Raw genomic sequence first — 45,662 nt, forward strand, 5'->3', positions numbered from 1 at the left:
CACCGCCAGGTACCCGGGATAACCCAGGCCCTCCAACTGCCGGACAGCGCTTACCGCGTCCGGCAGTGCGAGATCGGCGCGCCCCTGCTGCAACGCCAGGCGGCACAAGGCGGTCCACACCCCCCCCCCCCCCCCCACCGCCCCGAACCGCCTCGAAAACGTCCCTGGGACGGCTCAAGCCGTCCCAAGCCCCCAAGCCGTCCCAGGGCTGACCTGCGATGGGACGCCTGGGACGGCTGGGACGGCTACCCCCCTCAGTTCGACCACCGGAGGTGCCGCATGAGTACGCACCCGTTGAGCTCGGTTGCTGCCTCCGCAGGCGGCAACCCGATCAAGCTGCTCTACCGGATCGATGAGGCCATTGCGGTGCTCGGACTGGGCAAGACCGCCCTGTACGAGCTGATTCGGTCCGGGCGGCTCAAGTCGGTGCAGGAAGGCCGGGCGCGGCTTATCCCGGCTCGCGCCATTCAGGAGTACGTGGCGCTGCTGGAACGAGAGGCGGGGGTGACCTATGGCAAAACGGCGTAGCCGCGGAGATGGTGGCCTGCACTACGACAAGACCCGACAGCGCTGGATTGCGTCGGTGACCGTCGGTTGGAAGCCGAACGGCAAGCGGGACGTCAAGAAGGCCAGCGGGGTCACCAAGACCGAGGCCAAGAACAAGCTCGATGACATCCTGCGCGATCTCAAGGACGGCCTTCCCGCGGCCGACGGCAAATTGACGGTTCAGGGGGTCATCGAGAACTGGCTGACCTACGGACTGGTCAAGCAGAGCGCCACCACTGTGGACAAGCTGAGGGCACTGTCCAAGAAGCACCTGTATCCCACGCTGGGGCGAAGAAAAGCCGTCGAGCTATCCGCGGACGAAATCGACGAGGTGCTGTTGGCCAAGGCGAAGGTTCTCAGCACGCGTACCTTGCAGGACCTCCGGGCAATCCTGGTTCGCTCGTTCAACCGTGCCTGGAAGCGGGACAAGGTGAAGCGGAACGTCGCGCTGTTGTGCGAGGTGCCCACCGGCCGTCCCGGGCGGCCGTCCCGATCCCTGGATTTCGACCAGGCCGAGGCTGTCCTCGTTGCGGCAGAACGGGACAACTCCACAATCGGCAACTACATCGTCGCCTCGCTCGTTTCCGGTGCTCGAACCGAAGAAGCTCGAGCGCTGATCTGGCGGGACGTGCATCTCAAGGGCAAGCCTGATGCGCAGCCGGAGCCGATACCGCCCACGATCGACGTGTGGCGGTCCGTGCGGGCCAGCGGTGACACGAAGACGACGAAGTCCCGAAGGTCGCTCGTGCTTGCCCACCGGGCCGTGTGCGCGCTGGAATCGCAGCGGAAGATCCAGCGGAAGCAGAAGCAGGAGGCAGGGAAGAACTGGCGGAATACCGGCATCGTGTTCGCCTCGGAAACGGGTACTCAGCTCGACGCCGCGAACGTCCGCCGCGGTTTCCGGCGCATCCTGAAGGCCGCTGGGCTCAACCCGTACGCCTGGTGCCCGCGCGAGCTGCGACACAGCTTCGTCTCGCTGCTGTCCGAGAGCGGGCTGTCGCTCGACCAGATCGCCCGGCTGCTGGGGCATTCCGGGACGGAGGTCACCGAGAAGGTCTACCGGCACCAGCTCCGGCCGGTGCTCCAGTGGGGCGCGGAGGTGATGGACGACATCTTCCCGTCCGACGCCGCGTAGCTCCGGCGGTGGGTGCCGGGCCGGATCGGAACCCGTAGTCACCCAGTTAGTCACTCAACAACGAATCAGGGCCGGTCCGCAGCGATGCGGACCGGCCCTGAGCTGGTCGGGGTGACAGGATTTGAACCTGCGACCTCTTCGTCCCGAACGAAGCGCGCTACCAAGCTGCGCCACACCCCGATTAAGCGGAACGAGAGAAATACTAGCGGATGTTCGCCCGTACTCCGAATCGGGGGTTCCCACCGGCCCTGAGCAGGCTCGGGTCGGTCTCCGCCGAGCGCGGCACCAGCGTCAACAGGCTCGCCTCCGGCGGGCAGGCGAACCGCGCGGGCGCGTACGGCGAGGTGCCCAGGCCGGCCGAGACATGCAGCCAGGTGCGCTCGCCCCAGCGGGAGGCGCCCTTGACCCTGGAGCGGTCCAGGCCGCAGTTGGTGACCAGGGCGCCGTAGCCGGGCACGCAGAGCTGGCCGCCGTGGGTGTGACCGGCCATGACCAGGTCGTAACCGTCCTCGGCGAAGGCGTCCAGCACGTGCGGTTCCGGTGAGTGGGTCAGGCCCAGGCGCAGGTCGGTGTGGTGATCCGGCCTGCCCGCGATCTCGCTGTACTGGTCGCGGTGCAGGTGCGGGTCGTCCACGCCCGCGGCCTGGATGGTCAGGCCGGCGATGGTCAGGTTGCGGCGGACGTGGGTGAGGTCCTGCCAGCCGCGTTCGGTCAGCGCGGCGCGCAGGTCGCGCCAGGGCAGCGGGACGCCGTGCACGCGCTTGGTCTTGCTGGAGGGCAGCAGGTAGCGGGCCGGGTTCTTCGGCCTCGGCCCGTAGTAGTCGTTGCTGCCCCAGACGAACAGGCCGGGCAGGTCCAGCAGCGGGCCCAGCGCGCGCAGCACCGCGGGCACCGCCTTGGGGTGGGCCAGGTTGTCGCCGGTGTTGACCACCAGGTCGGGCTCCAGCTCGGCCAGTGCGGCCACCCAGCGCTGCTTGGACTGCTGGCCGGGCAGCATGTGCAGGTCGGAGACGTGCAGCAGGCGTAGCGGGCGGGCGTTGTCGGAGAGCACCGGCAGCGTCGCGTGCCGTAGCGTCCACATCCGCCGTTCGATCGCGGTGGCGTAGCCCAGTGCCGCGCCGCCGAGTGCCGCCGTGCCGAGCAGGATCCGACCCAGGGTGTTCACCCTTACCAGGGTACGTAATGCGCCGTGGTGGCTTTTTCGCAGGAGTAACCTGCCTGGTCATGGCGGAGCTGAAGGCGAAACTACAGGCCGATCTGGCCGCGGCGATCAAGCAGAAGGAAACCCTGGTGGTGGCGTCGCTGCGGATGGCGCTCGCGGCGATCACCACCGAGGAGGTCTCCGGCAAGGCCGCCAGGGAGCTGACCGACGACGAGGTGCGCAAGGTGCTCACCCGCGAGGTGAAGAAGCGCAAGGAGGCCGCCGAGGCCTTCGCCGGCGCCGGGCGGGCCGAGCAGGCCGCGGCCGAGCGCGCCGAGGGCGAGGTGCTCTCGGCCTACCTGCCCGCGCAGCTCACCGACGAGGAGCTGACCGAGCTGGTCGGCCAGGTGGTGACCGAGCTCACCGCGCAGCTGGGCGAGAAGCCCGGCCCCAAGCAGATGGGCCAGGTCATGAAGGCGGCCAACGCGAAGGTGGCCGGCCGCGCCGAGGGCGGCCGGGTGGCCGCGCTGGTGAAGGCCAGCCTGCTCGGCTGAGTCCACCTGAGACGCCGAAACGGGGTCCGTCCACTGTGGACGGACCCCGTTTCGCTTGTGCGCCTTGGTCAGCCGCCGCCGGTCGGCTCGACCGGGTCGATGGTGACGCCGCCGCTGGGCGGCGGTTCGGTCTCACCGGGCGGCGGGTCGGTGGTGCCGGTGGGCGGCGGCACCACGCCGGTGCTCACCCACAGCGTGATCGTCTCCCCCGGCAGCGCGGCGCCGCGCGGGTTCTGCCCGATCACGGTGCCCTTGGGCTGGGCCCCGTTGCGGTTCTGGGTGGTCACCTTGTACCCGGCGGACTGGAGCTTCGAGGTGGCCTCGTTGACCATCATGCCCACCACGTTGGGCACCTTGGCCTCGTCGCCGCCGTTGAGGTAGCGCGGATCCGCCCCGGGCAGCTGCTGCACCGGCTGGTTGCCGTGGATGGCGCCCATCGCGTCGAACCAGGTCGGCGCGGAGACCGAGGAGCCGAAGATGCCGCCCTGGGTGTTGCCGCCGCACAGCCGGGGCGGGTTGCCCTTGCAGATCACCTGCGGCCGGTTGCCGTCGTTGAAGGTCAGCACCGCGCCCGCGTACTGCGGGGTGGCGCCGACGAACCCGGCGGACTTGTGGTCCTGGGTGGTGCCGGTCTTGCCCAGCATCGGCCGGTTCCACTCCTTGGGCCGCGCGCCGGCCGCGGTGCCACCGGGCAGGTCGTCCTTGCTCAGCCCCTGCACCATGCCGTTGGCCAGGCCCTCCGGCACCGCCTGCTCGCACGGGGCCTCGTTGAGCTGGAGCGGCTTGCCGTTGCGGTCCAGCACCTGCTCGATCGGGCTCGGCGGGCACCACACGCCGCCGCTGATCATCGTCGCGGACACGTTGGCCAGCTCCAGCGTGCTCACCGCGGCCGGGCCGAGGGTGAACGCGCCCTTGTTGTTGCGCCAGTAGTCCGATTGCGAGCGGTTCAGATCGTCCCGTTTGGACTTGGGGTCCGGCTTCACCCCGGCCACGTTGAGCTGCATGGTCTCCCGCAGCCCCAGCCTGCTGGCCATGTCGACCACCGGGCCCATGCCCACCCGCTCCTCCAGGATGACGAACCCGGTGTTCGGCGAGGTGGCCAGCGCGGTCTGCAGGGTCATCTGGGGCGGGTAGTTGTCCCCGGCGTTGCTCAGGCAGTACCAGCGCTCACCGCCACCGGCGGGCGGGCAGCGGGTGGCGCCGCCCTTGAACACCTTGGAGGTGTAGGAGGTCGGGGTGTCGATGGTGTTGTTGATGCCCATGCCGCGCTCCAGCGCCGCGGCCGCGGTGAAGATCTTGTAGATCGAGCCCGCGCCGAACTTGTTCGCCGCCGCGCTGGGCAGCGCGTAGGTGGTCTGCCCCTTGTCCTGGTCCAGGCCGTAGTCCCGGTTGGCCACCAGGGCCAGCACCTTGTGCTTGTCCTTGCCCGGCTGCACCACCGCCATCGTGTTGGCCACCCCGTTGGCGTCCTTGGGCACCCGGCCCTGCACCGCCTTCTTCGAGGCCTGGGTGACCCTGGGGTCCAGGGTGGTCTTGATGGTGAAACCGCCGCGCTTCAGCGTGTCCTCGGAGTACCCGATCTTGCTCAGGTAGTCGATGACGTACTTGCAGAAGAACCCGTTGTCCGGCCCCGCGCCGATGCAGCCGTAGGGCGGGTTGCGGAAGTCCGGGCTGGTGCCCAGCGGCTCCTTCTTGGCCGTCTCGGCCACGTCCACCGGGATCCGGCCCTGCCGCCCCATCTCGCCGATCACCAGGTTCCGCCTGGTCAGCGCGGCCTCGGGGTTGCGCTTGGGGTTCAGGCCGCTGGGCTCGTTGACCATGCCGGCCAGCAGCGCGGCCTGGGCGATGGTGAGCTTGTCCGGGGTGGTGTCGAAGTAGGTCTTGGCCGCCGCGGCCACCCCGTAGGTGCTCGCGCCGAAGGGCACGATGTTGAGGTACCTGGTGAGGATCTCGTCCTTGGTGAGCTTGCGCTCCAGCTGCAGCGCGATGCGCATCTCGCGCAGCTTGCGGGCCGGGGTCTGCTCCTGCGCCTTGGCCTGCTCGACCTTGTTCGTGGCCACCACGTGCGTCAGGTAGTTCTTCACGTACTGCTGGGTGAGCGTGGAACCACCCTGGGCGACCTTGCCCTCCACCGTGTTGGTCACCAGCGCGCGCATCGCGCCGCGCCAGTCCACGCCCTCGTGGTCGTAGAAGCGCTGGTCCTCAATGGACACGATCGCGGCCTTCATGGTGTCCGCGATCTTCTCCGGCCCGGCGAGCACCCGGTACTGGTCGAACAGGTAGGCGATCTGGTTGCCCTGGGCGTCGAGCACGGTGGTCAGCAGTGGCGGGTCCTTCTGGACCAGATCTGAAGAGATGCTGTCGACTGTGTCACTAGCGCGGTTGGAGACCACCCCCAGCGCGCCCACCGCAGGAAACAACATGCCGGCGAGTAGCACTCCAGCCAGCACACATAGCCCCAACAACTTGACCAAAGCCGCCCGCACGCCCACGCGGGACAGCGTACGCTTCACCCATTTTGGTGACCCGATTCACACACTTTCGAGTGCTGGGATGTAACGGGTAGGCAAACCCGTCTTGGACCTGGAACCAGAACCCTCTACAGTCCGTCAACGTCGAACGACAGCACACCGGCGGGTGCGCCACTCCCGTGGCACACCTCATGCGGACCTCGGAGCTGGGGAGCACCGAGCGTAGTCGCGACGACGCGTAGGAGCTGGGGGAACATGGAGTTCAACCAGGGGGACTGGCGAGTGCGGGCCTCGTGCAGGGATGAGGACCCGGACCAGCTTTTCGTCCGAGGTGCAGAGCAGCGCAAGGCCAAGCTCGTGTGCATGGGGTGCCCCGTGCGGACGGAATGCCTGGCCGAGGCGCTGGACAGTCGAATCGAGTTCGGTGTCTGGGGTGGCATGACCGAGCGGGAGCGCCGTGCTCTGCTCCGCCGCCGTCCGGACGTCGTGTCCTGGGCGGAGCTGCTGGAGTCCGCCCGCCGCAAACACCTTGACTTCGACGAGGTCGAGGAAGCCGACTACCGCGTGGGCCTGCCCGGCTGATCGCCTCCCGGTTGCCCGGTCACCGACCCTCCAGTCACCGACCGGCCAGCCGGGCGCCGATCTCCCGCAGTCCGTCGATGTCGTGCACATCGGCGGGCAGCGCGGGCACCCCGATCATCGCCACGCCCGGGTGAGCCTTGGTGAAGCGAGCGAGCAGCCTTCGCTCACGCTCCGCTACGGCCACCCGGTCCGCGTGCAACCGCAGCACGGCCGCGGCCAGCGGCGCCGAACCACCGCGTTCGAGGTCCTCGGCCGCGGCGAGCGCGCGCGAGGCCGGCAGGTCGGCGAACACCGGGTGGGTCCGGTTGGCGACCAGCCCGGCCAGTGGCATGCCCTCACCGGCCAGGCGGTCCACGAAGTAGGAGGCCTCGCGCAGCGCGTCCGGCTCCGGCGCGGCCACCACCAGGAACGCGGTGCCCGGCGAGCGGAGCAGCTCGTAGGTGGCCTGCGCGCGCTGCCGGAAGCCGCCGAACATGCTGTCGAAGGCCTGCACGAACGCCGAGGCGTCGTTGAGCAGCTGCCCGCCGATGATCGTCGAGATCACCTTGGTGAACAGGCCGAAGCCCGCGCCGACCAGCCGCCGGATGCCCCGCCCGCCCGCGCGGGCCGGTGCGGACAGCATCCGGATGATCTTGCCGTCGAGCACTGTGGACAGTCGCTGCGGCGCGTCCAGGAAGTCCAGCGCGGACCGGCTCGGCGGGGTGTCCACCACCACCAGGTCCCACTCGCCGGTGTGCGCCAGCTGTCCCAGCTTCTCCATCGCCATGTACTCCTGCGTGCCGGAGAACGAGGAGGAAATGGTCTGGTAGAAGGGATTGCGCAGGATCTGCTCGGCCCGGTCCGGCCCGGCGTGGGAGAGCACCATCTCGTCGAAGGTGCGCCGCATGTCCAGCATCATCGCGTGCAGCGAGCCCTCCGTCCCTTCCGGACGGTCCACCACGGTCACCTCGCGCGGGTGGTTGCCCAGCTCGGTCAGGCCGAGGGACTGGGCCAGCCTGCGCGCCGGGTCGATGGTGAGCACCACGGTGCGGCGGCCGCGCTCGGCCGCGCGCAGGGCCAGCGCCGCCGCGGTGGTGGTCTTGCCGACCCCGCCGGAGCCGCAGCACACCACCACCTTGGTCTGCGTGTCGTCCAGCAGGTCGTCGATGTCCAGCAACGGCGGACGGGCGTTCACCGGACCCCCTGCTCGATCAGCAGCTCGCTCAGCTCGTACAGCCCCGCGGTGTCCACCCCGTCGGTGAGATCGGGCAGCTCGACCACGGGCAGGTCAACCTCGGCCAGCTGGTTGCGGGCGCTGAGCTCGGCTCGCACCCGGATCGCGTGCTCCACCGTCTCGTCCACCAGACCGTCCACAATGGCCTCATCCAGGTTCAGGCCCGCCGCGAGCAGTCCCGACTTGATCCGGGCCGCGTCCACCCGGCCACCGGCCGCGGCGCCCACCGAGCGCGCGGGCAGCCGGGGCGGGCGCACCCTGTTCATGATCACCGCACCGGGCCGGAGGTCGGCGGCGTCCAGCTCGCCGACCGCGTCCATGGTCTCCCGCACCGGCATCTCCTCCAGCAGGGTCACCAGGTGCACGGCGGTGTCCCCGGAGTGCAGCAGCCGGATCACGCCCTCGCTCTGGTTGCGGATCGGGCCCACTTTCGCCAGATCGGCCATCGCCCTGGTCACGTCCAGGAACTTGACCACCCGGCCGGTCGGCGGCGCGTCCACCACCACCGCGTCGTACTCGTGCCGCCCGCGCTCGCCGGTGCGGCCGACGCACTCCTTGATCTTGCCGGTGAGCAGCACGTCCCGCAGGCCGGGCGCGAGCGTGGTGGCGAACTCCACCGCGCCCATCCGGCGCAGCGTCCGCCCGGCGAAGCCCAGGTTGTAGAACATGGACAGGTACTCCAGCAGCGCCGCCTCGGCGTCCACCGCCAGCGCCCGCACCTCGCCGCCACCGGGCGCGGCCGCGATCCGCTCCTCGGAGTAGGGCAGCGGCGCGCGGTCGAAGACCTGGGCGATGCCCTGCCTGCCCTCCACCTCCACCAGCAGCACCCGCCGCCCGCCGGTGGCCAGCGCGAGCGCCAGCGCGGCGGCGATCGTGGTCTTGCCGGTGCCGCCCTTGCCGGTGACTATGTGCAACCGGGCGCGGCTGAGCTCCTCGGTCCAGGCCATCACGTGATCAGCCTAGGTCGGCGGGCGCGCGCGTGCGGCTTCTAGCCCGCGAGCATGAGGAAAAGCACGGCGATGGCCTCGGCCGCGACCAGGGCCCAGGCCCAGGTGGAGGGCAGCGCGAAGGCCACCAGCAGGGCCAGTGCGGCGACCACCGCCACCGAGATCAGCCCAGCCTGCACCACGGCCGCGTGCGTGGTCCGCTTCCGGTCCCTGACCTGCGCCATGGCGACCAGGGTGAGGATGAGTCCGCCCACGATGAACAGGACGGTCGCGGTGATGCGCCAAGTCTCCACGTGATCACGGTATCCCGTCAGGCAACAGCTGGTCCCGCACTAGGCTCTGGTCCATGACGAAGTGGGAGTACGCCACGGTTCCGCTGCTGACCCACGCGACCAAGCAGATCCTCGACCAGTGGGGCGAGGACGGCTGGGAGCTGGTGTCTGTGCAGCCGGGACCCACCGGTGAGCAGCTGATCGCCTTCCTGAAGCGCCCGAAGGGCAACTGAGCATGGCCGGCTGGAAGCAGCGACTGGTCGAACTGGGCATCGAGCTGCCCGCGGTGGCCGCCCCGGTGGCCGCCTACGTGCCCGCCGTGCGCAGCGGTGCGCACGTCTACACCTCGGGCCAGCTGCCCATCGTGGCCGGCGCGCTGGCCGCGACCGGCAAGGTCGGCGCCGAGGTCAGCCCGGAGGAGGCCAAGCGGCACGCGCGCACCTGCGTGCTCAACGGCCTGGCCGCCATCGACGCGCTGGTCGGGCTGGACTCGATCGTCCAGGTGGTCAAGGTGGTCGGCTACGTGGCCTCCGCGGACGGCTTCACCGGCCAGCCCGCGGTGATCAACGGGGCCTCCGAGCTGCTCGGCGAGGTCTTCGGCGAGGCCGGGGTGCACGCACGGGCCGCGGTCGGGGTGTCCGAGCTGCCGCTCGGCGCGCCGGTCGAGGTCGAACTGATCGTCGAGATCGCCTGATCCGCTGACCCGCCGCCACCGGTGTGGCGGCGGGTCCCACCTCAGCCCGGCAGCGCGGCCAGCGCCTCCACGAGTGCGGCCCGCTGCTCCTTGGCCAGCAGCCGGTAGGGCCGGGCGGCCATCCGGTCCGCGCGGGTGTCGATCCGCTGCTTCACCGGGTCCTCGCCGGGCAACGCGGCCGCCTGCGCCGCGCTGAGCCCCTCCGCGCCCGCCGCCGCGGTGTGCGTGTCCACCCGGTGGTAGCGCAGCGCGCACAGCCCGTCGACCAGCCGGGCAGGCGCCGTGCGCGCCGAGCGGGCGCCCACCCAGGCGTCGAAGGCCGCGCCGTCGGAGGTGCCGACCGCGCCGCCCACCACCAGCTCCACCAGGGACAGCGCGAGCTCCGGCGCCGGCCACAGCTTCGCCGCGGTCCGGTCCACCACCTCCACCACCTCGCGCAGCATCGCCACACAGCGCGGCGCGGCCAGCACCGCCCGGCCCTGCCGGCACAGCCAGCCCTGCGCGGCCAGCTCGTCCAGCACCGCCTCCAGGTCCGGCGTCCGCGGGTGCACCGCGTGCGCCACCGGCAGCAGCACCGGCCCGGACAGCAGCAGGGTGCGCAGCTCCAGCAGCAGCTCCCCGCCGTCGGGCAGCCCGTGCTCGGCGGTCACCGCCGCCCCGCCGCCCTCGGCCGCGGCCTGGTAGATCGCGGTGAGCAACCGGTTCAGCTGCCGGTGCACCGCCCGCGCGGTGAGCACCGAGTCGGTGGCCTCCCAGGCCCACAGCTGCGGGTCACCCGGCTCGGCCCCGCCGCCGCGCAGCCGCAGCGCGGTGGCGAAGCAGTGCCGGGCCGCGGCCCACTCGCCCGCGTCGTAGTAGCACTGCCCGGCGTGCTGGAAGATGAAGTGGAAGTGCGTGCCCAGCTCCGGCGTGCGGCTGCCGTCGACCAGGCAGCGGTCGAACTCGGCCATCGCCTCGGCGAAGCGGCCCTGCCACTGGAACACGTGCGCCAGCCTGCTGCGCGCCAGCACCTCCGAGGCGGCCGGGCCGTGCTCCTCGGCCAGCCGCAGCGCGGTGGACAGGTGCCGCTCGGCCAGGTCCAGACGGCGCAGGATGCGCGCGGCCACCCCGATCATGGTGTGGTGCTGGCGGGCCACCGCCGGGTTGCCGGGCACCGGCTGCGCGGCGGCCCGGTCCAGCCAGGCGGTCAGCGCGGCCGGGTCGTCCGAGCGCTCCCACAGGGTTTCCGGGTCGATGTGGTAGGCGAACAGCGGACTCGCCATCGGGTCTGTCGGTTGTGCCGTCACGGTCTCAGGCGACCCACCCGGCGCGGCCGACGATGTCGTCGAGCACCCGTTGCAGGTGCAGTCCCCTGCGCACATCGCACGGGTGCTCGGTGGCGCCGCAGTCGATCAGCGCCAGGAACTCGTCCAGCAGCGCGGTGAAGCAGTCCTGCGCGCTGAACTCGCCACTGCCCAGCGCCCGGTGCCCGTGCTGCCCGTAGACCGCGATGTCGACCACGCTGGGCTGGATCGGCAGCCGCAGGGACAGGGTGAGCGTGCTGCTGGCGCCGCCGTCGTGGCCGAGCACCAGGTGGCACAGGTCGTCCTGGCCGCGGTGCGCGGCGATGACCTGTTCGACCGGGCCGAGCGCGGCGTCCAGCAGGTCGATGGCGTGCGGGCCGATGTCCAGCACCGCGCCGTCGGTCTGCCGCCACGGCGAGGCCGAGTAGGGGCCGCCGAGCACCGCGCCGGTCAGCCAGCGCACCGAGCCGCCGGTCCAGCCGCCCAGCCGGTGCAGCTCGGCCAGCCAGTTCCGGACCTCGGGGGAGTAGCGCCGGGTGAGCAGCAGCAGCGAGGCAAGGCCCCGCCCGGTCACCTCGTCGGTCAGCCGCTGGGCCTGTTCGACGTTGCCCGCCAACGGCTTCTCCAGGATCAGGTGCTTGCCCGCCCTGGCCGCCTGGAGCGCCAGCTCGCCCTGCACCGCCGGTGGCACCGCGAACGCGACGGCGTCCACAGTGGACAGAAGTTCGTCGAAGGAGTCCGCGGTCTCCGCGCCGTGCGGCTCGGCGAGCTCCTTGGCCGCCGCCCGCCGCCGGGCCCACACCGCGGCCAGCCGGGTGCCAGGGTGATCCGCGATTCCTGGCGCGTGCACCGCCCGCGCCCATGGACCCGCGCCGACCAAGCCGATCTTCAGCTGTTCGTCCACGGGCACATCCTGCCGGGTTTCACCGCGCGTCGCGGAACACCCTCACCGGAACTTCGATCCGGCCGCCCTCGGCGAACTCCAGCCGCACCGCCTCCCTGGCCCACCGCACGGTCATCCCGGTGTCGGTCCGCCAGCCCTGGGGCACCTCGACCACGTGCCCGCGCGGCACCTCGTCGCCGTTCCTGCGCCCCAGCCACACCTCGAACGACCGGCCCCCGGAGACCAGGGTGCCGACCCGCTTGACCGCCAGCGCGTGGCCCTCGTAGCCCCCGGCGGCGGCCACCGCGGTCGGCGGCGACTGGAGCTGCACCGTGGTGCGCACCGGCAGCACCAGCGCGAGCGTGACCACCACGGTCAGCACGGTGCCCAGCACCGCACCACCCAGCACCAGGCTCAGCTTGAGCAGGCAGCCCGCGCCACGCCACCGCGGCAGGCTGACGTCCGGTGGCTGGGATGGGACGTTCGGCACACTCACACCGGACATCCTGCCCCCCTACTCTGGATCACATGCCGCAGCTGCCCGAGGACATGGTCCTGCCGGAGGGATTTGTGCCGTCGCAGGCTCCCCAGCCGCCGGCCGAGCCCAGGGACTCGGCGACCGTGGCCCTGGTCAGGGACACCGACGGCGGCCCGGAGGTGTTCCTGCTGCGCCGGGTGCTCGGCATGGCCTTCGCCGGTGGCATGACCGTCTTCCCCGGCGGCGGGGTGGACAAGCGGGACGCGGACACCTCGGTGGCCTGGGCCGGGCCGACCCCGGCCTGGTGGGCGCGCGCGTTCGGCTGTTCCGCCGAGCTGGCGCGGGCGCTGGTGTGCGCGGCGGTCCGGGAGACCTTCGAGGAGGCCGGGGTGCTGCTGGCCGGGCCGGACGCGGACAGCGTGGTCGCCGACGCCACCCCGTACGCCGACGCCCGGCAGGAGCTGGTGGAGCGCAAGCTGTCGCTGGCGGAGTTCCTCACCGAGGCCGGGCTGGTGCTGCGCGCCGACCTGCTGCGGCCGCTGGGCAACTGGGTGACCCCGCCGGAGGAGCCGCGCCGCTACGACACCCGGTTCTTCCTGGCCGCGCTGCCCACCGGCCAGCGCGCCGACGGCAGCACCACCGAGGCCGACCACGCCGCCTGGCAGCGCCCCCAGGACGCCATCGCCGACTGGGCCGCCCGGCGCAGCGGCCTGATGCCGCCGACCTGGGTGACCCTGTCCCAGCTGGCCGAGCACCGCAGCGTGCGCGAACTGCTGGCCGCCGAGCGCCAGATCACCAAGATCACGCCGAGGGTGGTGCGCCGCAACGGGAACCTGCACGTGGCGCTGCCCGGCGACGCCGACTACCCGGAGGCATCGTGACCCACCCGGCCTACGGCACGCTGCGCCAGGTCACCGCGAACGCGGCCGTGCTGCTCGCGCCCAACCCGAACGTGATGACCCTGGACGGCACCAACACCTGGCTGCTGCGCGCCCCCGGCGTCACCGACTGCGTGGTGGTCGACCCCGGCCCACTCGACGAGGACCACCTGGCCAAGGTCGCCGCGCACGGACCGGTCTCCCAGGTGATCATCACCCACCACCACGGCGACCACACCGACGGCGCGGCCCGCTTCGCCGAGCTGACCGGCGCGCCCACCCACGCGGCCACCCCCGCGCACCGGCACAACGGCGGTGGCGACCTGGTGGACGGCCAGCTCATCGAGGCCGCAGGCCTGCGCCTGCGGATCTGGGCCACCCCCGGCCACACCGCCGACTCGGTCTGCGTGCTCGTCGAGGACGACGGCTCGATGCTCACCGGCGACACCGTCCTGGGCCGGGGCACCACCATCGTGGCGCACCCGGACGGCCAGCTCGGCCCGTACCTGGACACCCTGCGCCGCCTGATCACCCTGCCCGCGGGCACCAGGGCGCTGCCCGCGCACGGCCCGGAACTGCCCGACCTGGCGCAGGTCGCCGCCTACTACCTGACCCACCGCGAACAGCGCCTGGACCAGGTCCGCCAGGCCCTGGCCACCCTCGGCCAGGACGCCTCCGCCCGCGCCGTGGTCGAGCTGGTCTACGCCGATGTCGACAAGTCGCTGTGGCCGGCCGCCGAGTGGTCCGTGCTGGCCCAGCTGGCCTACCTGCGCGGCTAGTTCGGCTGCCGCAGCGGCACCACCAGGTACCGCAGCCGCACCGCCCCCGGCGTGACGTGGCTGAACATGGTGCCCCTGATGCCGGGCTGGATGTCGATCCGCACCTCGTCCCCGCCGAACCAGCGCAGCGTCTCCAGCAGGTACTTCGCCTGGTAGCCGCGGCTGACCCGGTTGCCGTGCACCCCGGCCTTGACCGTCTCCTCGGCCTCCCCGGCCTGCGGGTCGCTGCCACGCACCCGCAGCTCGCCGTCCCCGGTCTCCAGGGTCACCGCGCCGCGCGCCCCGGCGTACGGCGCGACCCGGCGCACCGCACCGGCCAGCGCGGCCCCGTCCAGGGTCAGCGAGCACTCGACGTCGCGGGGGAACAGCTTGTCCTCATCCGGCAGCACACTGGCCAGCACCGCGGTGGTGACCGTGGCCGAGCCCCAGGTCAGCGCGGCCCGGTCGGCATCGGCGTGCACCGTCACCCGCTCCGCGGTGCGCGCCTGCTTGGCCACCTCGGTGAACAGCGCGGCCGGGATCAGCACGTCCAGGTCCTCGTCCACCCCGAGCCAGGGCAGGTCGGCCGCCGCCATCCGGTACCGGTCGGTGGCCACCGCCACCAGCCGCCCGGCCTTGGCCCGCAGCCGCACCCCGGTGAACACCGGCAGCGCGTCGTCCCGGCTGGCCGCCGAGGCCACCGGCAGCACCGCCGCGTGCAGATCCGCCCCGCGCACACTGCCCGCCGCGGCGGGCGGCGCGGGCACCCCGGGATGGCTGTCCGCGGCCAGCAGCGGCAGCGCGAACCGGCCGCCGGGTGTGCGGATGGCCAGCCTGCTGCCCTCCACCACCAGCCGCACATCGGGCGAGTCCAGCGCGGCCAGCGTCTCGGCCAGCGGCTTCGCCGGCACCAGCACCTGCCCGTCGGTGTGTGCCACGGCCTCGGCGTGCAGCCGGACCCCGCGCTCCCGGTCGGTGCCTGCCAGCGTCACGCCGGTGGCGTCCGCGGTCAGCAGCAACCCGGCCAGCACCGGGTCGAGGGTGCGGCCGGGCAGCAGCCGGGACAGGTCGGCGGTGGCGGCGGCCAGCGCGGCGGTGGTCGCGGTCAGGTCCAGGGACATGCGGGCACGCTATGCCCCCGCACCGACACTTTTGGGCGAGCACGGAGAGTGATCAACTTATTACACTGCCCGCATGGGGGAGGAGAGTCAGCCGGGGCGGAAGAAGCGCGAACCGGCGATCACGGTGGCCATCCTGACCACGGCGGGGGCGCTGCTGGGCACGATCATCACCACCGGCGGCGGCCTGCTGACCGGCCTGCTCAAGCCGGGCGGCGAGACGGTCCGGACGGAGACGGTGACGGTCCACCCGGCCCCGGCCGGGGTCGTGAACGGCGAGCTGAGCCTGCTGGAGCTGGAACCGCTCAGCAGCGGGCCCTTCGCCAAGGAACCGGCCAAGGTCTCCGGCCAGGTGGTCGGCGAGGCGCTCAGCCAGAACTACGTGCAGTCGGGCGTGGTGTACGTGCAGCACTACCAGGCGCCCGCGGACTACCGCGGCTTCCACGCCCAGCTGGCCGTCGACGACCGCAGCGACCACGAGGGCCCGGTCCTGTTCGAGCTGCTGGACGAGGCGGGCAAGCCGGTGACCGGCAAGCGGGTGGCCAAGGGCAAGACCGAGGAGATCACCGCGCCGGTCGCGCCGGGCAAGAAGTTCTCCCTGCACGTCTCCGCGCAGACCGGGGGAGCCCAGGTGGCCTGGCTCCGCCCGGTGCTGCGCAGGTGACTCAGCGGGAGACGGCGACCTCGGCCGGGACCGCGCAGTCCGCGGCCGAGACCGAGGGCAGCGCGTCCCGCACGGTGCGCCGCCGCAGCCACACGCCACCGGCCAGCAGCAGACCGGCCACGGTCGCCGCGGCGAAGGCCAGCGGCGGGCCGGAGAGCTCGATCAGCTGGCCGCTGACCGACTGACCGGCGGCCAGGCCCAGCGTCACCGAGGTGATCACCCAGCCGAAGGCCTCGGTGGAGCTGCCCGCGGGGGCGACCTCGTCCACCGCCAGGGAGTGCGCGGTGGCCTGCGGGGTGATCAGGGTGCCGACCACCAGCAGCGCGATGGCCAGCCCGGCCAGCGAGGTCTGCCAGACCAGCAGCAGGATCAGCAGCGAGAACGCGCCGAGCAGCACCGGCAGGCGCAGGTACATCGGGCGCGGCACCGGGCGCAGGCCGTAGAGCACGCCCGCGACCACCGAGCTGACCGACCACAGGCTCAGCAGCATGCCGCCCACCGAGCTGGGGTGACCGGCCGCGGTGACCGCGGCCGGGACCGCGATCTCGACGAAGCCGATGGTCACGCCGAAGCCGAAGGCGGCCAGCGCCACCGTGCGCATGCCGGGGTTGAGCACGCCGAACAGGCCGGTCCCGCCACGGGGCTCGGTGTTGCGACGCCAGGCCCGCACGGCCGGGGTGAGCGCGAAGCCGACCGCGCCGATGACCATCGAGCCCGCGCCGATCACCACGCCGGTGCCCGCCCACGGCAGCGCCATGAGCAGACCGGCGATGGCCGGGCCGAGGATGAAGAAGACCTCCATGCTGATCGCCTCGTAGGAGTAGGCGGCCTGCCGGGCCGGGCCCGGCGGCAGCAGCCTGCTCCACAGGCTTCGCGAGGAGGAGCTGACCGAGGGCTGGCTCACGCCGAGCGCGAGCGCGATCGGCATCAGCAACCACACCGGCGCGCCCGCCTCCACCGCGGTCACGCCCATGGTGGTGAACAGGGCGAGCAGCGCGGCCGCGATGAGCAGCGGGCGGGTCGGGCCGAACCGGTCGACCAGGCGGCCCTGGACCACCGAGCCGATCGCGGCGCCGGTCAACGCCGAGGCGGAGACCAGGCCGGCCGCGGCGAAGGAGCCGGTGGCCTGCCGGACGTAGAGCATGAGCGCCAGCCCGACCATCGCGACCGGGAGGCGCCCGAGCAGCGCGGCCAGCACCGGGAGGCGGGCTGCCGGGGTGCTCAGGGCCGCGCGGTAGGACGCGAAAGACACAGACTGGGACATGTGTACCAGTCTGTCAGCTCTGGTACGCGGGTACCAGTTATTTTCCGGTGCGGTTGGTCACGACACGCTGAGTCACGATGTTGTAACGAACGTCCGGGTTTCGGGTGAATCCACGCAACTCCGGCAGGGACTTCGCCGTCCTTGAGGGTGACAGCGCTTGAACAAAACCGCTGGAAGACCCACTGTTGGCGCTGTGCCCGTCATAACTGGGCTGCTCAGGCATCCAACAGGCACATGCTTCACAATCGAACTTGAAAAAGTTCCCTCGGCGACCGGTTCGGGGCCGGGCCAAGGGACCGCGTGGCTGGTCGGGGGATTGGCCACGCACCAAAAGGAGGCTGGCGCGCCGCGTCGGGGGCGGCGTCCAGCCTCCTCTTGTGTCTTGCGTTCTTTGAAGTGCTACCGCGCCCGGCGCGCCATCCGCTCCGGGTCCAGGATCAGCACGCTCTTGCCCTCCAGCCGCAACCAGCCACGGTGGGCGAAGTCGGCCAGCGCCTTGTTCACGGTCTCCCGCGAGGCGCCGACGAACTGCGCGATCTCCTCCTGTGTCAGGTCGTGGGTGACCCGCAACAGGCCACCCTCCTGGCTGCCAAAACGCTGCGCGAACTGCAACAACGCCTTGGCAACCCGACCGGGCACATCGGTGAAGATCAGGTCGGCCAGCATGTTGTTCGTCCGGCGCAGCCTTCTGGCCAGCACCCGGAGCAGCTGCTCCGCGATCTCCGGCCGTTTGTTGATCCACTCGCGGAGCGCAGGCCGATCCATGGTCAGCGCACGCACCTCGGTCACCGTGGTGGCCGTGGAAGTCCTCGGTCCCGGATCGAAGATGGACATCTCGCCGAACATGTCGGAAGGCCCCATGATGGCCAGCAGGTTCTCCCTGCCGTCCGGCGACTTGCGCCCGAGCTTCACCTTTCCCGACTGCAGGATGTACAGCCGGTCGCCGGGCTCTCCTTCCGCGAAGATCACATGGCTGCGCGGGAAGTCCACAGCCTCCAAAGAACTGGCCAGCGCCTCAGCGGCAGCCTGATCCACGCCCTGGAAGATGCCCGCGCGGGCCAGGGTCTCGTCCACCTCGTCCCTCCTGTCGAGACGCGGCGGTCACGTGTTCTCGCCGTAGCCACTGGAGCGGGCCACGACGACGTGCCGCCGATCACTCCGAGCAGTCTAGGACGTCATCCGGCTAGGGTCGGCTACGGACACGGCGTGGCCGTCGCTGGGCCCCCCGTCCGCCGAGTCTCCGGAGCCGGAAAAGTTCCAGCGCCCGGCCGATGCCGTGCCCGTACAGGGCACGCACCTCATCCGGACGGGCCTTCTCCAGAAACTCCTCGACCTCGTCCTCTTGCACGGCAACATGCCGCAGCCGGTCCTCCACGCGCTCCATGAACAGCGCGAAGAACATCACCATCAGCGGAACGACGAGTACAAACCAGGCAGCCATGATGAGCCGATAGTGGCCCATACACCCTCCGTAAGCGCCACCGGGGTCCCCCACGGACGTAAACACCTTCGTGTGCAGTCCGTAGGCTGATGGGGTGGCAGCAGAGGTTTCCCGGCTGGCGTTGGTGCGACGAGTGCGGCGCATGGTGCGGGCGCTCGCCGAGGGCTACCCGGACGCGCACTGCGAGCTCGACTTCACCAACCCGCTGGAACTGGCCGTGGCCACCATCCTGTCCGCCCAGTGCACGGACAAGCGGGTGAACGAGGTCACACCCGCCCTGTTCGCCAGGTACCGCACCGCGGCGGACTACGCGGGCGCGGACCGCGCGGAGCTGGAGGAGTACATCCGGCCCACCGGCTTCTTCCGCAACAAGGCCGCCTCGATCATGGGCCTGGGCGCCGCGCTGGTGGAGAAACACGCTGGTCAGGTGCCCAAGCGGCTGGTCGACCTTGTGCAGCTGCCCGGGGTGGGCCGCAAGACCGCCAACGTCATCCTGGGCAACGCCTTCGGGGTGCCCGGCATCACCGTGGACACCCACTTCGGCCGGCTGGTGCGCCGCTGGGGCTGGACCACCGAAACCGACCCGGTGAAGGTCGAGAAGATCATCGGCGAGCTGGTCCCGCGCAAGGAGTGGACCATGCTCTCGCACTGGATCATCTTCCACGGCCGCCGCGTCTGCCACGCCCGCAAACCCGCCTGCGGGGCCTGCTTCCTGGCCAAGGAGTGCCCCTCCTACGGCGAGGGCGAGCTGGACCCGGTCAAGGCCGCCGAGCTGGTCAAGGGCCCGGAGGCGCCGCACCTGCTGGCCCTGGCCGAGCGGGAGCGGGCGCCGCGCCGGAAGACGGGTGCCGCTCGGTGATCCCCCGGGTGCGGTGGTTCGTGCTGATCGTGGTGCTGGTGGTGGCCGCGGTCATCGCGCTGTGGCCGCGAAACCCCGAGGTCCCGCAGGCAGGCGCCGAGCGGACCACGGCGGCCGAGCCCGACCTGGCCCCCTACCGGGACAAGGCCAAGCTCGCGCCCTGCCCGCAGCCGGGACCCACCGACGGCGTGGTCGCGCAGCTCTCCGGCGTCCGGGTGCCCTGCCTGGGCCAGGAGGGCGTCACCGACCTCGGCCACGCCCTCAGCGGCAAGGCCACCCTGGTCAACGTGTGGGCCACCTGGTGCACCCCGTGCCGCGACGAACTGCCCGTGCTGGCCGAGTACGCGGCGGGCGAGGGCGCGGTGCCGGTGCTCGGGCTTCAGGTGCGCAACGATGGCCGGGCCGCCGGGCTGGAGCTGCTGGCGGCGCTCAACGTCCGGCTGCCCTCGGTGGCCGACGCGGACGGCGCCGCGGCCGCCGCGCTCAAGCTGCCGCCGGTGCTGCCCGCCAGCTACCTGGTGCGCCCGGACGGCGAGATCCGCAGAATCACCGACCCGCTGCTGTTCACCTCGGCCGAGCAGGTGCGCAAGGCGGTCGCCGACAACCTGGGGGGCGCGTGAGTACCCACGGACCACTTGTCGACCCGGCCGAGCTGCCCGACTGGCTCGCCCCGCTGGTCAAGACGACCGCGGAGATCGACCACTCGGCGTTCACCCGGTTCAACCCCAAGGCCGGGCCGGACGTGCGCAAGGCCGCGGTGCTGATCCTGCTCGGCGAGGAACACCCCGGCGCGGGCCCGGACGTGCTGCTGATCCGCCGCGCGGACGGCCTCAACTCCCACCCCGGCCAGGTCAGCTTCCCCGGCGGCGCGGTCGACCCCACCGACGCCGACGTGGTCGAGGCGGCGCTGCGCGAGGCCCAGGAGGAGGCCGGGGTGCTGCCGGAGAGCGTGCGCCCGGTCGCGCTGCTGCCCGAGCTCTACATCACGCCCAGCGGGTTCATGGTCACCTCGGTGCTCGGGCACTGGGAGAAGCCCGGCCCGGTCGCCCCGGTGGACTTCGGCGAGACCGCCGCGGTGGCCAGGGTGCCCATCGCCTACCTGGCCGACCCGGCCAACCGGTTCAAGGTCCGGCACTCCTCCGGCTGGCTCGGTCCCGCCTTCGCCGTGCCGGGCATGCTGGTCTGGGGTTTCACCGCCGGACTGCTCGCCGGGGTCATCAAGCTGGCCGGCTGGGAGCAACCGTGGGACGAGAAGGACGTCAGAGACCTTGAGGCGTCCTGGCGGGCCGTCGAGCAGCTGGCAGGCGAGGAGAGCGCGTGAACTGGGTCGACCTCCTGGTGCTGCTGCTGGCACTCGTGGCGGCGTTGTCCGGGGCCAGGCAGGGCGTGATCATCGCCGCGCCCGCGATCCTGGGCGCGCTCGGCGGCGCGCTGCTCGGCCTGGTGCTGGCGCCGATCGCGGTCGCCCAGTTCACCAACGTCACCGTGCGGGTGGTGGTGCTGGTCGCGGTGATCGTGCTGCTCGCGGTGCTCGGTGAGACCCTGGGCGTGCTGATCGGGCGGCCACTGCGGGAGAAAATCCACCAGTCCCGGATCGTCTGGCTGGACAACACCCTGGGCGCGATCACCCAGGGCGCGGTGGTCTTCGTGGTGGCCTGGCTGCTCGCGGTGCCGCTGACCTCGGTGGCCGGCCTGCCCGGCCTGTCCTCGGCGGTCAAGGGCTCGGCCGTGCTGGGCACCGTGGACGAGGTGATGCCGCAGGCGGGCAAGGACCTCTCCGGCGAGCTGCGGCGGCTGCTCAACGTCTCCGGCTTCCCGACCATGCTCGACCCGTTCAGCACCACCCCGCGCACCGACGTCGGCCCCGCGGACGCCGCGCTGGGCAACAGCCCGGTGGCCAAGCAGGTCCAGGCCAGCGTGCTCAAGGTCAGGGCACAGGCCTCGTCCTGCTCCAGGGCGCTGGAGGGCACCGGCTTCGTGGTCGCCCGCGGCCGGGTGATGACCAACGCGCACGTGGTGGCCGGCGCGGACACGGTGGCCGTGGAGGTCGGCCGCGGGCAGTTCGACGCCACCGTGGTGCACTACGACCCGCAGACCGACCTGGCCGTGCTGGACGTGCCCGACCTGACCGCCGCGGCGCTGCCCTTCGCCCCCGCCGACGCCAAGTCCGGCCAGGACGGCATCGTGCTCGGCTACCCGCTGGACGGCCCGTACACCGCCACCGCGGCCCGCGTGCGGGACCGGATCCAGCTGCGCGGCCCGGACATCTACGAGTCCCGCACCGTGACCAGGGACGTCTACACCGTGCGCGGCACCGTGCGCAGCGGCAACTCCGGCGGCCCGCTGGTCGACCCGCAGGGCCGGGTGCTCGGCGTGGTCTTCGGCGCGGCCGTGGACGACCAGGAGACCGGGTTCGTGCTCACCGCGGACGAGGTCGCCGACGAGGTCAAGAACGCGCCGGGCATGACCCGGCGGGTCTCCACCGGGGCCTGCGCGCGCTGATCAGGCGCTCTGCTGCTGCTGTTCCTCCGCGCCGCCACCGCGGCGGGGGATCAGCTGCGAGGTGTCCTTGAGCGTCTCGATGGTCCGCTTGGGGCCGCGGATGGTGCGCACCCTGCGGTAACCGAGGAAGCCGAACAGGCCCGCGGTGACCAGCATCAGCACGAACACGATGCCGAACCCGCCCCAGCGCGGCAGCCACACCGACAGCAGCTCGCCAAGGGTGAAGAACAGGAAGAACAGGCTGAAGGCGAGCACGGCCAGGGCGAGGATGAAGTACACGCTGCCCTTGACGCCCTTCTTCACCTCCGCGCCCAGCTCGGTCTTGGCGAGCTCCAGCTCGCTGCGGATCAGTGTCGACAGGTGGGTGGTCGCCTCGCGGACCAGGCCGCCGATCGACTGCTCACCTGGCGCGGCCTCGAAGTCCGACAGCGGGATGGACGGGACGGGCGGCAGCCCGGCGCCGTCGGGGCTGCTGCCGCTGGCGTTGTGCTGGGCGCGGGTCACGCCGGACATGTTGCCATGCACCCGCTCAGTCCACAGTTTCCGTGTCCCGGTGCGCCTTGCTCCGGCGCACCAGCATCAGCGCGGCCAGCAGCGCGGCCGCCGCGGAGGCCACCAGCACCGCGGCCTTGGCCACCTCGGCCTCGGCCGGTGGCAGCGCCAGCTCGGCGATGAGCAGGCTCACGGTGAACCCGACCCCGCCGAGCATGGCCACCGCGGCCATGTCCCGCCAGGTCAGCTCGTCCGGCTTGGTGGCCAGCTTCAGCTTCACCGCGACGTAGGTGAAGCCGAAGATGCCCAGCAGCTTGCCCACCAGCAGCCCGGCGATCACCGCCAGCGCGATCGGGTCCTGGGTGAGCATCCGCAGCGCGTCCGCGCCGATCGGCACCCCGGCGGCGAAGAGCGCGAACACCGGCACCGCCAGCCCCGCCGACCACGGCTGCAACCGGTGCTCCAGCCGCAGCGCGGGCGCCTCCCGCTCGTACGGGTCGGGCCGGACCCTGGTCAGCAGGCCCAGCGCCACCCCGGCGATGGTGGCGTGGATGCCGCAGGCGTGCACCGCGTACCAGGTGAGCAGGCCGATCGGCACGTACAGCCAGGAGCTGCGGATCCGCTTGTGCTGCAGGTAGGCGTACAACGCGCACAGCAGGATCGCCGCGCCGAAGGCGAGCAGGTCGAACTTGGCGGTGAAGGCGACCGCGATCACCGCGATGGCGCCCAGGTCGTCCACCACGGCCAGGCTGAGCAGGAAGATCCGCGCGCTGCTGGGCATGCCGGAGCCGGTCAGCGCGAGCACGCCGAGGGCGAAGGCGATGTCGGTGGCCACCGGGATGGCCCAGGCCCCTTCGGCGCCGGGGGTGCCCGCGGAGATCGCCAGCGCGATCATGGCGGGCACCATCATGCCGCCCATCGCGGCGATCACCGGCAGCAGCGCCGAGCGCAGGTCGGCCAGCTCGCCCACCACCAGCTCGCGCTTGAGCTCAAGGCCGACCACGAAGAAGAACAGCGCGAGCAGCCCGTCCTTGGCCCACTCGCCCACGGTCAGGTTGAGGTGCAGGGCCGCCGGGCCGATCTCGAGGTCGCGCAGTGCCCGGAAGGACTCGCCCCACGGCGAGTTGGCCCACAGCAGGGCGATCGCGGTGGCGGCCAGCAGCACAAAACCACCGACGGTCTCGATGCGCAGGTAGCGGGCGAACTCGGCGGCGGCGGCCTTGGGGCGGGGCAGACGAGCAAGCACGGGCGGCTCCAGAGGGGTCGACGAAGACTGTCGCCGACCAGACTTCCCGGCACACCCTGACGGAATCTTAACGCCACGACCGGCCGGAATATAGGTGCTTAGCACAACGAAGTGACCCAAAGCACCAGGACAGAGCCGCCGCGGCCTGCCTAGGGTCGAGGCGTGCCGCCGAAGGAGTCCGAGCGCCCGCAGGCCCTGCGGCTGATCCTCATCGGCCTGGCCGCCGGGGTGCTCGCCGGGCTGTTCGGGGTGGGCGGCGGCATGGTGATCGTGCCCGCGCTGACCGCGCTGTGCGGCCGGGACCAGCGGCAGGCGGTGGGCACCTCGGTGATGGCCATCGGCCCGCTGGCCATCTCCGGCACGGTCGGCTACCTGGCCGCGGGCGAGGTGGACGTCTTCGTCGCGGTGCCGCTGGCGCTGGGCACCATGATCGGCGCCTGGCTGGGCGCGGCGCTGCTGGACCGCTTCCCGCTGGCCCTGCTGCGCTGGCTGTACGCGGTGCTCGCGCTGGTCACCGCGATCCGCTTCCTCACCGGCCCCGGCATCACCGCCGGTCAGGTCGAGCACGACCTGCTCGCGCTGTCCCTGCTCATCCCGATCGGCGTGCCCATCGGCGTGCTGGCCGGGCTGACCGGCATCGGCGGCAGCACCGCGATGGTGCCGGTGATGCAGCTGGGCTACGGCCTCGGCTCGGCCATGGCCAAGGGCACCTCGCTGCTGGTGGTGCTGCCCTCCTCGGTGCTGGGCGCCTGGCGCAACCTGCGCAACGGCAACGGCTCGCCGCGCGACGCCTGCTGGATCGGCGGCGCGGGCATGGCCACCGCGGTCGCCACCAGCTTCCTCTCGGTGGCACTTGATCCCAGAATGTCCGATTTGCTCTTCGGTGGGCTGCTGGTGCTGGTTGCGATTCGGACAGTTTGGCCGGATGTCCGGCGGATGTGCACTCGTTCGGGCTAGCCTGCGCGGCTGATGGGTTCGGTGGAACGGACGGGCGGTCCGCTGCGTCGACTCCTTCGACCGGGCCAGCGAGTGACTGGGGAAGACCAAGATGAAGAGCATTGTCCGCTGGGTCGTGGTGGCGGGAATCGGGTTCATCATGCTGATCGTGGGGATCAGCGAGATGAACGCGACCGAGGTCACCTGCGGCAGCAAGGTGATGAAGCCGGGTGACACCTGCACCACCACCGCTCGCCGCAGCCGCACCACGACCACCAGGACCTACGCCGAGCAGCGGGACTCCGACCGCACCTTCGGCCTGGTGATGACCATCATCGGCCCGATCCTGATCGTCGGCGGTGGCCTGATGACGCTGCTCGTGATCAACAAGAACAAGCGGCTCAAGGCCGAAGCGGCCGCCGGCGGCGCCTACCCGGCGCCCGGTCAGGGCGGGTTCCCGCCGCCGGACCAGCAGGGCTACCCGCAGCCCGGCTACCCGCCGCAGGGCTTCCCGCAGACCGGGGCCCAGCCGCAGCAGGGCTTCCCCCAGACCGGCCCGCAGCCGCAGCAGGGCTTTCCGCAGACCGGCCCGCAGCCGCAGCCCGGGTTCCAGCAGCCCGGCTACCCGCCGCAGCAGCCGCAGTGGGGCCAGCCCCAGCCCGGTTACCAGCCGCAGCCCGGCTTCCAGCCCCAGCCCGGCGGCTACCCGCCGCCCGGCCCGCAGGCGCCGCCCGCCTACCAGCAGCCGCAGCCCGGCCAGTACCCGCCCGGCTACCAGCCGCCCGCGCCGTACCAGTCCTCCTGAACAGCGCGAAGGCGCCGTTCCCCAGCCCGGGGAACGGCGCCTTCGGCGTTTTCTCAGTCCTCGCTGGCCGAGCCCTTCTGCAGGCCCGCGCTGATCAGGTTCATCACCGTGGAGTCCGCCAGCGTGGTGACGTCGCCGACCTGCCGGTTCTCCGCGACATCGCGCAGCAGTCGGCGCATGATCTTGCCGGAGCGGGTCTTGGGCAGCTCCGGCACGACCATGATCTGCCGCGGCTTGGCGATCGGGCCGATCTCCTTGGCCACGTGGTTGCGCAGCGCCTGCACGGCCTCGTCGCCACCGTCCACCGCGTCCCCGCGCAGGATCACGAAGGCCACGATGCCCTGGCCGGTGGTCGGGTCGGTCGCGCCCACCACCGCGGCCTCGGCCACGGTCGGGTGCGAGACCAGCGCCGACTCCACCTCGGTGGTGGAGATGCGGTGGCCGGAGACGTTCATGACGTCGTCCACCCGGCCGAGCAGCCAGATCGCGCCGTCGGCGTCGTACTTGGCGCCGTCACCGGCGAAGTAGAAGCCCTGGGACTCAAAGCGCGACCAGTAGGTCTCCCGGAAGCGCTGCTCGTCGCCCCAGATCCCGCGCAGCATGGACGGCCACGGCTGGTCCAGCACCAGGTAGCCGCCACCGCCCTTGCCGACCTCCTCGCCCTGGTCGTCGACCACCTTCGCGCCGATGCCGGGCAGCGGGCCCATCGCCGAACCGGGCTTGGTGCTGGTCACCCCGGGCAGCGGGGAGATCATGATCGCGCCGGTCTCGGTCTGCCACCAGGTGTCCACGATCGGCGCCTTGTTGCCGCCGACGTGCTCCCGGTACCACATCCAGGCCTCGGGGTTGATCGGCTCGCCGACGCTGCCCAGCACGCGCAGCGAGGACAGGTCGTACTTGGCCGGGATGTCCGCGCCCCACTTCATGAAGGTGCGGATCAGCGTCGGGGCGGTGTAGTAGATCGACACCCCGTACTTCTGCACGATCTCCCAGTGCCTGCCCTCGTGCGGGGTGTTCGGCGTGCCCTCGTAGACCACCTGGGTCGCGCGGTTGGCCAGCGGCCCGTAGACGATGTAGGAGTGCCCGGTCACCCAGCCGATGTCCGCGGTGCACCAGTAGACGTCGGTGTCCGGCTTGAGGTCGAAGACGTTGCGGTGGGTGTAGCTGGCCTGGGTGAGGTAGCCACCCGAGGTGTGCAGGATGCCCTTGGGCTTACCGGTGGTGCCCGAGGTGTAGAGGATGTAGAGCGGGTGCTCGGCGTCGAAGGCCTCCGCGGTGTGCTCGGTGGACTGGCTGTCCACCAGCTCGTGCCACCACAGGTCGCGGTCCTGCGTCCAGTCGATGTCCGAACCGGTGCGGCGCACCACCAGCACGTGCTCCACGCTGGGGTTGCTGGCCACCGCCTCGTCCACGGCCGGCTTGAGCGCGGCCGGGTTGCCCCGCCGGTACTGGCCGTCGGTGGTGATCACCAGGCGGGCCGAGGCGTCCTCGATCCGGGAGCGCAGCGCCTCGGCGGAGAAGCCGCCGAAGACCACGCTGTGGGTCAGGCCGAGGCGGGCGCAGGCGAGCATGGCGAAGATCGCCTCGGGCACCATCGGCATGTAGATGGCCACCCGGTCGCCGGCCACCAGGCCGAGCGAGGCCAGCGCGTTGGCCGCCTTGCTGACCTCGTCCTTGAGGTTGGCGTAGGTGATGGTGCGGGTGTCGCCGGGCTCGCCCTCCCAGTGGATGGCGACCTGCTCGCCGTGGCCGGACTCCACGTGCCGGTCCACGCAGTTGTAGGCGACGTTGAGCTTGCCGCCGGTGAACCACTGCGCGAACGGCGCGTTCGACCAGTCGAGGACCTGGGTGAACGGCGTGTGCCAGTGCAGCTGCTGGGCCTGCTCGGCCCAGAACGCCTCCCGGTCCGCCGCCGCCTGCTCGTACAGGGCGGGCGTGGCGTTGGCCTGGGCGGCGAACTCGTCGCTTGGCGGGAACGTCCTGCTTTCGGTGAGCAGGTTGTCCAAGGTGTTGCTCGATCCTGCGTCGCCGCTAGGCGGGGTCATCGCGTGCGCCCTCCCTGCATCGTCGGTGCTGGCTGCGGGGCAAACGGTAGTGTCCGCCGTCACCCGCGAGTAGCCCTGCCCCTAAAAAGGTTTAGACCACTCCAGCCATGCTCACTCAAAAGAGTGGCTAGTCAGACGGGTGCTGGGGCGTCCGCGAGCCGCTTGCGCAACGCCGCCCGCGCGTCCGGCCACTCTCCGGCGAGCATCGAGTACTGCACGGTGTCGCGCAAGGTCCCGTCCGGCCGGATCCGATGCTGGCGGAGCAGGCCCTCCCGTTGCGCGCCAAGGCGTTCGATCGCGCGCTGGGAGCGCTCGTTGCGCACGTCGGTGTGCCACACCACCCGCAACGCGGCCAGCTGCTCGAAGGCCCGGCCCAGCAGCAGCAGCTTGGCCTCGGTGTTCAGCGCGGTGCGCTGGAACTCCGTGCCGATCCAGGTGTGCCCGATGGCCAGCGCCCGGTGCGCGGGGGTGATCTCGTAGTAGGAGGTGACCCCGGCGACCCGGCCGGTGGGCAGCGCGATCTGCGCGTAGACCAGGCGGTCGCCGTCGGCCTGGGCGGCCAGGTGGCTTTCGATGTAGGCGGTGGTGGCGGCCAGGTCGCTGGGCCAGCGCGCGGACAGGTGCGTCCACACCGAGGGGCCGCGGCCCGCGGCGTGCAGGCCGGGCGCGTGCTCCAGGGTCAGCGGTTCCAGGCGCACGTGGTTGCCGGTCAGGGTCGGTTGGCGCCACCAGTCGATGTTGTCCACGTGATCGACGGTAGGAGCCCGCAGTGGCCTGCAAAACGGCCACCAGGAAGCGATTCTGGCAGGCCAATTCGAGTTGTCGGCTCAGCCGGGTACGCTCCGCCGTCGTGAGTCCGCTCGCCACCGATCCGTTGCGTCCACTGCTCGAACTGCCCGGCGTGGCCGAGGCGGTGGAGTCGTCGCGGTTCGCCATCGCCGAGGTGCACCGGCACCCGGCCAACCGGCGTGGCTGGCCCACCACGGCCGCCGAGGCCTCCGTGCGCGCGGCCAGGGCCTCGGCCGTGCTGGACGGCGGCAGCGCGGAGATCCCGGCCGCGGGCGAGGTGAGCGATCCGGTGCTGGCCGGTTCGCTGCGGGTGGCCGAGTCCGTCGGCCTGCTGCTGACCACCTGGCAGCGCGCCCCGCTGCAGGCGCTGGCCCGGATGCACGTGCTGGCCGCCACCGACCTGGTGCCGGGCTCCGACCCGGAGCTGCTCGGCCGCCCCACCGCCGACCCCGCGGTCACCGCCCGGCTGGACCTGCTGGCCCAGCTGGTGGCGGGAGGCAGCAAGGTGCCCGGCCCGGTGGTCGCCGCGGTGGTGCACGGCGAGCTGCTCACCCTGGTGCCCTTCGCCGAGGCCAACGGCGTGATCGCGCGCGCGGCCGCCCGGCTCACCTGCATCGCCACCGGCCTGGACATGAAGGGCCTCGGCGTGCCCGAGGTGTCCTGGATGCGGCACCAGGAGGCCTACCTGGCCGCCGCCCGCGGTTTCGCCTCCGGCGAGCCGGACGGGGTCGCGGCCTGGATCGTGCACTGCTGCCAGGCCCTGGAGGCCGGCGCCAGGGAAGCCACCTCGATCGCCGAGGCGGCCGCGGCTAACTAAGCCGCGGCCCCGGCGTTACGCGGTGGCCGCTCGCAGGCTGTCCAGCGCGTGCCGGACGTGCCCGCTGCTGGCCCGCAGCGCCTGGTTGGCCGCCGCGGTGTCCACCCCGGAGAGCAGGCACACCAGCGCGGTCTTCACCTCGCCGTCAGCGGCCAGCAGCGCCGCCGAACAGGTCTTCTCGTCCAGCCCGGTCGCCTCGCCGAGGATGACCAGCGAACGGCCGCGCAGCTTGGCGTTGGTGGCCTTCATGCTGACCATCAGGTTCGAGTAGGTCCGGCCCAGCCGCACCATCACCGCGGTGGAGAAGGCGGTCAGCACCAGCTTCTGCGCGGTGCCCGCCTTCATCCTGGTGGAGCCCGCGATGGCCTCCGGCCCGGTGTCCACGGCCAGCCGCACGTCCACGTCCACCCCAGCGATCGCCGCGGGGTTGGCCGAGACCAGCCCGGTGCGGGCGCCCAGCCGCCGGGCCGCGGCCAGTGCGGAGAGCACGAACGGGGTGCGGCCGGAGGCGGCCAGGCCGAGCACGAAGTCCTTGGGGGAGGCGTGTTCCTCGATCACCGCGGCCCCGGCCGCCACGTTGTCCTCGGCGTCCTCCACCGCCTGCCGCAGCGCGGCCGCGCCGCCGGCGTGGTGGGCCATGAACCAGTCCGGCGGGGTGCTGAAGGTGGGCACCAGCTCGGCCGCGTCCAGCGTGGCCAGCCTGCCCGAGGTGCCCGCGCCCACGTAGTGCACGCGGCCGCCCGAGCGCAGCGCCTCCACCGCGAAGTCCACCGCCCTGGCCAGCTCCGGCAGCACCTCCGCGACCGCGCCGGGCACCAGCTGGTCCTCGGCGTTGATCATGCGCAGCACGTCCACCGTGGGCAGCTGGTCGAGTTCGAGCGTGCGGGGGTTGCGGCGCTCCGTTGGCGAGTCCACCCGGACCGAGGGGCGCGGCTTGGGAAAGCTCATTTGCCGGTCTCCCGCTGACGGCGCCTGCCGTCGGGGCGCGGCCCGAGCCGGTGACCGCTGACCGCCTCGAAGGTGACCTCCAGGGCCGCCGTGGCCGACTCGTGGTGGCGCTGGGCCACCCCGACGAACAGGCAGTCGATCACGGTGAGCTGGGCGATCCGGCTCGCGGTCGCCCCGGAGCGGAAGGTGGTCTCCCTGGCCGCGGTGGTCAGCACGTAGTCGGCGACCTCGGCGATCGGCGAGCGCGGGAAGTTGGTCAGCGCGACCGTGGTCGCGCCCCGGCCCCTGGCCACCCGCAGCGCCTCCACGGTGTCCGCGGTGGCTCCGCTGTGCGAGATGCCCACCGCGACATCGCCCTTGGACAGCACCGCGGCCGAGGTCAGCGCTATGTGCGTGTCGCTCCAGGCGAAGCTGATCCGGCCGATCCGGTGCAGCTTCTGCTGCAGGTCCATCGCGACGAAGGCGCTGGCGCCCACGCCGTAGACGTCCACCCGGCCCGCCGCTGACATCGCCTCCACGACCTTCTCCAGCTCGACCACGTCCAGCTGGTCCGCGGTCTCCTCGACCGCGCGGGCGTCGGCGAAGGAGACCTTGCTGACCACCTGGCGCAGGTCGTCGCCCTGGCCGATGTCGCTGCCGAGGTCCCGGTCGGCACGGGCCGCGGTGCGCGCGGTGTCCGCGGCCAGCGCTATGCGCAGGTCCGGGTAGCCGCCGACGCCGATGGCCTTGCAGAAGCGGGTGACGGTGGTCTCGCTGGTGCCCGCGGCCTCAGCGACCTCCGTGATGGAGCGGTGCGCGACCACGGCGGGGTCGCCGAGCACCACCTGGGCCACTCGCTGCTCGGCCCGTGCGAGTCCCGGGAACAGGGAGCGGATCCGTACCAACGGACTCGCGTCAGCGATGTCCGGGGCCGAGCCAAGAGAAGAGGCCATGTCGGAAACTTACTAACAGTTAGGCGGAGAATCAACAGGTCATCTGGTGTCTTCCTGCCGTCTCAACCCACTGTAACCCCGTTACTGGCGGATGTTGAGGAAGAACTTTCGGTAACTGAAAAAGGGCAAAATGTCACCGATGTCCTTCGATCGAACGACATCGCGGATTCATGTTCAGCCGCAGGTCAGGGCCGCTGGCCGGGACATGGAATGTCAGATCTACCTTAAGTCTGCCAAGATCATCGGCTTGGTGCACACAATGCCCCGCCGGACTCCGTTCGGAGTAGTCGGCCAGCCGGATTAGGCCGTTCGTGACTCCGAATCGTTACGCCCCGGTGTCACCCCCGGGACCAGGGGTTGACGTGCCCGAACCCGTTCCGACACCGGTACGTGTTGTGCCCGGTGCGGACGGGTCCTGGAGAGTGGTGAGTGCTTCACCACATCGTCATCGGCTGACCGCGGTCCAGCCTCGCGCGGAGAGCTGTTCGGGGTGCCGTTCGCCGTCCAGCAGCAGGCCCCGGTGGTCGCTGACCCGGATGCCGTCCAGGAACACGCCCCGGCCGGTGTACTGCTTGTCGCTGGCGTAGCGCCAGCGCAGGGTCACCGAGGCGGCCTCGGGCAGCGTGGCGGAAACCCGCCACCAGGACCGGTGGCCCGAACCGGCCAGCGCGGTCACCGCCCCCTCCGGCGCGCCGGGACCGCTCGCGGTCAGGCTCAGCGGCTGCCAGCTCGCCCCGCCGTCCACGCTGGCCTCCACGGTCAGCTTGTCAGTGGCCTCGGTGTCGACGAACGCGCTGAAGCCCAGCCGGGCCGGGCCGCGCTGGTAGAGCGCCGGGCCGCGCAGCTCGGCGGACTGCTCCTCGTTGACTGCGGTGAACCAGGCCTCCGCGCCGTGTCTCGGCTTGACCGCCAGCGACTGGGCGAAGCCCTGGGCCAGCGCGCGGCGGGCCGGGTTGTTCGAACCCCAGGCCCGGGAGGGGTGCACCCGGTTGGACAGCAGCACCGCCACCGACCGGGACACCGGGTCGATGACCAGCGAGGTGCCGGTGAACCCGGTGTGCCCCGCGGTGCGCGGGCTGGACAGGCCCTCCATGTACCAGCGCTGGTCCAGCTCGAAGCCCAGGCCGTGCGCGTTGTCCGGGAAGCCGGTGTTGTGGTTGGTCATCATCTGCCGCAGCGTGCGCTCGCGCAGGATCCGGTGCCCCCGGTAGGTCCCGCCGTTGAGGATGGCCTGGCCGAGCACCGCGAGGTCGTCGGCGGTGCCGAACACCCCGGCGTGCCCGGCGACCCCGCCGAGGGACCAGGCGTTCTCGTCGTGCACCTCACCGCGCACCAGGCCGCGGGCCGGCACGGTCATGAACTCCGTGGCCGCGGTGCGCTCCTTGGCCGCCGGGTTGTAGCCGGTGTCCCGCATGCCCAGCGGCCCGGTGATCCCCTTGTGCACCAGCACATCGAGGGGGTCGCCGGTGACCTTCTCCACCAGCACGCCGAGGGCGATCAGGTTCAGGTCGGAGTAGATGTAGGCCTTGCCGGGCGGCTGCTGGAGCTTCGCGGTGAGCGCGCCCAGGATCCGGCTGGGCTTGTCCGGGTGGTCCCGCCACAGCGGCAGGAACGGCGGCAGCCCCGAGGTGTGCGTGAGCAGCTGCTCGACCGTGATCGCGGCCTTGCCGTTGGCCGCGAACTCGGGCAGGTAGCTGGCCACCGTGCGGGAGAGGTCCACCCGGCCGGCCTCGACCTGCTGCATCACCACGATCGAGGTGAACAGCTTGGAGATCGAGGCCAGGTCGAAGATCGTGTCGGTGCGCATCGGCGCCTGCTGCTCGGGCGGCAGCTCGGTCCCGGCGGCGTCGGCGTAGCGCAGCGCCTGGCCGGTGGCGGTCCTGGTGACGATCCGCCCGTCGTGCACCAGCAGCGTCACCGCGCCCGCGAACAGCGGTTTCGCCGCGCCCTGCGGCTGCGTCCAGCCCCTGATCTTGGCCAGCGCGGCGTTGATCGGCGCCGGGTCCAGCCCCGCGCGCTCCGGGGCAGACTCGCGCAGGGTGGTCCAGGCGGGCGCGAAGCCCGGGTGCGGGCGGTCGAAGCGGCCGGACACCCCGCCACTGTCGCCCACCGGCCCGGCCGAGGCCGGTAGACCCGCGGTGAGCAGCGCGAGCAACAGCGCGGGCACGATCATCCGGCGACGCATGGATCTCCCTCAGCGGTAGAGCAGGTACTGGGCGCGGTGCTTGCGGAACTCGGCCTGCTCCTGCGCGTAGGAGCCGACGATCTCCGCGGTGCCCGCGCCGCGGTCGACCATGTCCTTGAGCCGCTCGGTGCCCCAGAGCTTGTGGATGAAGTTGTCCGGCCGCCAGCCGAACAGCCCCGGGTACAGCCGCTTGGCCTCCACGATCATGGCCACCCCGGCCCGGATCGGGTCGAAGGCGCGCGGATCGGTGATGACCAGCTGCACGCCGCCGCAGCTGAGGTTGACGTGCTTGTTGAAGGTGGGCACGAAGTAGTTCTCGCGGAACACCACGCCGCGCAGGCCCAGCGCGTTGAGCGCCTCCGCCCACTTCCAGTCGATCTTGGGCAGGCCGATGGTCTCGAACGGCCGCGTGGTGCCCCTGCCCTCCGACAGCAGCGTGCCCTCGAACAGGCAGGTGCCCGGGTAGACCAGCGCGGTCTCCGGTGTGGGCATGTTCGGGCTGGGCGGCACCCAGGGCAGCCCGGTGCCGGCGAACAGCGTCTCCCGCCGCCAGTTCCGCACCTGGACCACGTCGAGCTGCTCGACCCGCTTGCCGGTCTCGGCGGGCAGGAAGGTGTCGTTGTACAGCCGGGCCAGCTCGCCCATGGTCATGCCGTGCCGCAGCGCGATCGGCTTGCGGCCCACCCCGGAGGCGTGCTTCGGGTCCAGCTGCGGGCCGTGCGCCTGGCCGCCGATCGGGTTGGGCCGGTCCAGCACCAGCACCGCCGCGCCGGTGAGCACGGCGGCGTGCATCGCGGTGTAGAGCATCCAGATGTAGGTGTAGAACCGCACCCCCACGTCGGCGATGTCGAAGACCACCACCTCGACGTTGGCCTTGCGGTACATCTCGGCCAGCTTCACCGCGGTCGCCCCGTAGGCGTCGTAGACCCGGACCCCGGTGCGCGGATCGTCGTACTCGCCCTCGGAGCCACCGGCCTGGGCGGTGCCGCGGAAACCGTGCTCGGGGCCGAACACGCCGACCAGGTTCACCGAACCCGAGGTCACCATGGCGTCCACCAGGTGCCCGAGCCCGTCGGAGAGCACCCCGGTCGGGTTGGTCACCACCCCGACCCTGCGCCCCTTCAGCTGCGCGAAGTCGTTGTCCGCCAACCGGTCCGCCCCGGTCCGCACCCGCCCCCGGCCGCCGCTCTCCGGCTCGGCCTGCGCGGATCCGGCGGTCAGCAGCGGCACCGACAGGGCCGAGGCGGCCAAGAAGCCGCGCCTGCTCACACCGTCCATTGTGGAGTTTTCTCCCGTCACCAGCTGAGGCCGAAACCGAACGGGTACTTGGTCTGCGCCGGGTCGCCGACCACCGGCACGCTCACCGGCAGCTTGCCGCTGGGCGCGAGCTCACCGAAGAGCACCTTGGTCAGCGACTCCATCGACACCGCGGTGGTCGAGTAGGTGGTCAGCCAGGTCTTGGCGTCCTCGATGGCCACGTCGTACGGGTCCCGCACGGCCACCCCGACCACCGGCTTCCCGGTCGCGGCAAGGCGTTTGACCAGCTCCCGCTGCTGCGCGTCGGTGGTCGCCCGGTTGGTCAGCACCACGATGAGGTCCTGGCCCTCGGCGGCGGCCACCGCCTTGGCGATGGTCGCCTCGGTCGGCTTCTCCCCGGTGACCTGCACCGTCGGCGTCACCCCGCGCGCGGCCAGCCGCGGCGCGAGCGCGTTCGCCGTGCTCCAGCCGGTGACCAGCACCTTGCCGGGCTTGGTTTTCAGCGGCAGCAGGTTCGCCTCGTTGCGCACCGCGGTCACCGTGCGGTCGGTGATCCGCTGCGCGGTGGCCAGGTGCTCGGGGATGCCCACGATCGAGTCCACCTTGGACTCATCCACCAGCGGGTGGGTCAGCGCGCCGCGCTTGAGCTTGAGCAGCAGCACCCGCAGCAGGCTCTCCTCGATCCGCCGCTCGCTGATCTCCCCGCTGCGCACGGCCTTGAGCACCGCGTTGATCGCCACGTCCAGGTTCTTCGGCATCAGCAGCACGTCCACGCCCGCCTTGAGCGCCATCACCGGGATCTCGGCGTCGGGGTGCTTGAGCCGCACCGCCTCCATCTGCAGTGAGTCGGTGATGATCACCCCGCGGTAGCCGAGCTTGCCGCGCAGGGTGTCGGTGAGCATCTTCTTCGACAGCGTGGCCGGCTCACCCGAGTCGTCCAGCTTCGGCGTCACGATGTGCGCGCTCATGATCGAGTCCACGCCCGCCTTGATCGCGGCCTGGAACGGCGGCGCGTCCAGCGCGGCCCACTGCTCCGGGGTGTGGTTGATCTCCGGCAGCACGTAGTGGCTGTCCTGGTTGGTGTCGCCGTGGCCGGGGAAGTGCTTCACCGTGGCCGAGACGTTCTGCCCGAGCCTGCCCTGCTGGTAGCCCTTGACCTGCGCGGTCACCTGCTGCGAGACCAGCTTCGGGTCGCTGGAGAAGCTGCGCACCCCGATCACCGGGTTGGCCGGGTTGACGTTGACGTCGGCATCCGGCGCGAAGTTCTGGTTGATTCCGACCGCGCGCAGCTCCCGGCCGGTGATCGCGGCGGCCTGCCTGGCCAGTTCGGTGTCCCTGGTCGCGCCCAGCGCCATGCTGCCGGGGAACAGCGTCGCAGGCGAGCCGAGGCGGGTGACCACACCCTGCTCCTGGTCGGTGGAGATCAGCAGCGGCAGCCGCGCCCCGCTGCTCATCGCCGCCCGCTGCAACCCGTTGGACAGCGCGGCGACCTGCTTCGGGTTGACGAAGCTGTCCGTCCAGTTGAAGTAGATGACCCCGCCCAGGTGGTACTTGCGCACCACCTCCGCCGGGGTGTCCACGCCGAACTCGGTCCGGTTCTTCGGGTGCGGCGAGTCCGCGTTCGGTCCGTAGGCGTAGGTGACGAAGAGCTGCCCGACCTTCTCCTCCAGGGACATGCCGCGCATCCGCGCCGCCGCGGCCTGTTCCCCGGTGGCCTGCGCCGAGTCCGGTGCCGCGCTCGCGGGGAAGACCCCCATGACGGTGACCGCGGTCAGCGCCGACAGCGCCGCCGCGAGGGGCCGGCGTACCTGGTGCACCGTTGCCTCCCTGGTCAGATCGAGTTTGGGAAACTCTTCACAAAAAGGACTGGATTGCCTGCAAGTTACTGACGTGATCTGGACGGGTCAACGCCCGTACGGCCTCATTTGAACCCGGTCTGCGCGATGCCCTGCACGATTTGCCGCTGCATCAACAGGAAAACCACCAACACGGGTGCCATTGTCACCACACTCATCGCCAAGATCAGGTTGGTCGGGACCACCTCCTCCGCGGCGAAGCGCGCCAGCGCCACCTGCAAGGTGTACGTGTGCTCGTCCTGGGCCACCACCAGCGGCCACAGGAAGTCGTTCCACCGCCACACCACCGAGAAGATCGCCACCACCGCCAGCGCCGGGCGGCACAGCGGCAGCACCACCCGCAGGAAGATCCGCGGCTCCCCGGCCCCGTCGATGCGCGCCGCCTCGATCAGCTCATCCGGGATGGTCAGCATGTACTGCCGCAGCAGGAACACCCCGGTCGGCGTGGCCACCGCCGGGATGATCAGGCCCCACAGCGAGTTCACCAGCCCCAGGTCGGCCACCACCTGGTAGACCGGGATGAAGATGACCTGCAACGGCACCATGATCGTGCCCAGGATGACCAGGAACAGCGTGGTCCGGCCGCGGAAGTTGTACTTGGCCAGCGCGTAGGCCGCCATCGTGTTGACCACCAGCGTCAGCACCGTGGCCGCCACCGTGACCAGCACGCTGTTGCGCAGGTAGATGACGAAGTTGAAGCGGCCCAGCGCGTCCACGTAGTTGTCCGGCCGGAAGCTCTCCGGCAGCAGCCGCGGCGGCCGCAACGCCAGCTCGGTGCTGGTCTTGAACGAGGACAACACCGTCCACACCACCGGCGCCAGCACCACCAGCGCCAGCGCGACCAGCCCCGCGTAGGCGAACACCCGCCCCACCGCAGGCGCGGGCCGCGCACCCACCCCGGTCCAGCGCGGCGGCCTGCTCACACCGCCTCCCTGCGCCGGGCCAGCCCGAACTGCACCAGCGTGACCAGCAGGATCACCAGGAACAACAGCACCGACCCGGCCGAGGCCAGCCCGTAGCTCACCGGCGGCTCGAACCCGCGCTGGTAGATGTACTGCACGATCAACGTGGTCGCGCCCAGCGGACCACCGCCGGTGAGGCTGTACAGGAAGTCGAAGGACTGGAACCCGGCGATGGTGGCCAGCACCAGCACCACCAGCGTGGTCGGCCGCAACAACGGCACCGTGAGCAGCCGGAACCGCTGCCAGGCCCCGGCCCCGTCCAGCGCGGCCGCCTCGTGCAGGTGCGGATCGATCGCCTGCAACCCGGCCAGCAGGATCAACGTGTAGAAGCCCAGGTGGATCCACACCCCGACACCGACCGCGGCGACCATCGCCAGCACCGGGTCGACCAGCCAGCCGCGCCCCTCCAGCAGCCAGCCCCACACCAGGCCGACCACCACCGGGGAGAGCACCATCGGCAGGAAGAAGGTGGCCCGGAAGAACCCCTTGCCGCGCAGCCGCCGGTTGAGCAGCACCGCCAGGCCCAGCGCGGCCAGCACCGAGATCAGCACGTAGGCCAGCACGAACACCACCGTGTTCTGCACCGCGGCCCAGAACTGCTCATCGGAGAGCAGCCGCCGGTAGTTCTCCAGGCCCACCGGGCGGAAGGTGCGGCCGTTGCGGCTGTCGTAGAAGCTGATGTTGACGCTGTTCAGCGCCGGGTAGATGGTGAAGACCCCGAAGATCAGCAGGTTCGGCAGCAGGAACAGGTACGGCGCGAGCCGCTGCCCCCACCCGACCCGCCGTCCGATCACCGCCCACTGACCTCCGCATGCGCTTGCTCACTCACCGCGCGCACGGTCCGCGCCGCGTCATCCGGCGAGCTCCGCCCGGCCAGCATCTTGCCGACCTCGTCCCGCAACGCGTTCGCGGTGCGCACGAACGCCGCGGAGGAGTTCGTCGTGTACGCCTCCGCGGGCACCAGTTTCGCCTCGGCCAGGAAGACCCGCATGTCGTCCACCCGCTCCGGATAGCTGATCCCCGGGGTCACCAGGTCCTTGCGGGTGGGCAGGAACTGGGCCTTGGCCGCCAGCTCCCGCTGCCGCTGCGCCCCGTTCATCCACTCGATGAACGCCACCGCCGCCGCCGGGTGCTTGGCCTGCTTGAACGAGACCATGAACTTCCCGCCGGGGAAGCCGCCGCACCGCGCCGCACACGGGTTCGGCGCCGCCGCCCAGCGGAACTGGCTGGTCTTGGCGAACTGGCTGACCTGCCAGTTCCCCGACAGGTACACCGGGGCGTGCTGGGCGAGGAAGATCTCGTTGGCGCCCTTGTACCGGGTGCCGGACTCCAGCCAGAAGTCCGTCGGCATCGAACCCCTGGCGTGCAGCTCGGCGAACAGCTTCAACGCCTCCGCCGCCCGCTCCACCGCCAGCGCGGGACGCCCCTCCAGGTCGAAGAAGGTGGTGCCGAACTGGCTGAGCATGGTGGAAAGGCGGTGCCCCGACTTGTCCATCGCGATGGCGTACGGCGTGCCGGTCGCCTTGCGCACCTTCTCCGCCGCGTCCACCAGCTCGGTCCAGGTCCACCGCTCCGGCACCGGCACCCCGGCCTTGGCGAACAGGTCCAGGTTGACGAACGGCCCGTTCAGCGTCAGGTCGCTGGGCGCGCCGAGGAACTCCCCGCCGGGACCGCGCACCGCACGGGCGGCATCGGGCAGGAACGCCTCCGGGAAGGTCGGATCGGCCAGGTAGGGCCGCAGGTCGAGCAGGTCCGCGCGGTAGGGGTTGAGGTCCTGGGTGCGCGCCACGTCGGGGGCGTTGCCGCCGGAGATCCGCGCCTGCAGCGTGCGCTCCAGATCGGCGTAGGCGACCAGCTGCAGGTTCACCCGCGCGCCGGTGGCCACCTCGAACTTCTCAATCGTTTGCCGAGTCGCGATCTCATCGGCCCCGTCGGTGAAGTACAGGTAGTCCAGCTCCACCCCGCGCAACTGGTCCGGACTCGCCGGCCGGGCGTCGGTGGGCGCGGTCGCCTCAGGCACGCCCGGCGCGCAGGCGCACAGCACGAGCAGCACCACGAACAGGGCGCCGATCCCGCGCACCGACCGCATACCGCCTCCCCCAGTCCCACCTGTCGTGGCGGACGCTAGAGAAGCCGCGGCGGTTGTGGCTACGCCCATCCGAGCGGTGTCCCCCGAATTCCGTTTTCCTTCGAACGCGATGGTGGCGCCCAACGGCTTCCGCCGAGGGCGCCACCAACTGCGTGAACAGTCAGGTTACCAAGCGTGCATCTCGTGTCGTACAAACCTGAGCTCGACGTCCGGCGTCCCGGTACGTAGCCCCTAGACGACAAGCCTCCCGCGGCGTGCTGCGCGTGGGTGCCCGCTGTTCACGCACGGAGCCCAGTGGGGTGGCTGGTACTTCTCTTCGTATCAGCCCTGGCCAGTTGAGGTCCGCACCTCCATGTGTAGTCCGTGAGGGCGGTCACAGCAAGGGCTCAGACGGGTGCACCGTTTCAGAGCCGGGGATAAACGGAAGGTGTCGGACACCAGGCCCGTTGCGGCCCTTCCGGCCGAGGTCAATCCCCGAGGCGGATCAGTCGCCGAACTCAGTATTGCCGCCCCGCCCACGCCGGTGCCGCCGTATCCCGTACCAGGCCGCACCCGCCGCCGCGACCACCCCGAGCCCCACCGCCGCGGCCGCCACCGTGGTGCCCGAAGGCGTCGGGATCCGGGCCCGCAACGACACCGGATCGGAGAAGGTCAACACCGGCCAGCCCCGCTGCGCGGCCAGTTTCCGCAGCGCACGGTCGGGGTTCACCACCGTCGGATGCCCCACGGCCTCCAGCAGCGGCAGATCGGTGATCGAGTCGGAGTACGCGTGACAGGCGCTCAGGTCGTACCCGTGCACCTCGGCCAGCTCCCGCACCGACACGGCCTTGTTCTCGCCGTAGCAGTAGAAGTCGACATCTCCAGAGTAGCGACCCTCGGTAACCACCATCCGGGTACCGACCGAGTGCGTCGCCCCCACCATCTTCGCGATCGGCGCCACGATCTCCGCGCCAGAAGCGGACACGACCACCACGTCATGCCCCTCCTGCTTGTGCTCCCCGATCAGCTGCGTCGCCTCGGCGTAGACCAGCGGATCGACGATGTCGTGCAAGGTCTCGTCCACGATCGACCGGACCTGCTCCACATCCCACCCGGTGCACAACGCGGTGATGTGCGCCCGCATCCGGTCCATCTGGTCCGCATCCGCCCCAGCCAGCATGAACACGAACTGCGCGTACGCGCTCTTGAGCACCGCCCGCCGATTGATCAACCCCTCCTGGAAGAAGGGCCTGCTGAAGGCAAGCGTGCTGGACTTCGCGATAACCGTCTTGTCCAGGTCGAAGAACGCGGCAACCCGCTTGCCAGCAGCGCTGATGCCATTGCCACGAGGTTCGGTCACCCGACCAGCATAGGTGTCAGCCAGATAGCGATGCGGTTGCGAGCCGTGTCGCTCGAACGGACGAGAAGCATCACCCACCCACGGGGGGATACAGTAGACGCGTCCGGCTGAGCCGGATGAGTTCAGTCCGACCCCCCGGGGCTGAACTCCTGACGACCCCCGTCCCTCCCCCCTGGCGGGGGTCGTCCCATGTCCGGACCCGGTTCCGCACAGTGACCACCCAAGTCACTCCCCAACTTGCCAGAACCCGGCCCCCACCGCACACTCGCGCCCCGCGCCCCGCGCCCCGCGCCCCGCGCCCCGCTGCGCCGCCTGACGTCACGCCGCGCTCCTGCGCCCGCCGTGCCTCACCACCCAGCGCCCCCGGCGCGTCTAGCCGCAGGCCGCCGTCACCACACGACGCGGCTCATCGCCCCGCGCTTCGTCACCGCCAGACCAACCGCCCCGTCACCACACCCGACCTGCCCCGTCTCACGCCACCACCGCCCCCGCCGCCTGCCATCACCCGCCTGCTTCACCCCGCCGCACGGCCCACCTAGCCTGCCCTGCCGCACGCCATCACCCCGCGGCCTCGCCCCACCGCCCGCCGCCCGTCCCGCACGCGCCCTCACCCGCGCCGCATTCGCCTACCCAGCGCCGCCCCCTCCCGTTCCGCCCTCCTGCTGCACCCGCCCCTCCTGCTCCGCTCCGCCCCTCCCGTTCCGCCCCTCCCGCCTCGCCTCGCCCTGCCTCGCCCTGCTCGGCCCCCATCCCGCCCCACCTCGTCCTGCTCGGGCCCCTCCCGTCTCGCTTCGCCCCACCCCGCCACCTCTCTCTGCCGCCCGCCCGCGCGCGAGGGGATCCCCCACTTCCAGCCTGCCCCATCCCACGCCCCCAACCAGCCAAAACCCCCTCCAAGATCGCGACTTATCCCCAACGCCCCACCTATCCACAGCCCCCACCCCACGCGCTGGATCCCACCCCCCAACCCCCGCCACGGTGGACCCACACCCGCAACCCGCGGCACCACCCCAGGGGGACACATGCCAGAAACCCGTCCATTGGTCATGGTCAACGAGGACACCCTGCTCGACGAGGTCCTCCGCGTGGCGGCCGCCGCCGGCCGCGACGTCGAATGCGTCCCCGACCTCACCGCCGCCCGCCAGCGCTGGGCCCGCGCCCCGCTGGTCGTGCTCGACGACGACGGCCTCACCCAGTGCGCCACCGCCGGCATGCCCCGCCGCAACGGCATCTACGTCCTCTGCCGCACCGACCCGCCGCCGGACATCTGGGCCCGCGCCCTGGCCGTCGGCGCCGAACAGGTCAGCTGCCTCACCGAAGCCGAACCCTGGCTCTCCGCCGCACTGGCCCGAGCCGACGAGGTCGAGGACGAACCGGACGGCCGCGTCATCGCCGTGCTCGGCGGCCGCGGCGGCGCAGGAGCCTCGGTGTTCGCCGCCGCCCTCGCCCTCACCGCCGCCGACCGCGGCAACCCGTCCATGCTGCTGGACTGCGACCCGCTCGGTGGCGGCCTGGAGCTCGTGCTCGGCGGCGAGAAACGCGAAGGCGTCCGCTGGTCCGGCATCACGGTGAACCGCGGCAACCTCGCCAGCACCACCCTCCGCAAAGCCCTGCCCCGCTTCGGCCGCAACCAGCTCACCGTGCTCTCCTGCGACGACCAGACCACCGAACTGGAACCACAGGCCGTCGACCAGGTGCTCGACGCTGGTCGCCGCGGTGGCGGCACTGTCGTCTGCGACCTGCCCCGCCAGTTCGACCAGCCCGCCCGCACCGTCCTGGACGCCGCCGACCTGGCCGTGCTCGTCGTACCCGCCGAGGTCCGCGCCTGCACCGCCGCCGCCCGTGTCGCCGAGCGCGCCAGGCAGCGCGGCACCCCGCTGGCCATGGTCGTCCGCGGCCCGGCGCCGACCGGGCTGTCCGTCCGCGACGTCGAAGCCGCCGTCCGGCTCCCCGCCCTGGTCACCATGCGGCCCTTCAGCGGCCTGGAAGCCGCCCTGGACACCGGCGGTCTGCCCCACCGGCCCCGCGGCCCACTGGCCCGCGCCGCCCGCCGGGTCCTCGACCGCGCCGAGGATGGCCGCGACTGACATGGAAGTCGATCCGGGCCTCATCGACCGGGTGCGCACCAGGATCGCCCGCCTCGGCGGCGCCCTCACCCCGGCCGCCCTCGCCGACGCCGTCCGCGCCGAGACCGGCGGTCTGGTCACCGACGCCGACCTGCTCGACACCCTCCGCCTGCTCGATCGCGAACTCATCGGCGCCGGCCCGCTGGAACCGTTGCTACGCCTGGAAGGCACCACCGACGTGCTGGTCACCGGCCCCGGCCGGGTGTGGGTCGACCGCGGCCACGGACTGACCCGCACCGAGGTCGTCCTTCACGACGAGGACGCCGTCCGCCGCCTGGCCCAGCGACTGGCGCTGGCCGCGGGCCGTCGGCTCGACGACGCCCAGCCATTCGTCGACGGCTGGCTCCCCGGCGGCGTCCGGCTGCACGCCGCCCTGTTCCCGATCGCCGCCGGCGGCACCTGCATCTCACTCCGCGCGCTGAAACCCGCCACGCACGACCTGACCACTCTGCGCGAGCTCGGCACCATCGACGAACCCACCGAGAACCTGTTGCGCCGCATGGTCAAAGCCCGCCTGAGCTTCCTCATCACCGGCGGCACCGGCTCCGGCAAGAGCACCCTGCTCAACGCGCTGCTGGGTTGCGTCGACCGAGGCGAACGAATAGTCACCGTCGAGGAGGCCGAAGAACTGCACCCCACCCATCCGCACGTGGTCCGCCTGGTCGCCCGACCACCCAACATCGAGGGAGCGGGCGAGATCACCCTGCACGAGCTGGTCCGCCAGGCCCTGCGCATGCGACCCGACCGCCTGGTCCTCGGCGAGGCCCGCGGCGCCGAAGTCGCCGACCTGCTCGCGGCCATGAACACCGGCCACGAAGGTTGTGCCGGCACCCTGCACGCCAACTCACCCACCGAGGTCCCCGCCCGCCTGGAAGCCCTCGCCGCGCTCGGCGGCCTGTCCCGCCCGGCCCTGCACAGCCAGCTGAGCGCCGCCCTCCAGGTGGTCCTGCACCTGCGTCGCGACGACCAGGGCAACCGGGTCCTCGCGGCCATCGGCGTCCTGGACCGCGCCGACGACTACATCCGCATAGTGCCCGCCTGGCAACAAAACCAGGGCTGGTCGGCCGCCAAAACCCGCCTCACCACCTTGCTCCGCACCCGAGAACCGGCAACCGCATGACCCCAGCCGCCGCCCTCTGCCTAGCCCTCGCCGTCCTGTTCTGGCCCCCCAGAACCAGCCACCACCGCCTGGCCCAACTCCACCCACCCCCACCCCGGCAACCCCGAAACCATCCCGCTCGCCCGCTCCTGCTGATCCCACCCGTCCTGGCAACCCTGCTCGCCGAAATCGGCGGCCTGCTGGCCGCAACAGCCCTCACCTGGACCCTGCACCGCCACCACACCCGCACCCGCGAACACCGCAAGGCCCGCCACGCCGACACCGCCCGAGCCGACACCCTCAACCTGCTGGTAACCCAGCTGCGCACCGGCACCCACCCGGCCCTGGCCGCCGAAGCAGTCGCCAAGGAAGCCGACCCAGCCGTCATCCCCACCCTGACCGCCCTGGCCACCGCCGCCCGGCTGGGCGCTCACCCCAGCCACACCGACAACCGCCTGCTCCGCGCCTGGAACACCGCCCACAACCACGGCATCCCACTGGCCGACCTACTGGACGCCGAACGCCGCGACCTGGAACAGCGAACCCGCTTCACCGCTCAGGTCGAGGCCCGCCTGGCAGGCGCCAGAGCAACCGCCACCATCCTCGCCACCCTGCCCGCGCTCGGAATCCTGTTGGGCGAAGCCATGAACGCCCATCCCCTGCACGTCCTCACCGCAACCCCAGCAGGCCAGTTCCTGCTCCCCATCGGCGCCCTGCTGATTTGCACCGGCCTGGAATGGAGCGCCCGCCTGACCGCCAACACCACCCACCCCACCCCGCCCCGACCCAGAAACCCACCATGCCAACCCACGCCGCAGCAGCACTCCTCCTCGCCCTCGCCCTCCTGACCCTGCCACCCCGCCCCAACCACCGAGCCCGCCTCAACCTCCCACCCACACCCCACCAAACCCGCAATTTCCCAGTCCTACCAACACTTCTAGCCCTCGTAACCGCAACCACGGCGCTCCTCATCAGCCTCCACCCAGCCCTGAGCCTCCTCCTGTCCGCCACGGTCGCGCTGATCAGCCACGCCCTCCACAACCGCGCCACCCAACCCCCACCTCAAGACCCCCTGTCCCTGGCCACCGCCTACGACCTGCTGGCCGCCTGCCTCCGCGCCGGCCTCCCCATCCCGCAAGCCCTGCGCCTCGCCGCCGCCGAGCTGACCGGCCCACCCGCCACCGCCCTCAACGACACCGCCGTCCTCCTCACCCTGGGCGCCACCCCCGCCCAGGCCTGGACCCCAGCCACCCACCTCCCAGCCCTGTCCCGCCTCGCCCGCGCCGCCCGCCACACCGCCCGCTCCGGCGCCGCCCTCGCCGACACGGCAACCAACCTCGCCACCCAAATCCGCACCGAAACCGAACACCAAGCCGAAGCCCGAGCCCAGCGCGCCACCGTCCTCATCACCGCCCCCCTGGCCCTCTGCTTCCTCCCCGCCTTCCTCTGCCTGGGCATAGCCCCCACCGTCCTAGGCCTAGCCCAAACCCTCTTCTCCCCTTAACTCCAAAGCCCCACCCGCACGGCCACACCGGACCAAGCCCAACTCCAGCGACCCTTCCCGTGGCGCTCGAGCTCCGCCAGGTAGTCCGTTGACACGTCGGTGGCCCCACACGTCACCTAGCGGGCACCCACCCGCCCAGCGCCGCGCCACAGCGTTCCCGGCAACACCAAGCCCCTACACCGGTCAGCACGCCGAGGCACACCCGCACACCGATGCCCGCGTCCAACTGCAACGTGCCCCCACTCGAACTCGCACCTACTCCCTAAGCCGAACCGCAAACCTCGCACCCCACACGCCCCAACCCTGGCGCTCCGGCCTCTGCGCCCTGGCCCGGCCCCACGTCTCTCGTCCGGGCCGCGCACCCCACGCACCGAGCCCACGCAAGGCGCTCCGCGCCCCAGAACTCGGGCCCAGACCCCAGGCGCTGCGCACAAAGTCCAGGCCCCACAATCACCCCCGCGCCCCGCGCCCCGCGCCCCGCGCCTCATGCGTCCGGCCCACGACCGCCGCCCTGCTCGCCGCAGCCCGTCCTGCCCTGGTTCGTCCGCCCCG

Annotated in this window: 45 protein-coding genes and 1 tRNA gene; 20 read left to right on the forward strand and 26 right to left on the reverse strand. The window is 71.6% G+C overall.

Features of this window, described 5'->3' with window-relative positions:
- Positions 1 to 279 precede the first annotated feature (279 nt).
- Entirely contained in the window at positions 280 to 528 is a 249-nt protein-coding gene (locus tag M8C13_RS41145; RefSeq protein ID WP_252486260.1) for a helix-turn-helix domain-containing protein, read from the forward strand.
- Entirely contained in the window at positions 512 to 1,681 is a 1,170-nt protein-coding gene (xerC, locus tag M8C13_RS41150; protein ID WP_252486261.1) for a tyrosine recombinase XerC, read from the forward strand. The genes M8C13_RS41145 and xerC overlap by 17 nt, the downstream gene beginning before the upstream one ends.
- A gap of 103 nt (positions 1,682 to 1,784) precedes the next feature.
- Here the strand turns inward: xerC and M8C13_RS41155 are convergent.
- Positions 1,785 to 1,861 (reverse strand) — tRNA-Pro (locus tag M8C13_RS41155).
- Positions 1,862 to 1,883: 22 nt separating this feature from the next.
- On the reverse strand, positions 1,884 to 2,837 hold the full coding sequence (locus M8C13_RS41160; protein WP_252486294.1) for a metallophosphoesterase: 954 nt from the start codon (positions 2,835 to 2,837) through the stop codon (positions 1,884 to 1,886).
- Positions 2,838 to 2,905: 68 nt separating this feature from the next.
- Here M8C13_RS41160 and M8C13_RS41165 point away from each other — a divergent pair, with 68 nt between their 5' ends.
- On the forward strand, positions 2,906 to 3,376 hold the full coding sequence (locus M8C13_RS41165; RefSeq protein ID WP_252486262.1) for a GatB/YqeY domain-containing protein: 471 nt from the start codon (positions 2,906 to 2,908) through the stop codon (positions 3,374 to 3,376).
- Between the two features lie 68 nt (positions 3,377 to 3,444).
- Here the strand turns inward: M8C13_RS41165 and M8C13_RS41170 are convergent, their stop codons facing one another.
- Positions 3,445 to 5,799 carry a transglycosylase domain-containing protein gene (locus M8C13_RS41170; RefSeq protein WP_252486263.1) on the reverse strand — a complete coding sequence of 785 codons (2,355 nt, stop codon included), beginning with the start codon at positions 5,797 to 5,799 and terminating at the stop codon, positions 3,445 to 3,447.
- A gap of 303 nt (positions 5,800 to 6,102) precedes the next feature.
- On the opposite strand from M8C13_RS41170, the gene M8C13_RS41175 reads away from it, so the two are divergent.
- The gene (locus tag M8C13_RS41175) at positions 6,103 to 6,429 is read left to right on the forward strand and encodes a WhiB family transcriptional regulator (protein ID WP_252486264.1); all 327 of its coding nucleotides are present in this window, start codon (positions 6,103 to 6,105) and stop codon (positions 6,427 to 6,429) included.
- A 34-nt stretch (positions 6,430 to 6,463) separates the two neighbouring features.
- Here the strand turns inward: M8C13_RS41175 and M8C13_RS41180 are convergent, their stop codons facing one another.
- Genes M8C13_RS41180 through M8C13_RS41190 form a run of 3 tightly spaced genes read right to left on the reverse strand, consistent with a single transcriptional unit; the run spans position 6,464 to position 8,882 of the window.
- The gene (locus M8C13_RS41180) at positions 6,464 to 7,603 is read right to left on the reverse strand and encodes an ArsA family ATPase (protein WP_252486265.1); all 1,140 of its coding nucleotides are present in this window, start codon (positions 7,601 to 7,603) and stop codon (positions 6,464 to 6,466) included.
- The gene (locus tag M8C13_RS41185) at positions 7,600 to 8,589 is read right to left on the reverse strand and encodes an ArsA-related P-loop ATPase (RefSeq protein ID WP_252486295.1); all 990 of its coding nucleotides are present in this window, start codon (positions 8,587 to 8,589) and stop codon (positions 7,600 to 7,602) included. The genes M8C13_RS41180 and M8C13_RS41185 overlap by 4 nt, the downstream gene beginning before the upstream one ends.
- Before the next feature lie 41 nt (positions 8,590 to 8,630).
- A complete protein-coding gene (locus tag M8C13_RS41190) occupies positions 8,631 to 8,882 on the reverse strand; it encodes a hypothetical protein (RefSeq protein WP_252486266.1) in 252 nt (83 codons plus the stop codon).
- 53 nt (positions 8,883 to 8,935) lie between these two features.
- On the opposite strand from M8C13_RS41190, the gene M8C13_RS41195 reads away from it, so the two are divergent.
- Positions 8,936 to 9,094, forward strand: a complete 159-nt coding sequence (locus tag M8C13_RS41195) for a DUF4177 domain-containing protein (protein WP_185001230.1) — start codon at positions 8,936 to 8,938, stop codon at positions 9,092 to 9,094.
- 2 nt (positions 9,095 to 9,096) lie between these two features.
- Complete coding sequence (locus M8C13_RS41200) at positions 9,097 to 9,555, forward strand: RidA family protein (RefSeq protein ID WP_252486267.1); 459 nt, start codon at positions 9,097 to 9,099, stop codon at positions 9,553 to 9,555.
- Between the two features lie 41 nt (positions 9,556 to 9,596).
- Here the strand turns inward: M8C13_RS41200 and M8C13_RS41205 are convergent, their stop codons facing one another.
- From M8C13_RS41205 to M8C13_RS41215, 3 genes are read right to left on the reverse strand one after another with little or no spacing between them, the layout of a single operon-like run.
- On the reverse strand, positions 9,597 to 10,817 hold the full coding sequence (locus tag M8C13_RS41205; protein ID WP_252486268.1) for a hypothetical protein: 1,221 nt from the start codon (positions 10,815 to 10,817) through the stop codon (positions 9,597 to 9,599).
- Positions 10,818 to 10,845: 28 nt separating this feature from the next.
- Positions 10,846 to 11,742 carry a Gfo/Idh/MocA family protein gene (locus M8C13_RS41210; RefSeq protein WP_252486269.1) on the reverse strand — a complete coding sequence of 299 codons (897 nt, stop codon included), beginning with the start codon at positions 11,740 to 11,742 and terminating at the stop codon, positions 10,846 to 10,848.
- A 19-nt stretch (positions 11,743 to 11,761) separates the two neighbouring features.
- On the reverse strand, positions 11,762 to 12,217 hold the full coding sequence (locus M8C13_RS41215; RefSeq protein WP_252486270.1) for a hypothetical protein: 456 nt from the start codon (positions 12,215 to 12,217) through the stop codon (positions 11,762 to 11,764).
- A 32-nt stretch (positions 12,218 to 12,249) separates the two neighbouring features.
- Between M8C13_RS41215 and M8C13_RS41220 the strand changes: the two genes are divergently transcribed.
- Positions 12,250 to 13,080 carry an NUDIX hydrolase gene (locus M8C13_RS41220; protein WP_374213341.1) on the forward strand — a complete coding sequence of 277 codons (831 nt, stop codon included), beginning with the start codon at positions 12,250 to 12,252 and terminating at the stop codon, positions 13,078 to 13,080.
- The gene (locus tag M8C13_RS41225) at positions 13,077 to 13,856 is read left to right on the forward strand and encodes an MBL fold metallo-hydrolase (protein WP_252486271.1); all 780 of its coding nucleotides are present in this window, start codon (positions 13,077 to 13,079) and stop codon (positions 13,854 to 13,856) included. The genes M8C13_RS41220 and M8C13_RS41225 overlap by 4 nt, the downstream gene beginning before the upstream one ends.
- Here the strand turns inward: M8C13_RS41225 and dnaN are convergent.
- On the reverse strand, positions 13,853 to 14,956 hold the full coding sequence (gene dnaN, locus M8C13_RS41230; protein ID WP_252486272.1) for a DNA polymerase III subunit beta: 1,104 nt from the start codon (positions 14,954 to 14,956) through the stop codon (positions 13,853 to 13,855). The two genes, M8C13_RS41225 and dnaN, sit on opposite strands and share 4 nt — an antisense overlap.
- Before the next feature lie 73 nt (positions 14,957 to 15,029).
- On the opposite strand from dnaN, the gene M8C13_RS41235 reads away from it, so the two are divergent.
- Positions 15,030 to 15,617 carry a hypothetical protein gene (locus tag M8C13_RS41235; RefSeq protein ID WP_252486273.1) on the forward strand — a complete coding sequence of 196 codons (588 nt, stop codon included), beginning with the start codon at positions 15,030 to 15,032 and terminating at the stop codon, positions 15,615 to 15,617.
- 1 nt (position 15,618) lies between these two features.
- Here the strand turns inward: M8C13_RS41235 and M8C13_RS41240 are convergent, their stop codons facing one another.
- From M8C13_RS41240 to M8C13_RS41250, 3 genes are all read right to left on the reverse strand, one after another.
- Positions 15,619 to 16,881 carry an MFS transporter gene (locus tag M8C13_RS41240; RefSeq protein WP_252486274.1) on the reverse strand — a complete coding sequence of 421 codons (1,263 nt, stop codon included), beginning with the start codon at positions 16,879 to 16,881 and terminating at the stop codon, positions 15,619 to 15,621.
- Between the two features lie 399 nt (positions 16,882 to 17,280).
- Positions 17,281 to 17,955, reverse strand: a complete 675-nt coding sequence (locus tag M8C13_RS41245; protein WP_252486275.1) for a Crp/Fnr family transcriptional regulator — start codon at positions 17,953 to 17,955, stop codon at positions 17,281 to 17,283.
- 109 nt (positions 17,956 to 18,064) lie between these two features.
- A complete protein-coding gene (locus M8C13_RS41250; protein WP_252486297.1) occupies positions 18,065 to 18,322 on the reverse strand; it encodes a hypothetical protein in 258 nt (85 codons plus the stop codon).
- 142 nt (positions 18,323 to 18,464) lie between these two features.
- On the opposite strand from M8C13_RS41250, the gene nth reads away from it, so the two are divergent.
- From nth to M8C13_RS41270, 4 genes are read left to right on the forward strand one after another with little or no spacing between them, the layout of a single operon-like run.
- Positions 18,465 to 19,181 (forward strand): endonuclease III, encoded by a 717-nt coding sequence (nth, locus tag M8C13_RS41255; RefSeq protein ID WP_252486298.1) that lies wholly within the window; start codon positions 18,465 to 18,467, stop codon positions 19,179 to 19,181.
- Positions 19,178 to 19,801, forward strand: coding sequence for a TlpA disulfide reductase family protein (locus M8C13_RS41260; protein ID WP_252486276.1), 624 nt, complete (start codon positions 19,178 to 19,180; stop codon positions 19,799 to 19,801). Before nth ends, M8C13_RS41260 begins: the two co-directional genes overlap by 4 nt.
- Positions 19,798 to 20,502 (forward strand): CoA pyrophosphatase, encoded by a 705-nt coding sequence (locus tag M8C13_RS41265; protein ID WP_252486277.1) that lies wholly within the window; start codon positions 19,798 to 19,800, stop codon positions 20,500 to 20,502. Before M8C13_RS41260 ends, M8C13_RS41265 begins: the two co-directional genes overlap by 4 nt.
- Positions 20,499 to 21,683, forward strand: coding sequence for a MarP family serine protease (locus tag M8C13_RS41270; RefSeq protein ID WP_252486278.1), 1,185 nt, complete (start codon positions 20,499 to 20,501; stop codon positions 21,681 to 21,683). The genes M8C13_RS41265 and M8C13_RS41270 overlap by 4 nt, the downstream gene beginning before the upstream one ends.
- Here M8C13_RS41270 and M8C13_RS41275 read toward each other — a convergent pair whose 3' ends face one another.
- Both M8C13_RS41275 and nhaA read right to left on the reverse strand, forming a co-directional pair.
- Positions 21,684 to 22,196: a phage holin family protein gene (locus M8C13_RS41275; protein ID WP_252486299.1), complete on the reverse strand. Its 513-nt coding sequence runs from the start codon at positions 22,194 to 22,196 to the stop codon at positions 21,684 to 21,686. It lies immediately after the preceding gene.
- 16 nt (positions 22,197 to 22,212) lie between these two features.
- Positions 22,213 to 23,421, reverse strand: coding sequence for a Na+/H+ antiporter NhaA (nhaA, locus tag M8C13_RS41280; protein ID WP_252486279.1), 1,209 nt, complete (start codon positions 23,419 to 23,421; stop codon positions 22,213 to 22,215).
- Between the two features lie 162 nt (positions 23,422 to 23,583).
- On the opposite strand from nhaA, the gene M8C13_RS45695 reads away from it, so the two are divergent.
- Together M8C13_RS45695 and M8C13_RS41290 are read left to right on the forward strand one after the other, a co-directional pair.
- Entirely contained in the window at positions 23,584 to 24,378 is a 795-nt protein-coding gene (locus M8C13_RS45695) for a sulfite exporter TauE/SafE family protein (protein WP_252486280.1), read from the forward strand.
- Between the two features lie 91 nt (positions 24,379 to 24,469).
- Positions 24,470 to 25,162 (forward strand): hypothetical protein, encoded by a 693-nt coding sequence (locus M8C13_RS41290; protein WP_252486281.1) that lies wholly within the window; start codon positions 24,470 to 24,472, stop codon positions 25,160 to 25,162.
- A gap of 53 nt (positions 25,163 to 25,215) precedes the next feature.
- Here M8C13_RS41290 and acs read toward each other — a convergent pair whose 3' ends face one another.
- A complete protein-coding gene (gene acs / locus M8C13_RS41295; protein WP_252486282.1) occupies positions 25,216 to 27,207 on the reverse strand; it encodes an acetate--CoA ligase in 1,992 nt (663 codons plus the stop codon).
- 131 nt (positions 27,208 to 27,338) lie between these two features.
- Positions 27,339 to 27,944, reverse strand: a complete 606-nt coding sequence (locus M8C13_RS41300) for a GNAT family N-acetyltransferase (RefSeq protein ID WP_252486300.1) — start codon at positions 27,942 to 27,944, stop codon at positions 27,339 to 27,341.
- Between the two features lie 113 nt (positions 27,945 to 28,057).
- On the opposite strand from M8C13_RS41300, the gene M8C13_RS41305 reads away from it, so the two are divergent.
- Positions 28,058 to 28,813, forward strand: coding sequence for an oxidoreductase (locus tag M8C13_RS41305; protein WP_252486283.1), 756 nt, complete (start codon positions 28,058 to 28,060; stop codon positions 28,811 to 28,813).
- Between the two features lie 15 nt (positions 28,814 to 28,828).
- Here M8C13_RS41305 and murQ read toward each other — a convergent pair whose 3' ends face one another.
- From murQ to M8C13_RS41350, 9 genes are all read right to left on the reverse strand, one after another.
- Positions 28,829 to 29,761 (reverse strand): N-acetylmuramic acid 6-phosphate etherase, encoded by a 933-nt coding sequence (murQ, locus tag M8C13_RS41310; protein WP_252486284.1) that lies wholly within the window; start codon positions 29,759 to 29,761, stop codon positions 28,829 to 28,831.
- Entirely contained in the window at positions 29,758 to 30,693 is a 936-nt protein-coding gene (locus M8C13_RS41315) for a MurR/RpiR family transcriptional regulator (RefSeq protein WP_252486285.1), read from the reverse strand. Before M8C13_RS41315 ends, murQ begins: the two co-directional genes overlap by 4 nt.
- Positions 30,694 to 31,138: 445 nt before the next feature.
- Positions 31,139 to 32,878 (reverse strand): serine hydrolase, encoded by a 1,740-nt coding sequence (locus tag M8C13_RS41320; protein ID WP_252486286.1) that lies wholly within the window; start codon positions 32,876 to 32,878, stop codon positions 31,139 to 31,141.
- A 9-nt stretch (positions 32,879 to 32,887) separates the two neighbouring features.
- A complete protein-coding gene (locus tag M8C13_RS41325) occupies positions 32,888 to 34,156 on the reverse strand; it encodes an exo-beta-N-acetylmuramidase NamZ domain-containing protein (protein ID WP_252486301.1) in 1,269 nt (422 codons plus the stop codon).
- 17 nt (positions 34,157 to 34,173) lie between these two features.
- Positions 34,174 to 35,892, reverse strand: coding sequence for a glycoside hydrolase family 3 protein (locus M8C13_RS41330; protein WP_252486302.1), 1,719 nt, complete (start codon positions 35,890 to 35,892; stop codon positions 34,174 to 34,176).
- A gap of 164 nt (positions 35,893 to 36,056) precedes the next feature.
- Positions 36,057 to 36,914 (reverse strand): carbohydrate ABC transporter permease, encoded by an 858-nt coding sequence (locus M8C13_RS41335; RefSeq protein WP_252486287.1) that lies wholly within the window; start codon positions 36,912 to 36,914, stop codon positions 36,057 to 36,059.
- Positions 36,911 to 37,747 carry a carbohydrate ABC transporter permease gene (locus M8C13_RS41340; protein ID WP_252486288.1) on the reverse strand — a complete coding sequence of 279 codons (837 nt, stop codon included), beginning with the start codon at positions 37,745 to 37,747 and terminating at the stop codon, positions 36,911 to 36,913. The genes M8C13_RS41335 and M8C13_RS41340 overlap by 4 nt, the downstream gene beginning before the upstream one ends.
- The gene (locus M8C13_RS41345) at positions 37,744 to 39,042 is read right to left on the reverse strand and encodes an ABC transporter substrate-binding protein (protein ID WP_252486289.1); all 1,299 of its coding nucleotides are present in this window, start codon (positions 39,040 to 39,042) and stop codon (positions 37,744 to 37,746) included. Before M8C13_RS41345 ends, M8C13_RS41340 begins: the two co-directional genes overlap by 4 nt.
- Positions 39,043 to 39,526: 484 nt before the next feature.
- Complete coding sequence (locus M8C13_RS41350; protein WP_252486303.1) at positions 39,527 to 40,381, reverse strand: HAD-IB family hydrolase; 855 nt, start codon at positions 40,379 to 40,381, stop codon at positions 39,527 to 39,529.
- A 1,022-nt stretch (positions 40,382 to 41,403) separates the two neighbouring features.
- On the opposite strand from M8C13_RS41350, the gene ssd reads away from it, so the two are divergent.
- The 4 genes from ssd to M8C13_RS41370 are packed head-to-tail and all read left to right on the forward strand — an operon-like array spanning position 41,404 to position 45,110.
- Positions 41,404 to 42,468, forward strand: a complete 1,065-nt coding sequence (ssd, locus tag M8C13_RS41355; RefSeq protein ID WP_252486290.1) for a septum site-determining protein Ssd — start codon at positions 41,404 to 41,406, stop codon at positions 42,466 to 42,468.
- A 1-nt stretch (position 42,469) separates the two neighbouring features.
- A complete protein-coding gene (locus M8C13_RS41360) occupies positions 42,470 to 43,627 on the forward strand; it encodes a TadA family conjugal transfer-associated ATPase (protein ID WP_252486291.1) in 1,158 nt (385 codons plus the stop codon).
- Entirely contained in the window at positions 43,624 to 44,454 is an 831-nt protein-coding gene (locus M8C13_RS41365; RefSeq protein ID WP_252486292.1) for a type II secretion system F family protein, read from the forward strand. The genes M8C13_RS41360 and M8C13_RS41365 overlap by 4 nt, the downstream gene beginning before the upstream one ends.
- Complete coding sequence (locus M8C13_RS41370) at positions 44,406 to 45,110, forward strand: type II secretion system F family protein (protein ID WP_252486293.1); 705 nt, start codon at positions 44,406 to 44,408, stop codon at positions 45,108 to 45,110. Before M8C13_RS41365 ends, M8C13_RS41370 begins: the two co-directional genes overlap by 49 nt.
- The last annotated feature ends 552 nt before the right edge of the window (positions 45,111 to 45,662 follow it).

The organism is Crossiella sp. SN42 (assembly GCF_023897065.1).
GTDB lineage: Bacteria > Actinomycetota > Actinomycetes > Mycobacteriales > Pseudonocardiaceae > Crossiella.

Coding starts and splice junctions, on each gene's coding strand:
- M8C13_RS41145 (WP_252486260.1), top strand. CDS start 280: ATGAGTACGCACCCGTTGAGCTCGGTTGCTGCCTCCGCAGGCGGCAAC.
- xerC (WP_252486261.1), top strand. CDS start 512: ATGGCAAAACGGCGTAGCCGCGGAGATGGTGGCCTGCACTACGACAAG.
- M8C13_RS41165 (WP_252486262.1), top strand. CDS start 2,906: ATGGCGGAGCTGAAGGCGAAACTACAGGCCGATCTGGCCGCGGCGATC.
- M8C13_RS41170 (WP_252486263.1), bottom strand. CDS start 5,799: ATGTTGTTTCCTGCGGTGGGCGCGCTGGGGGTGGTCTCCAACCGCGCT.
- M8C13_RS41175 (WP_252486264.1), top strand. CDS start 6,103: ATGGAGTTCAACCAGGGGGACTGGCGAGTGCGGGCCTCGTGCAGGGAT.
- M8C13_RS41185 (WP_252486295.1), bottom strand. CDS start 8,589: ATGGCCTGGACCGAGGAGCTCAGCCGCGCCCGGTTGCACATAGTCACC.
- M8C13_RS41195 (WP_185001230.1), top strand. CDS start 8,936: ATGACGAAGTGGGAGTACGCCACGGTTCCGCTGCTGACCCACGCGACC.
- M8C13_RS41200 (WP_252486267.1), top strand. CDS start 9,097: ATGGCCGGCTGGAAGCAGCGACTGGTCGAACTGGGCATCGAGCTGCCC.
- M8C13_RS41205 (WP_252486268.1), bottom strand. CDS start 10,817: ATGGCGAGTCCGCTGTTCGCCTACCACATCGACCCGGAAACCCTGTGG.
- M8C13_RS41220 (WP_374213341.1), top strand. CDS start 12,250: ATGCCGCAGCTGCCCGAGGACATGGTCCTGCCGGAGGGATTTGTGCCG.
- dnaN (WP_252486272.1), bottom strand. CDS start 14,956: ATGTCCCTGGACCTGACCGCGACCACCGCCGCGCTGGCCGCCGCCACC.
- M8C13_RS41235 (WP_252486273.1), top strand. CDS start 15,030: ATGGGGGAGGAGAGTCAGCCGGGGCGGAAGAAGCGCGAACCGGCGATC.
- M8C13_RS41240 (WP_252486274.1), bottom strand. CDS start 16,881: ATGTCCCAGTCTGTGTCTTTCGCGTCCTACCGCGCGGCCCTGAGCACC.
- M8C13_RS41250 (WP_252486297.1), bottom strand. CDS start 18,322: ATGGCTGCCTGGTTTGTACTCGTCGTTCCGCTGATGGTGATGTTCTTC.
- nth (WP_252486298.1), top strand. CDS start 18,465: ATGGTGCGGGCGCTCGCCGAGGGCTACCCGGACGCGCACTGCGAGCTC.
- M8C13_RS41275 (WP_252486299.1), bottom strand. CDS start 22,196: ATGTCCGGCGTGACCCGCGCCCAGCACAACGCCAGCGGCAGCAGCCCC.
- M8C13_RS41290 (WP_252486281.1), top strand. CDS start 24,470: ATGAAGAGCATTGTCCGCTGGGTCGTGGTGGCGGGAATCGGGTTCATC.
- acs (WP_252486282.1), bottom strand. CDS start 27,207: ATGACCCCGCCTAGCGGCGACGCAGGATCGAGCAACACCTTGGACAAC.
- murQ (WP_252486284.1), bottom strand. CDS start 29,761: ATGAGCTTTCCCAAGCCGCGCCCCTCGGTCCGGGTGGACTCGCCAACG.
- M8C13_RS41315 (WP_252486285.1), bottom strand. CDS start 30,693: ATGGCCTCTTCTCTTGGCTCGGCCCCGGACATCGCTGACGCGAGTCCG.
- M8C13_RS41320 (WP_252486286.1), bottom strand. CDS start 32,878: ATGCGTCGCCGGATGATCGTGCCCGCGCTGTTGCTCGCGCTGCTCACC.
- M8C13_RS41325 (WP_252486301.1), bottom strand. CDS start 34,156: ATGGACGGTGTGAGCAGGCGCGGCTTCTTGGCCGCCTCGGCCCTGTCG.
- M8C13_RS41330 (WP_252486302.1), bottom strand. CDS start 35,892: ATGGGGGTCTTCCCCGCGAGCGCGGCACCGGACTCGGCGCAGGCCACC.
- M8C13_RS41345 (WP_252486289.1), bottom strand. CDS start 39,042: ATGCGGTCGGTGCGCGGGATCGGCGCCCTGTTCGTGGTGCTGCTCGTG.
- ssd (WP_252486290.1), top strand. CDS start 41,404: ATGCCAGAAACCCGTCCATTGGTCATGGTCAACGAGGACACCCTGCTC.
- M8C13_RS41360 (WP_252486291.1), top strand. CDS start 42,470: ATGGAAGTCGATCCGGGCCTCATCGACCGGGTGCGCACCAGGATCGCC.
- M8C13_RS41365 (WP_252486292.1), top strand. CDS start 43,624: ATGACCCCAGCCGCCGCCCTCTGCCTAGCCCTCGCCGTCCTGTTCTGG.
- M8C13_RS41370 (WP_252486293.1), top strand. CDS start 44,406: ATGCCAACCCACGCCGCAGCAGCACTCCTCCTCGCCCTCGCCCTCCTG.